Source organism: Galbibacter sp. L-19, assembly GCF_056857615.1.
Genome location: NZ_JBSXNL010000069.1, coordinates 1 through 57,671, shown reverse-complemented (window position 1 = coordinate 57,671; position 57,671 = coordinate 1). Strand labels below are relative to the sequence as shown.

Sequence of the window (57,671 nt, the reverse complement as noted above, 5' to 3'; positions counted from 1 at the left end):
TTGTAGGTACTCCCGACCATTGGCATTGTTTAAATATGGTAGATGCTTGCGAAGCAGGAAAGCATGTATATCAAGAAAAACCTATTGCAAATAGCATTGAAGAATGCAATGTAATGGTAAAAGCCGCAAAAAAGTACAATCGTATAGTTCAAGTTGGTCAATGGCAACGAAGCGGCTCTCAGTATGACGAAGCTATAAAGTATGTTCAATCTGGCAAACTAGGTAATATTAGATTAGTTAAATGCTGGTCTTATCAAGGCTGGATGAAACCTGTACCTGTGGTTCCAGATTCTGCTCCGCCAGAAGGTGTAGATTATAAAATGTGGCTTGGTCCAGCACCTCAACGTCCTTTTAATAAAAATAGATTTCATTTTAATTTTAGATGGTTTTGGGATTATGCAGGTGGCTTAATGACAGATTGGGGAGTACATGAAATTGATATTGCTTTGTATGCAATGAATGTAAAGGCGCCCAAATCAATCATAGCCTCGGGAGGTAAATTTGCATACCCAAACGATGCTTCCGAAACTCCAGATACCTTACAAACAGTATATGAGTTTGAAAATTTTAATTTACTCTGGGAACATGCTACTGGTATTGACGGTGGAAACTATGGAAAAACAGAAGGTATTGCCTTTATTGGAAATAACGGAACGCTTGTTGTAAATAGACAAGGTTGGGAAGTAATCCCTGAAACCCAAGACAAAGACGGTCAAAAAGTGCTTAAAACTGAAAAAGTAGATTTTATTCCTGGTAAAAACAATGCCTTAGAAGTGCATGCTCAAAACTTTGTTAATGCTATCAAAGGGGAAACAACAAATTTAAATTGCGGCATAGAAACTGGTAGTATTGCTGCTATTAATGCCCATATGGGAAATATTGCTTATAAAACAGGTGAAAAAGTATATTGGGACGCTACAAAAGAACAGTTTACTAATAACGATAAAGCCAATGAACTTATAAAAGCTAATTACCACAATGGATGGGAATTACCTAAAGTTTAAATCGGTTTCATTAGATAAGAAACAAAACGGAAGCAGATTAACTCATCTTTTTAACTGCTTAGGAAATTAAGTTACTCTGCACTGAAAGGTGCAGAGACTTTTTAGCATACTTTTTGAAATAGACTTTAAGTCTGCTTATAACAAATCGAATCTAAAAAAAAGCACTTCTCTTTCCCTGCATACATTACCACATCCTACTTAAAACTAATAAAATTTAACCCAATGGATTAGCAGTTAACTTCTGCTTGACTATTCCCTAAATTAACGTAAAATATTGGATTGTTTTTATCATAGATTTTTAATTGGTCGTCTATAGATAAATGGATTCGATCTATTTCTTTAGTATTAAAGTACAATCCATAATTCCTACGTTGATCATATATTAACCATTTTTTATTAGGATACTTTCTTTTAAAATATTTACCAATTAAAGGGAGCATATTAAAATTAGAATTTAATACCGCTAAATCCATCCCATTATTAGATGGCTTAAAAGATAAGTAATTTTGTATATGATTCATTTCGCGAGTTACCATTCTCGCTACTTGAGATACACGTAATGCATTTACATTAGATAAATCTGTATAATTATAAGACTCACTAGCATACACATACATAATGTAGCGAAGCAGAACATCTTCAGTTCCTTTAATTTCACTTAAAAATGCTTTATACAATTCGTTTGCTCCATGTTTGGTAGTTTTAATTTCCAAAGAATTCCAAACTCTCTTAGCATAAATCTCAGAAGAAGCTACCTTCACACTTTCACTAAACATATCGGGGACAAAATGTTTAGGCTTCACTATTGAAACCTCCTTTAAATTTTCATCAAAAACTTTATAAACAGCAGATAAAAATCCTGTAAAACTTCCGTCGTAAATTAAAATTGTATTCATAGTAGTATGTTTTTTATTAAAATTAAAAAGCTTTCCAAATAAGTTTCTTTTCATTTTTGGAAATATTCCATTATATAATGAATGTAGCTTCATATCTTTTAGTAAATTAGCTTTATAATAAGTTAGCACATTTCAAATATATGGAATTTTTCCAATAAAAAGGAAATATTCCAAAATATTTTATATATTTACATTGCTAAAAGCATCAAATTCAATTTTACATATAGATGAAACCAACGCTACCTATAGAAGTTATTAGATTTAAGGAAGTTCGAGAAGCTCTTGATCTTACCCAGCATAATTTTGCTAAAGCACTGGAAATAAAAGGGTCTACAGCAGATATTGAACGTGGGAAATCTAAAATTACTGGCGGAATGGTAGTTGTTCTTATGGAAAAATTCCAAGTAAACCCACTTTGGCTCTATGGCAAAAGCACTCAAAAACAGCTTAACACAACCGTAAATACCTCCCCAAAAGTGCTAACAGTTACCCCAGAAAATAATGAAGGAATTGTTTTGGTTAACGTAAAAGCGGCAGCTGGCTACCCTCATAATATTCAGGATCTTGATTGGTACGAAGAGCTTCCAGCCTTCACAATTCCATTACCCGAATATAGAAATGCTACCTACCGCGGTTTTCAGTTGGAGGGAGATAGCATGCTCCCTATGTTACACCCTAAAGAATGGGTGCTTGGCAAAGCCGTAGAAAACATTTCTATGCTGGGAAATCATGTAATTTGTGTGGTTGTTATGCACGACAGCGTATTGGTAAAAAAAGTACAAAAGCATGAAAATAAAGAACTCCTTTCTCTAATTTCTATAAATCCAGAATACCCTCCAATAACCATAAATACACATCAAATTCAAGAAATTTGGGAAGTTAGTAGCAAAATAAGTTCGGAATTCGATGAAAGTGCTGGAAATATGGCGCTCTCACAAATACAGCAATCGCTAACCGAGTTAAAAAAAGAAATTAATTTGCTAAAGAATTAGTAGCCCTATGGCATGGTCTATATAAGGTTTCGCTCTTGCCTGCTTTCGCCCATACACGGTATTTGGCTCAATCAGGGCTAGCAGCCAATTTTTATAAGCATAGCAGTAATTCATTAAGAGGTATCTCACTTAGCGAGTAAATTATTGTTCTATACTCTCAGCTGCAAAAGTAGTAAGCGCTCCATCTTCAAATGAAACGGTAACTTCTATTGGATTACAACATACCTCGCAATCTTCAACATAAGTTTGATTTACAGATGGATCTAAAAGCATGGAAACTTCTTCCCAACAATATGGACATTGAAAAAAGTGTTCAAACATATCTCTAAGGTCTAAAACTTAAAGCTTAATTCCAATTTTCACCTCAAAAATTCCACAAAAAAAGAGTGTTAGAAAACTAACACTCCGTAAATCAATCAAACAAACTAACTAAAATATGGAACAAATGATTTGAACCATTAGTGACGCTAAAATTCAAATAATCTTGTTCATTTTTTGAATCACTAAGATACTAACAACTTCGCTAAAAAATCCTTAAAATGCATATTTTTTCGATGAAATGCATTTTTATTGAAGATTTTGTAGTTCTTCTGTTAGCAAATACCATTCTTCAGTTTGCTTTTCTAGTTGTTCTTTCTTCTTATTATAATTTTTAAAAAAGTTAGGTTTCGCAATAAGCTCATCATGGTTTGTAGCCAATTCAGCATCAATCGTTGCAATCTCTTTTTCCAATTCGGCTACCGCTGCTTCCGCCTTACTTACTCTATTTTTTAAAGATTTTAATTTCTTCTGGTCTTCAAAAGATAATTTCTCCGAAGATTCGTTTTTTTGCGCACTTTTGGCTACTTCAGTTTTCTTTTCTACCGCTCTAAAATCTTCAACTTTTCTTTCTTCCAAATAGAAATTTATATCTCCTAAAAACTCTTTTATTTTACCATCTCTAAATTCGTAAACACTATCTGTTAACCCTTGAAGAAAATCTCGGTCGTGAGACACTAATAACAAAGTCCCTTCAAAATTCTGTAATGCTACTTTTAAAACATTTTTAGATTTAATATCCAAATGGTTGGTAGGCTCATCCATTACCAATACATTAAAAGGATGTAATAACATTTTACAAAGAGCTAACCTATTTCTTTCTCCTCCAGAAAGTACTTTCACTTTTTTATCCACATCGTCTCCACGAAATAAAAAGGATCCCAACATATCCCTAACCTTTGAACGATTACTGTCTCGAGCTTCATCTAACATAGTGTCGAGAATTGTTTTCTCGCCATCTAGATAATCGGCTTGATTTTGAGCAAAATATCCTATTTGAACATTGTGTCCTAATTTAAGCGTTCCACTATTTTCAATTTCTCCTACAATAATTTTAGCCAAAGTAGTTTTTCCTTGACCATTTTGTCCTACAAAAGCAGTTTTAGTGTTACGCTCAATCATCATATCAACTTCATTAAGCACCACTTTCTCTCCATATTTTTTTCCAACCCTCTCTGCTTCTACAACAACTCTACCTGGCTGTACAGAAACTGGGAAACGAATATTCATTACCGCATTGTCTTCTTCGTCAACCTCAATTCTTTCTACTTTGTCTAATTTTTTAATGAGCGACTGTGCCATGGAAGCTTTAGAAGCTTTTGCTCTAAACTTTTCAATTAACTTTTCGGTTTGCTGAATTTGCTTCTCTTGATTTTTTTGAGCATTCATTTGAAGCTCTCTCATCTCCGCTCTAAGCTCTAAATATTCGGAATAAGGTTTATTATAATCGTATGCTTTTCCTAAAGAAATTTCAATCGTACGGTTGGTAACATTGTCTAAAAACATTTTATCATGAGAAACAATAACAACTACCCCCGCATAGGTTTTCAAAAATTGCTCCAACCAAATAATAGATTCTATATCCAAGTGGTTAGTTGGCTCATCCAGTAAAAGCACGTCGTTATCTTGTAGTAATAATTTGGCCAACTCAATACGCATACGCCACCCCCCAGAAAACGTATCGGTTAATTTATTAAAATCTTCCCTCTTAAAACCAAGTCCTAATAATACTCTTTCTGTTTTTCCTTGATAATTATAACCTCCAATTATTTCGTAACGATGCGTTAAATCGCTCAAATCAATCATTAATTGATTATACGCTTCACTTTCGTAATCTGTACGCTCTACTAATTGACGGTTTATGTTGTCTAACTGAAGTTCCATCGCTTTAATTTCCTCAAAGGCTTGGTACGCTTCTTCTAGCACGGTATTTCCTAAAACAAAATCTATATCTTGTTTTAAAAAGCCTATTCGTACTTCTTTATCTGTTGAAATAACACCACTGTCTGGCTCCATTTCTTTAGACAATAATTTGAGCATGGTAGACTTTCCTGCACCGTTTTTTCCGATAAGACCAACACGATCTCCAGGGCTTAATCTAAAAGCTATTTCTTCAAATAAATATTCCCCTCCAAAGGAGACAGAAAGGTTATGGACATTCAACATTTTAATGATAATTATCAGTTAGAAAATACTAGAATATAGTACTTTTACATAAAATTTTTGCAAATGTTAAAAAAAGGAAGCAAACTATACAGCATTTTAACAGGAACTTGTCCTAAATGTCATGAAGAAAGCATGTATGCTAGTCAAAACATGTACAATCCGAGTGAAACATTACATATGAAAGAACATTGTGCCTCTTGTGGCACTAAATATAAAATAGAACCTTCCTTTTTTTACGGAGCTATGTATGTAAGTTATGCCGTTGGAACAGCTTTTGCTGTAGCTGCTTTTATCATTTCATTTCTTTTTATTGGTACAAGTTTAAAAACTTCCTTTTTTGTAATTATTGGGACTATGATTGCTTTTATGCCAATAATTATGAGATTGTCAAGAAATATTTGGATTAATTTTTTCTTTAAATACGATTCAAAAGCAGCTGCGCAATATAAAAATATAGCAGAATCATAATCTTTTTAATTCCCCAGACATTGTCTTGAGTATATTAAAGAGGTCTGCATCGAAATAAGTTAAATTTATTTCTTTTGAATACCTCATGAGCTCGCCTCGAAGTAGCTGATTTAATTCTTTAAATATCTTTTTTTCCAACATATTTAGTTGGATACTTCTTTTTATACCGAACAATATCCATCTCCTTTTCTAAAGGAATGTTTTTTTCTATAGAATCAAATAGTTTTTTTGCTGCGTAAGGAGAAATCATCACTCCACGACTTCCTAATCCATTTAAAATATGAAGTCGTTCATATTGAGGGTGTGTCCCTATTAAAGGTCTCCTATCTGTTACAGTAGGACGAACCCCTGCTAAATGATCAACTATTTTATAAGTGCTTTTCAAAAATTTTTGTAACCCTTCCTCTAATTCTTCTTTCGATTCTTGTGTAGGGGTATTAGTTTTATCTTTCCATTTATTAGTAGCCCCAACCTTAAACTTATTACCTCCCAGGGGAATAATAAACACTCCAGATTTTAATATAAAATCCAATTCCAAATCTTCTACCTCTATATCTAAAAGCTCCCCCTTAGTCCCTACCAACGGCAAATAATTAAAGTACTTATTTTTATTAAGCCCAAAACCTTCACAAAAAATAATGTGTTTTGCTTTAATACCTCTGTAAGCTACATAATCGTCGTTTACAACAAGTTCATCATAATTAAAACGCTCTTGAACTAAATTATCATTTTCCTTTAAATAGTTTATATAACTAAGTTGCAATAAATCCGTATCCACTCTTCCTGTTCCGAGCACTTCCCCAAAACCAAGAGGTGCATCTATATTTGGGTTTGTATTTTTAATTAATTTATCTGATAAAAAAGGCTGTAGTATAGGTTTATCAGAAGCCTCAAACCACATATTTTGCTCTTCTACGGAAACAAACCTTCTAAAAACTGGAGTTTTATAATCTATTTTAATGGAGAGTTTGTTTTCTAACTTTTTATAGTATGGAGTTAACATTGCTAACTGCTCTTGCGACCGCCAAACTCCCGTAAACCTTTTTAACGTAACAGGGTTATACATTCCGCCAGCAACATTTGAGGATTGTTGGGAATTGTCATCAAAAACAATATAAGATTTATTATTCTCTTCTAATTGCTCACAAAAAGCAATCCCACCTAGACCTACCCCAATAATTATATAATCAATCATACTACAAAAATACTATTTCTGATTGAGAACATAAGGAAAGAATGTTTTGTTATAGAGTAAACTCCCTCGGAGCAAGCTCACCAGGCAATCAACCACCTCGAGGCAAGCCTACGAAGTGTTCAAAGGAAAAATAATTTAATCCATTTAGACGTAGAGCCCTTCAGAAAACTCAGGACAAGCTCTGGGCAATAAAACCCTCAATGAAGGATTAAAAGGAAAAGCTAAAAAATATTTCACCGCAATTCCTTAAGTAAACTGAGGACAGGTTTTGGAGCATTCAAATCTCAATTCCCGAGTAAAATTATTAAGTTTAATCCCAAATAAAAGCCTCTATATTTTTTATAATAAAGAGGGTTTATAAAACCTATTTACTTCAAATAAGTTTCTTTCTAAAAATTACTAATATCAATAATAAAATAAATAAGACCTCGTATCCAGTACTTGTTATGGTAACAAGAAAACTTGATTTGGCAATTAAAAAATACATCATATTACACGTCATTTAAACTATCAACTAAGAACAGATAACATTAATAGGGATGGGGGATCCTGCTATTTTGAACATGTTTTTTATCAATCAACTTTGAAAATATATTTTATAAATAGCACAAAGTAATTTTAAGAATAAACACTATAATTAATGATATTTTATTCCTGTATAAAGCACGGAAAGACATGGGAATTAAAGAACATTTAACAAAGAAGTCTATTTACAATATAAAGACTTAAGAAGAAAGTATCGACACAGAATAATCTATATCAAACCAAATAAAAAAAACCTACTAATTTCCACCTATTATTACTCTCTTACTTAAGCCTTTATCAATAAACCAACCTGAAATTCAACCTTATAAACTAAATGTTTATTCAGTTTAAATTCAGTGATAAAAATAGGATGTAGAAGAGAATAAATTAAAAAAGTAGCTACATTGAAATCTTTTAATTAGATACATTAATTTTAATATAGGATTTTCTAATAAATATCAAACTTATACTATATATCAATTATTCCTAGACTATGCTTTAGCAGTTACCTTTTAAAGAAAAAAATTCATTAATGTCCGAGTAAAAACACAAGACCGCTTTGCTATAAGAGAAAAGAACAAAGACTAAATCTTAACTATTATAAAATGAGCAGCTTAAAGAAATAACATTACTAAAATCCTCTTTTTATTCATTTTTCTTAATAGCAAGGGGCTATTTTAAAAACCTCATTTGAACCTTAATACAAGTGGAGTTCAATAAATTCCGTTAACTTTTATCCGTCAACAATAATTTCTGAATCTGTGCCCAAAATTCATCAAAACCGTGATATCACACTAAAACTCGAAGGATTATACCAAAATACCAACCAATAAAGGTTATTTGGAAAGTATATAACCTTCCTCAATAGCTTTTAAAATTAAATCAACAGTTCTATTGACTCCCATTTTAGCCATCAATCTTTTACTGTAAAAATGAATTGTATTTACGCTTAAATCAAGTTTATAAGCAATTTCTTTGGCAGTCATTCCATCACACATAAGATGAAGCAATTGTACTTCCCGAGGAGATAATTTCACTTCTTTTTTACTAAAATTTGCCACCATTGCCTGTGTTGCATTCTCACTAAAAAAAGGTTTTATGTTTTCTCTTTGAAATGCTGCATAGCAGCTATAAGGTCGGACATAGCGTCTTGTTTAGTAACATACGCATTTGCCCCAAGTGAAATAACATCCTTCATTATCTTAGTAGAAACTGAAGAAGAAAGTACTATTATTTTTAGGTCTTTATTAAACTCTCGTATTTCTTTTATTATTTGTAGCCCATTTATTTTAGGCATAAAAATATCTAGAATTACAAGGTTTACTTCATTATTTTTCAAAAATTCAATAAACGGGGAGTGCGAAGTAAATGCTTCTTTAGTCTTAATTTCAGAGACCTTTTCCAAAACCTCCATTACCATGTCAGTAATCATTTTATGATCATCTAATATAGCTACACGCATAAATTCATTCCCTTTAATGTCTTAATTAACAACAAATTTATAGAAAATATTTATAACAAAGTTTATTTTTTTCTTTTGAAGAAGAATTAATAACTCTAATTGAGTATTACAATTACGACTACCCATTTAGAAATAAAGAAAATTTAAACAAAAAAAGCTTCAATTTTCATTGAAGCTTTTTGCGGTCTGGACGGGATTCGAACCCGCGACCCCATGCGTGACAGGCATGTATTCTAACCAGCTGAACTACCAGACCTTTTTTATTGGAGTGCAAATATACACGCTATTATTAATTATACAAACCTTTTCTAGAAAATGAATAAAATAAAAAAAGCCTTCAACAGCTCGACAGAATCGAGAGGAAAGCCTTTCATTGGTTTAACTACTAAACCGCCGACAGTATTTTCATACCATCGAACAACACAACTATTTTTATGCGAAAAAAGCTTCAATTCTCATTGAAGCTTCTTGCTTTTCGCGGTCTGGACGGGATTCGAACCCGCGACCCCATGCGTGACAGGCATGTATTCTAACCAGCTGAACTACCAGACCCTTTGTTATTGCGAGTGCAAATATACAGCGCATTTTTAATTCTACAAGTATTTTTATCTAAAAAATAAAAATATTTTTTAGATCCTAAATAAACTTTTGACGTTCAACTAAATACGTTTGAAGTATTTTATTAAAATTCTGATTCACATCAACTTCAACGTATGTAATTCCATATTTAGCACAGCGTAATTTAAGTTCTTCTTGAAAATGCAGCATCATTTTCTCGTAAGACTCCTTTATATTTTCAGCAAATAAATCTATAGACACTCCTGTTTCCACATCTACAAATCGTTTTGGAGTATTGTTAAACTGAAATTCAAACTCCTTTTCTTTATCCATAACATGAAAAAAGACAACCTCATGTTTATTGTATTTTAAATGTTGAAGTGCTTGAAATAACTTTTCTTGGTCTGTTTCTGTTTGAAACAGATCTGTAAACAAAAAAATAAGACTTCGCCTATGAATTTTAGTTGCTATTTGGTGTAAGTAAGTGTAGGTTTTTGTTTGAGCAGCATTCAACTTATTTTTTATTAAAAGACCTTCCAAAGTATTTAATAATAAATGTCTATGGCGCTCACTCCCTTTCTCTGGCGCATAAAAATCGTACGCATCAGAATAAATACTTAAACCTACAGCATCACGCTGTTTTTTAAGAAACTTCATTAATGCAGCAGAAGCCAATACCGAAAAACCTATTTTATTTAGGTTGTTAATAGATTGCTTTTTTATAGATGGATAATGCATCGATGCGGAATTATCTATAATTAAATGACACCGTAAATTGGTTTCCTCATCATACTTTTTAGTATACAATTTATCTGTTTTCCCAAATAGCTTCCAATCAATATGGCGGGTACTTTCGCCTTGATTATATATTTTATGCTCTGCAAATTCTGAAGAAAAACCATGAAACGGACTTTTATGCATTCCACTAATAAACCCCTCCACAACTTGACTGGCTAGTAATTCTAAATTGCCAGATAATTCTAAATTATTAATTACTGCTTGTAATTTCATGCTATCTCTTTCTCCTAAAATAATATGCCTCCTAAAAACTGTAGGCATTTTTTATAATTTACTTACAATCTTAACCGTTATAAATTATAGTGATTAAATTTACTTTATTACTTTTACACATCCAATTATATTTAACACATGAGCAAATCTTTTGAGCGCTACCAGAAACGCAAACTTATATCTTCATACTTTTCTGTGATTTTAAGTATCGCCCTTGTTTTGTTTTTATTAGGTGTTTTAGGCTTACTTGTAATTAACACCAAAAAACTAGCAAACCACTTTAAAGAACAAGTAGCAATTACTGTATTTTTAAAAGATAACGCTAAAGAAGTAGAAATAAACCAGCTACAAAAAAGTTTGGCAATGACAGCCTATACCAAAACGGCTACTTTTGTATCTAAAGAAGAAGCTGCAGAAGACCATAGCAAAGAAATTGGGGAGAATTTCTTAGATTTTTTGGGGTATAACCCGCTTCAAAATTCAATAGATGTACACCTCAATGCCGATTATGTAGCTACAGATAGTATTCAAAAAATAGCAGATAACCTCTCTAAAAAAGATTATGTAGCTGAAGTTTCCTACGACAAACCTTTAATTTCTTTACTGAATGAAAATGTAAAACGGATGAGTTTTTGGATTCTAATTGCTAGTGGTGTTTTTACATTAATTGCTGTTTTATTAATTAACAGCTCTATTCGTTTATCGGTATATTCTAAAAGGTTTATCATTAAAACGATGCAAATGGTGGGAGCCACAAAAAGATTTATTCGTAAACCTTTTATATGGAATAGCATAAAACTTGGCATGGTTGGCGCTTTGGTTGCCATAATTGCTATGGCCGGTCTCTTATACTATGTAAATAGCATTATGCCACAACTAAATTTACTCTCAGATCCACTTATGTTGGTCATTTTATTTATAGGAATATTTGTAATAGGCATCATTATTACGTGGATAAGTACGTATATTGCCACCCAACGATTTTTGAACTTAAGAACAGACGATTTATATTATTAAAAAGAATATCGTGAAAAATAAAACACAAAATACTACAGATAAAGAATTTATATTTCAAAAGAAGAATTATATGTTTATGTTCATCGGTCTAGCCTTTATTGCTATAGGTTTTATATTGATGAGTGGCGGTGGGAGTAACGACCCAGCTGTTTTTAATCCTGATATTTATAATTTTAGAAGAATTAGGTTAGCACCTACGCTAGTTCTTATTGGTTTTGGAATTGAGGTTTACGCTATCCTTTTAAATCCAAATAAAAAGAAAAATAACTAATTTAAATTTAATTCCATCACTATAAAGCATGGAGGTTATAGACGCTATAATCCTTGGTATTATACAAGGCCTTACAGAATTTTTACCAGTTTCTTCTAGCGGACATTTAGAGCTTGGAAAGGCTATTTTAGGAGATAATTCCGTACCACAAGAAAGTTTACTTTTTACAGTTGTGCTCCATTTTGCTACTGCTTTAAGCACCATGGTAGTTTTTAGAAAAGATATTTTAGAAATTCTCAAAGGCATTTTTCAGTTTACTTGGAACGAGGAACTTAAATTTTCTTTAAAAATAATTATCTCCATGGTTCCAGCTGCACTCATTGGCTTCTTCTTTGAGGAACAGCTAGGAATGCTATTTAACGGTAACGTTTTACTAGTTGGTTTTATGCTTATAGTTACCGCTCTTTTACTTTATTTGGCGGATAAAGCTAAACACACTGGAAAACCTGTAAGCTATTCCAATGCATTTGTTATTGGTATTTCTCAAGCTATTGCAATGCTTCCAGGTATTTCAAGGTCTGGCGCAACAATCTCTACTTCTGTGTTATTAGGAAATGACAAAAGTAAAGCTGCCCGTTTTTCCTTTTTAATGGTAGTTCCGCTTATCTTCGGAAAAATAGCTAAAGATATTCTAAGTGGAGATTTATCCTATGAAGGACATAACACACAAGCATTAGCAATGGGTTTTTTAGCAGCTTTTATTTCTGGAATTCTAGCTTGTACCTGGATGATTAAATTAGTAAAAAACAGCAAATTGGTGTATTTTGCTATGTACTGTTTTATTGTTGGGCTAATTGCAATAACGCTTGGCTATTTTTATTAATCGAATTCTTTTTTTATGATATATACCGAAGAAAATATTAAAAGCGGACAAATATTACTTATTGACAAACCGCTAACTTGGTCTTCTTTTCAAGCGGTAAATAAAATAAAATGGGCTATCAAGAAAAAATTTGGCCTTAAAAAAATAAAAGTCGGACATGCTGGAACTCTAGACCCATTAGCAACAGGACTTTTAATTATCTGTACTGGAAAATTCACTAAAAAAATTCCAGAACTACAAGGACAAATAAAAGAGTACACAGGCACTATTACATTGGGCGCTACACGTCCATCTTATGACATGGAGACAGAAGTGGACCAAGTATTTCCTATTGAGCATATTTCAGAAGAAAAAATTAAAGAAGCTACTAAAAACTTTATAGGAGAAATAGATCAATTCCCTCCTGTTTTTTCAGCCTTAAAAAAAGACGGAAAACGACTCTATGAATATGCTCGTGAAGGGGTTGAAGTGGAAATAAAATCGCGTAAAATAACTATCGAAGCATTTGAAATTACTGCTATTAACCTTCCAGAAGTAGCGTTTAGAGTTGTTTGCAGCAAAGGCACCTACATTAGGTCACTAGCACACGATTTTGGCAAAGCTCTTAATTCAGGAGGATATTTATCTGTGTTAAGAAGAACCAAAATAGGAGATTTCAACGTAGATAATGCTATAACACCCGATGATTTTACAGAAATATTACAACCCTAAAAGACATAAATATTTTTATCTTTAGCATTCAGGTCGTTTTTAAAATATGGACTTAAAAGAACTAATAAAAAAACTCAACGAAGCTAATGATAAATTTATTAGCAAATTAGACGAGCTTAATAACAAGCAATTAGCACTTATTATTTCGAGCTGTTTAATGGGGATTTTTTTGTTGACACTGCTTAACATAAAATTGTCTGGACAAAAAGAAGAAGAGTTTTTATATGAATTAAGCTTCGACGAGGAACTCTTAAAAGAAGAAATTCCGCAGGAAGAAGAAATGACCCTAACCGAACTAGAAACTCATAAAGCATATAATGAAGCTGAAAAAAGTGAATATGCAGATGATGTTGATAATTTTAAAACTCTTGAAGAATTAGAGCAAGAAAAGCAAGATGCTGCTAGTGAAAATCCTGATAACTCTGAAAGTCTAAACGACAACGCTGCTATAAATGAAGGTTATTCTAGTGAATATGCAAAAAAACTACAAGAACAACGCAGAAAAATAGAAGCGCTAAAAAGAAAAGGAGAAGCACCAAAAGTTAACATAAAAAGAAGAACTACAATTAGCTATTCCTTAATTGATAGATATGATGTAAGTCTTCCAAATCCTGTTTATACTTGCGAGAGCTTTGGCAAAGTGGTAATAAATATAAAAGTTAGTCCACAAGGAGATGTAACAGACGCTTCTTTTAATAAAAATAGCTCTACCACCCAAAACGGATGCCTTGTAGACAACGCCATAAATTACGCACTAAAAGCTAAATTTAGCTCCGCAAACACAAGTTCAGAACAACCTGGAACGATTACCTATTTATTTCAAGGAGAGTAATTCCAAAAGATCGGCTATTGTATTTTCTCCCTTATCTTTATTGTACCAAATTTGCAAATCTTGTTTAAACTCAGCAGTTAAAGTTCCGTGCTTTTCTTTATAAGTTTTTACCATATTTGTTGCTATAGAAGGTCTCGGTCCCCAACAATCTATAACCTCTTTTATAGCTTCATCAACCATTATAAGTTTAGGAATAGAACGGCTTCCACGTGTTAAAAAGTTATCCATCAACTCAGAATTTTCGTCTCTTAAAACAACTTTAAGAGTTATATTATTAGAAGCTTCGGCTATTTTATTAATTATAGGGAGTGTTTGCGCCGCATCCCCACACCAACTTTCAGTCAAAACTACCCAAATAACTTTTCTGTCCAAAGACTGCAATTTTTCTAGCACTTCTTCAGAAAGCTTAGTAGTTTTATCCAACCGCTTCATCCGTTTATGGTTTAACAAACTATAATTACTCAAAGCTTCTGTCTGCGCTACTCCAGTTGATTTATTTTCTAACACTAACTGGTCCACTAACACTCGGTAATCTGAATATGTATATCCTGTTTTAAACGCTTCTTTAATGAGTTTTTTTACTATTTCTTCCATAAAATTTATATCGGCAAATACTACATTATTATTTCATATCTTAGACTCAAATTTATGTAAAACTTACAGCAATTAAGCTGATAAATATCATACGTATGCAACGATGTGGATGGTGTGTAGGCGATACACTTTACGAAGATTATCATGACAATGAATGGGGAGTTCCAGTTTATGATGATGCTACTATTTTTGAGTTTCTAATCCTAGAAACCTTTCAAGCTGGACTTAGTTGGATTACCATTCTAAGAAAGCGTGAGAATTTCCGAAAAGCTTTTGACAATTTTGACTATAAAAAAATTGCGAAGTACAACACCTCTAAATATGATTCTCTTCTTTTAGATGAAGGAATTATTAGAAATAAGTTAAAAATTAAAGCAACTATTTCCAACGCTCAGAATTTTATTAAAATTCAAGAAGAACATGGAAGTTTTAGTAAATATATATGGAGTTTTGTTGATGGGAAACCGATTCAAAACAAAGTTGAAAATTACAAAGAAGCTCCTGCAAATACAGCTATTTCTGATGCTCTGAGTAAAGATTTAAAAAAACGCGGATTTAAATTTGTAGGCTCTACAGTAATGTATGCACATATGCAAGCTACTGGTATGGTTAACGACCATGAAGTTAATTGCTTTAGATATAACCAAGTAAAATCTCCTTGAGAACACCCAAGCAAAACCTAAAATACTAAAAGAGAACTAAAAAGTATTTTGCCACAAAACTCTGGGCATACTCAGAACAATTTATAAAACATTTAAGTATTGATTATTGAGGACAAACTAATTAGATTTCAAAACACTTATAAAAACCTCCCTTGGAATTTCACGAGCGCCAAGGGAATACAAATGATCTGTATATAACTGACAATCTATTAACTTATAATTTTCTTTTTCTAACTTCTGTGCTAAATATATAAACGCAGTTTTGGAGGCATTACTCATTTTTGAAAACATACTTTCACCACAAAATATATGTCCTAAATCTACCCCATAGAGTCCGCCAACCAATTCATTTTCATACCAAACCTCAACAGATTTAGCCACTCCCATCTTATGCAGTTTTATATAAGCGGTAGTCATATCTTCATCAATCCAAGTTCCATCTTGCCCCTTTCTCTCAATTTTAGCACAATTTCTAATAACATCTTCGAAAGCTTTATTATAAGTAATTTTGAAAATCTTCTTCTTCAAAACAGTCTTCATACTTTTAGAAATTTTTATGTGAGAAGGCACTAAAACCATTCTCGGATCTGGACTCCACCACAATATTAAATCTCCTTGATCAAACCATGGAAAAATTCCTTGGTTATACGCCTCAATAAGTCTTTCTGTTGATAAATCTCCCCCTACGGCAACTACTCCATCTACAGAAGCATTTTCTACTGGCGGAAATACTATCTTTTCTGTGAGAAAAAACATTTAATCCTTTGTTTTTAGTTGTAAAATTTAAAAAATATAGTAAAAAAAGTATATTTAACTTGTATATATTGAATTATTATTACATTTTTGATATATGTCATTGTAACCAATTATTTTCATCATTGCTTTTTGAGTTTAATACAATGACGTACCTAAAACCACAATATTAAGTCTCAACAATTTTTGTTGAGACTTTTTTTATATATCACTTATAATTTACACCAAAAAAAAGAGCCCTTAGGACTCCTTTTTTCTTTCTATTTTTTTTATCACACCTTAGATCAAGCCTAAGATGTATTTATATAAAACAAATTAACTCATTGAGCGCAGATTCCTTTAATAAACTCAGGACAGGCTTTAGAGAATTAAACTCACTATGAGATTAAAAAGGAAGATCGTCGTGATCATCTTCTTTAAAATCGTTTGCTGGTTCAAAAGCATCTTCCGGCGGCATTGGTGGCATTTCTGGCGCACCATTTCCTGCTGGCTGTAAATTCTCAATTCTCCAACCTTGGATAGAATTAAAATACTTAGTTTCTCCTTGCGGATTAACCCATTCTCTACCTCTAAGATTAATACTTACCTTTACTTGTTGTCCTACTTGATATGCGTTAAGAATATCGCATTTATCTTGAACAAACTCAATCATAATATGTTGAGGATATTGCTCTTCCGTAGTTACTACCATTTCTCTTTTTCTAAAACCATTGTTTCCAAAAGTTTTAGTCTCATCAATCAACTTTATTTTTCCTTGTACTTCCATGCGTCAAAAATATTAAAATATATTCAATTTATTTAGCCAATAATAGTTTCCATGCAGAAACAACATCATTATTTGCAATCATCTCTTGAGCTTTTGCGTGTATCTGTGCTATATCATCGGCACTTATTAACTCTCTTATTTTTATAGAACTCTCAACAAACTCTTCTATTTCTTCTTTTGAGGGAACTCTTTCTACATTCCCTAAAACACCTAAATCGTTACCTGTTAGCACTTTACTATTTCTAATATCAAAAGGAATATTATCAATCCCAATTCCTATGCTAGCTAAAGGCTTTGGCACCTCAAACATTCCTAAATTAGCACGACTGTACCAATTTCCTCCCATTCTACTTACCAAATCTATTTTGTGCTGATCTATTTGTCCATTTTCATCTAAAACAGCTTCATTTATATGAAGTTTAACTACTTCACAAACAATTAAATTTCCAGCCCCCCCTTCTTCTCCTAGAGCAATAACTTCATTCACTTTACACTCAAATTGTACTGGCGACTCCCCCACTCTAAATGGTTTTATAAGCTCCGACTTTAACATTGTAAGTCCTGCTTTTTCAAACTCATTAACTCCTTTTGGATACTCTGTACTACTTAAAGAAACTTGCTGAACTATATTATAATTTACAATGTTAACAACAACTTCTTTAGTTTCTAATATATTTTCCAAAGTATGCTTTGTAGTATTATCTCGAACCCTTCTATTTGCAGAAAAAATCATAATAGGTGGATTGGAACTATACACATTAAAAAAACTAAAAGGCGATAGATTTACAGCTCCATTAGCATCAATAGTACTAGCAAAAGCAATAGGCCTTGGTCCTACTGCTCCAAGTAGATAACCATGAAGTTTGCCTGTGGATATTTCTTTAGGATCTATAGATAACATACTGTTGTTTTAAACAAAAATAGCTTAAATAAAACGGAGGCAAAAATGTTTTAATACAAAGTAATCCCTCCATTTTTAAATTTTAAAAAGCCCCTAGTTTAGAATTGCGTTGATGGCTAGCGCAGCTAAAACCCTTATCCGCAGAATAGTAACCGAAATCTCTGAGATCAGGAGTGTAGCGACGCAGCGTTACGGTTTTTCGACCTCGTTGTCAAAAAAACCATACATTTTAAACCTTTGTAGGTGAAGCAACAATAAATTTGATGGTTTTACTTTATATTTATACATTGTCAAGTAAAATTCCTCAAAAAAGCCATGAGATATAAGAGGAAATAAATTTTTCGACAAAAGTGTCGGAGCAATAAACCTCGATAAATGAGTAAAAACTTTTCTTCGAATAAATGAAAAAAGCTACCCGTTGGATTCTTATAATGTCCTCATTTGTAATTGTTATTTCTATTTTATGGAATACCTATGTTTTCTTTCAGAAATTTAAAGAAGAAGAGCGTACTAAAATGAAAATTTGGGCGGAAGCATTAGGAGAGTTTTTACAAACTACCGATTTAGACCGCGATTTAGGGAATCTTACCTTAGCTGTTATAAAAAATAACACCAGTACTCCTATGATATATATGGGGAAAAATGGAGAAGTTAGGTCGAATAATCTTCCAGAAGAAAAAGCTAATGATTCTATATACATAAGAAATAAAGTCCGACAATTTGTATCCGAAAATGCTCCTATTGAAGTTACTTTTAGAGCAGAAAAATACGGAACATTATATTACGGAAATTCAGATGTTTTAAACAATTTAAAATATTATCCCATAGCGCTTATTTTAATAATCGTTTTCTTTGGAGGTACTGTTTACTTTTTCTATCAAATTTCTAAAGTAGCAGATCAAAATAAACTCTGGGCTGGAATGGCAAAAGAAACTGCACACCAAATAGGAACTCCGCTCTCTTCTCTTTTAGGATGGGCAGAACTATTAAAGTCTGAAAATGTAAACCCTACCATTACTCAAGAAATAGAAAAAGATATCGATAGACTCTCTACCATTACAGAACGCTTTTCCAAAATAGGCTCTGTACCAAAATTAGAACGCCTAGATGTTATTTCAGAAACAAAAAATACATTTGATTATATCCAAGCCAGAAGTTCTAAATTGGTAGATTTTCATTTCAAAGCTCCAGCTAAAGAAATATACAGTCTTGTTAACCCTCAACTCTATAGTTGGACTATTGAAAATCTCATCATAAACTCTATTGATGCTATGAAAGGAAAGGGGAAATTAGAAATTGAAATTTTTGAAGATAAGAAAACAGTAAAAATAAACGTTATAGACACAGGAAAAGGAATTATGAAAAGTGATTTTTACAAAATATTCGAACCAGGCTATACCACCAAAAAAAGAGGTTGGGGTCTAGGACTATCTCTGGTAAGAAGAATTATTGAAGATTACCATGATGGGAAAGTAAAAGTTTTAAATTCTGTTTTAGGAAAAGGAAGTACTATACAGGTTACTCTTAAGACTGAAGAACTATAAATCAAAATAAACCTACAGTGAAAACTATACAAAAAGAAATTAAGGAAGCCTCATTAACCAATAATTGTCCTGAATGTTTTTCAAACCAAGGGCTCTTACTCACTTTTTACCAAAAACATATTGAGAGTGCTTGGTATATAAATGCTACAAAAGAAATAACCGACAAAATTGTTTGTGGAAATTGTAACACAACTATTTATCCTGTTCGATGGACGGAAGACATTGAAAGAGTAAGAGAGTTTTATGCAAAAACTGTTGAAAACCCAAAAACATACTTTAAACTAACTCGGCTTTCTATTTTTATGATGTTAGCAATTGTTGGAATTGCCATTGCAGTTTTTATATTTCTACGTAGCAATAATAGTATCTAAAAGACTAAACTATAGCAGCACTTACTTTTTTAGCAATTTCTTTAAACTCATCATCGGATAGCTTTACTTTTTGCTGAAAAGTCATTTCGCTCATAGCATTTAAAGGAATTAAATGAACATGCGTATGCGGAACTTCTAGTCCTACCACAGCAATCCCTACTCTTTTACAATCTATTACTTTTTCAAGTGCTTTGGCTACTTTTCTAGAAAAAGACATTAACCCCATATAAGTCTCTTCATCTAAATCGAAGATTTTATCTATTTCTTTTTTAGGAATACATAGCGTATGGCCTTTTGCATTAGGATTGATATCCAAAAAGGCGTAAAAATTTTCATCTTCAGCTACTTTATAACTAGGGATATCTCCATTAATAATTTTTGTAAAAATTGTTGCCATACAAGGAAAAAACTTCAGTTTCTATTTAAACTCTAAAATAAAAAAGGTTTGACTAACAGCCAAACCTTTTTTATACTAAACACCGTTTAATTATAACAATGTATCGATTGCTTCATTATATGCTGTTTTAGGAGCAACACCTACTTGTCTTCCTACAACTTCTCCATTTTGAAAAACTAAAACTGTAGGTATATTTCTTACGCCGTATTTAGCTGCAAATTCTTGATTAGCATCAACATCTACTTTTCCAATAACAGCTTTACCTTCGTATTCTTCGGTTAATTGGTCAATAATTGGAGCCACCATTCTACATGGACCACACCAAGCTGCCCAAAAATCTACTAATACTGGTTTGTCACTTTTTAAAACTACTTCATCAAAAGTAGCATCTGTTATCTCTAAAGCCATTTTATTTAATTTTAATGTGTTCTACTTTATTATGCAAATTTAGTCAAATATTTCTCGAATCCTTACAGAGAGCATATATGTTTTTACTATAAAACCATTTGATTTTCTGATAGGAATCTTAAATTTATAAAATAACTATTAATATTATTGCTATTTTACTATCTTCATAAGATGAAGCACCCCTCTATACTTTTATTTTTTTTAGTTTCGAGTTTCATTATTAAAGCACAAGAACTCAATTCCATAGAAGACAATTTTTCATGGAGTCCCCTATATGTAAAAGCCTCTGCATACAATTCTTTAAAAACGCAAACCGTTGGAAATCCTGCTATAAGTGCATGGGGAGATACTTTACAACCTGGAATGAAAGCAATTGCAATCTCAAGAGATTTACTAAAATTAGGAATTACCCATAATACCCCTATTAAAATTGAAGGTTATGAAGGTATTTATTTTGTAAAAGATAAAATGAATGCACGCTACCGAAAAAAAATTGATATTTATATGGGAATAGAGCTTCAAAAAGCGAGGGATTTTGGAAACAAGAATCTTAAAATCTGGTATGGAATTCCTCAAAAAAATGAAAATTAACCTCTAAAACTAATTTTCTACTAAAATTGACACCTACTTTTTAAATTCCAGAGGAAAAGTTCTATTTTTAGGAATCATTAATCAAAAAATACTATCATGAAGTCTTTAATTTATCTTTTATCATTCTTAATTCTACTAGCTTCCTGCAAAAATGAACCTGAAGGGACTAACGCTTTAACCTTAGGAAAACTTACTCTTGAGGATGCCACCCCCTCTCCAGGAGATTCATTAAATATAAGTTACAATGAAAAAGCAGTAGATAGCATCGAAGCTATGTTCTATTACCTTGTAAATACCAATGCTTATGCAGTTGATATTCATTTAAAAAATGATACTAAAAATACATTAAAAGCAACAATTCAAATTCCTGATTCGGCTGCTGCTATTGCCTTCAATATTAAAAAAAATGAAGAAATAGATAACAACAACAAAGAAGGTTACATTATTCCTTTGCACAATTCTGAAGGACATATTATTGCTGGAAGTAATGCCGCAAAAGCATATTATAGATTAAATTTTGGCGAAAGAAATGAATTGGAGGTAAATAAAGATTCTATTGTTACTGCAATCCAAAAAGATATTACAGAACACCCTGAAATTTCTAAAGAATGGAAGCTTGTTTACCTAGACTTAATGTATAAAGAACGTAAAGAAGAAGGAAAAAAATTAGTAACTAAATACATCGATTCGCTGTCTTCTAAAGAATCTCTAACAGAAAAAGAGTACCAATCTTTACTAAGAATGTATAATTTAACTGGAAATAAAGAAAAGGCAGATTCTATAAAAACTGCTGCAATTGCTACTTTTCCAAAAAGTAAAATTGCAGAACGAGAATCGCTAATTAAAGTTTATGAAATTAAAGATTTAGATGAAAAAACTAAGGCTTATGCAGATTTTAAGACGAAATTTCCTGAAGCAACTGGTCAAATAAACGATGCTGTACTTAGAACTATTGCATTGGCATATAATAAAGAAGGAGACGTTGCTAAATTTGATGAATACGCTAATCAAATCGATGAAGAATTAAACAAAGCTTCTGTTTATAATAGTGTTGCTTGGGAAAAAGCAGAAGCAAAAAAAGATTTAGATTTTGCTGAAAACCTATCCAAACAATCTCTTGAATTAATTAATTCTCTAAAAGAAGATCCCTCTAATAAACCAGATTATTTCTCTGAAAGTCAGTTTAAAAACAGACTAGAGGGAACTTATCAAATGTATGCAGATACGTATGGTTTAATTTTATTTCAACAAGGAAAAACAAAAGAAGCTATTGATACTCAAAAAATAGCTGTAGGCGATGGAAAAAGTGTAGATGTAAATAAAAGATATCTAGAGTTTTTAATGACCGATAAACAATACAAAACTGTATTGGAAAAAGGAGAATCTTTTATAAAGTCTGGAAACTCTAATCCTGAAATGTTAGATTATTATGTTACAGCATATAAAGAAGTTAATGGAGAAGAAGGGCTTGAAGCTAAAGTTGCCGAATTAGAAGCTGCTGCACATAATTTATTAGTAGAAAAAATTAAAAGCAATTTAATAAGTGAAGAAGCAGCAGAATTTGCACTAAAAGACATGGAAGGTAAAGAGGTGAGTCTTTCTTCATTAAAAGGAAAAGTTGTTATTCTTGATTTTTGGGCAACTTGGTGTGGCCCATGTAAAGCCTCTTTTCCAGAGATGCAACAGCTTGTAGAAAAATATAAAGACAATGAAAATGTGGCAATTTTGTTTGTAAATACTTTTGAGAACACTCCTAAAAGAGAAAAAGACATTACCGATTTTATTACTAAAAACAAATATGATTTCCATGTAATTCTCGATGCTCCAATTAAAGACAGTAGAAATTTTGTGGTAGCCGACAGTTATGGAATTAGAGGAATTCCTACAAAAATTATTATTAGTCCAGAGGGAAAAATTAATTATAAATCTGTGGGCTACGAGGGCAACGGAAAGCTCTTAACCGAAATGGAAATTTTAATAGAGCTTATAGAAAAAAGCTAATAAAAATATAGCATATCTATACTTTATAAAACTAAACGATCAACTTTTTCTGAAAAAATCAGCTAAAGTTGATCGTTTAATTATTTTTACAAGCTAGTCCAACCCTTTGAATGGGAAGGATAATAAACTTCTAGTTTAATTTATAAACAACATTTTGAAGGTTCAATTCTTGAAGTAACTCATTAGAGATATTCACTTTTTGTTTTCTGCTTGGCATTGTTAATTTAATTTCATTCTCCATTTCATACACCACAAAATTTAAAGTATGATCTCCTTTATGCATGGAAATTACATCTTTTAACGTATCAATACGATTATCTTCTAATTCATCAAGTTTTAAATGAATGGTAAGTTTTCGAGCATATTTATCCATTACATCCTGCAATTGTTCCATAGAGTTAAATTGCAATCTAGGATCTCCTCTTTTACCAGTTTCTCTATTTACCCAACCTTCTCTAACAAAGGCTTTGATATAAATAAAAGAGTTTATCATTAAAAAATGGCGGAATTTAAGATATTCTTCTCCAAACATTCTAAATTCATACGTATCTGTATAATCTTCAACGGTAAATAATGCCCATCCTTTTCCATTTTTAGAAACCCTATGTTGCACATCAGAAATAACCCCTGCAAAAGAAACTTCTCGGTTAACAATGGCTTCCAAATCATTAAAAGCTCCGATAGTTCCATTACAGAATACATTAATTTCAGTTTTAAAATCGTCTAATGGGTGTCCGGAAATATAGATTCCTACCACTTCCTTTTCACGTTTTAATTTCTCCATGGTCCCCCAGGTTTCGCAAGGTGGAACTTGGGGTTCGGGAATTTGCACATCGCTAGCCTCTCCAAAAAGACTTACTTGCGAGGAGTTTTCATTTTCCTGAAATTTAGCACCATACTTCACTGCTTTTTCCAAAAAAGTTATCCCATCTCCTTCTGCATGAAAATATTGCGCCCTATGTGTATCTCCAAACGAATCGAGTCCTCCTGCTAATGCTAAGTTTTCAAATGCTTTTTTATTGGCTGCTCTTAAATCTATCCGTTTTGCCAAATCAAAAATAGACTTATACTTTCCGCCTTCTCTTCCTTCTACAATGGTATTTACAGCACCACGACCAACACCTTTTACTGCGCCCATTCCAAAACGAATAGCACCATCGTTATTAACCGTAAATTTATAGTAAGATTCATTTACATCTGGACCAAGAACTTCAATTCCCATTCGCTTACATTCCTCTAAAAAGAAAGTAACCTGTTTAATATCGTTCATATTATTAGACAGTACAGCTGCCATATATTCCGCAGGATAATTTGCCTTTAAATATGCTGTTTGATACCCAATCCAAGCATAACAGGTAGAATGCGATTTATTAAAAGCATAACTTGCAAATGCCTCCCAGTCTTTCCAAACTTTCTCCAGCGTTTCTCTAGAATGCCCTCGAGCCTCTCCTCCATCTAAAAACTTTGGTTTAAGCTGTTCTAGTAATGCAAATATTTTCTTTCCCATTGCCTTACGCAAAACATCGGCTTCCCCCTTTGTAAAACCTGCTAACTTTTGAGAAAGCAACATTACCTGCTCTTGGTAAACCGTAATCCCGTAGGTCTCCTTAAGGTATTCTTCCATGGCATCGAGATCATATTTAATCTCTTCATCTCCATGTTTTCTACGGATAAAACTCGGGATATATTCCAAAGGCCCTGGACGATATAAGGCGTTCATTGCAATTAAATCGGCAAAAACGGTAGGTTTTAAATCCTTCATATGTTTCTGCATTCCGGCAGATTCATATTGGAAAATTCCTACGGTTTCTCCTTTCTGGAACAGCTCGTATGTTTTTTCATCATCTAACGGAAATTCATCTGGATTTAAATCTATCCCATGCTTATATTTTACCAATTTAACGGTATCCTTAATAAGCGTTAGTGTTTTTAATCCGAGGAAATCCATTTTTAATAATCCCGCATTCTCCACCACGGAATTATCAAATTGCGTAACATATAAATCGGAGTCTTTAGCTATAGAAACAGGAACAAATTTGGTAATATCGTCTGGGGTAATAATAACTCCACACGCATGAATTCCTGTATTTCTAACCGACCCTTCTAAAATTCTTGCTTGGTTTACCGTCAGCGCTTCTAAATCGTCTCCATCTGCTATATTTTTAAGCTCGTTTACTTTATCAATTTCTTCAGCGCGTAAACTCCCTTTTAACTTAGCATCGTCTAAACTAAAAATCTTAGCCAGCTTCATATTTGGAATTAGCTTAGCTATCCTATCGGCATCGTGTAAAGGTAAATCAAGCACACGTGCTGTATCTCTAATAGAAGACTTAGCAGCCATGGTTCCATAAGTAATAATTTGCGCTACTTGGTTGGCACCATATTTATCTATTACATAATCCATTACACGCCCACGCCCTTCATCATCAAAATCAATATCAATATCTGGTAAGGATACACGATCGGGATTTAAAAACCGCTCAAAAAGTAAATCGTAGTGAATAGGATCGATGTTTGTAATTTCCAAGCAATAGGCCACTGCAGAACCAGCAGCAGAACCCCTCCCCGGACCAACAGAAACATCCATTTTACGAGCTGCTGCAATAAAATCTTGTACAATTAAAAAGTACCCTGGATATCCTGTATTTTCAATAACGCTTAACTCAAAGTCTAATCGTTCCTTAATTGACTCTGTAATTTCTGGATAACGCCTTTTTGCTCCCTCATACGTTAGGTGTCTTAAATATTTATTTTCCCCACGTTTTCCATTATCATCTTTATCCTCTTCAAACTGAAATTCTTCTGGAATATCAAACGCAGGTAATAAAACATCTCTAGCTAGCTCATACGGCTCTACCTTATCTACAACTTCCTGAATATTAAAAATAGCTTCAGGAAGATCTTTAAAAATGGCTTTCATTTCCTCGCCACTCTTAAAGTAATATTCTTGATTTGGCAATCCGTATCGATATCCTCGCCCACGACCAATAGGCGTATCTTTTTTCTCTCCGTCTTTAACACACAATAAAATATCATGTGCATTTGCATTTTCTTTATTTATGTAATAGCAATTGTTTGTTGCTACTAACTTTACTTGATGTTTATTTGCCAACCTTACAAGTTCGCTATTCACCCTATTTTCATCTTCTTGATCGTGGCGCATTATTTCCACATACAAGTCTTCTCCAAACTGCTCTTTCCACCAAAGCAAAGCCTCTTCTGCTTGTACCTCCCCAATATTTAGGAGTTTACTTGGAACTTCTCCATACAAATTTCCAGTAAGTACAATTATATCTTCCTTGTATTTTTCAACAACTTTTCTATCAATTCTTGGCACATAATAAAACCCTTCTGTATAAGCTATAGAAGACATTTTTGCCATATTATGATACCCTCGCTTATTTTTAGCAAGCATCACAATTTGGTAACCATTATCTTTAACAGATTTATCTAAATGATTTTCGCAAACATTTAAAGTACATCCTAAAATAGGTTTTATAATTGTTTCAGAAGGCTCTTCTCCATTTGCAATAGCCTCTTCATTTCTGGCTTTTACTCCTTTATTATGATTTCCAACTTCTTTTACAAAATGAAAAGCCCCCATCATATTTGCCATATCTGTAAGTGCTACCGCTGGCATTTTAGCTTTTGCCGTTGCAGCAACCAAATCTGGAATACTTGAAGTAGCCTGAAGAATAGAAAACTGAGAATAATTATGAAGGTGTGAAAAGTTAACCTCTTCTAACTCTTTTATGTTTTGATGTAGTTCTTCCTTAGAAATTTCTTCTGAAGGCGCTTCTTTCGCAATTTGCTCCCTAATTTTATCAGAAGCTTTTTTCAGATTAATATGCTTTAATCCGATAAGCTCAATTGGCTGCGGATTGGCCTCAGAAAAATCTCTAAAATAGGAAGGTAAAACATCTAATTCTTCCGCAGTAAAAACCTCTTTACGGATAAGTTCTAAAAAGCAACGTGTGGTTGCTTCCACATCTGCTGTGGCATTATGAGCTTCTGCAAAAGGTTCATTAAATAAAAACTCATGAAGCTCCGTTAGTGTGGGAAGTTTAAATTTCCCTCCTCTTCCTCCAGGAATCTTACATAAAGATGCTGTAGTTTCTGTACAAGTATCTAAAACAGGTAACTCGGTTAGATTACTTTCTACTCCCGCACGGTAAAATTCCGCACCCATAATATTTACGTCAAATCCTACATTCTGACCAACTACATAAGTGGATTTTGATAAAGCTTTCTGAAACTTTTCTAATACTTCATCCAATGGAAGCCCTTCCTGTTCGGCTAATTCTGTAGATATTCCATGTATCTTTTCAGCATCAAAAGGAATATTAAACCCTTCTGGCTTGATTAAATAATCCTGATGTTCTACAAGATTTCCCATATCGTCATGCAATTGCCATGCAATTTGAATTGCTCTTGGCCAATTATCAACATCGGTTATGGGAGCATCCCAACGTTTCGGTAATCCGGTAGTTTCTGTATCAAAAATCAGGTACATAAAATTGCTATCTCTTTAAGATTGAAGTAATTAGTTGTAAGCCAACTGAAAGCTTAAAATTAAGGATATTTTTGAGAGTAAAAAGCATAAATTATCAGGAGTTATCAACTACCTCGGGCAAGCCCACAAGGTATTCAAAGGAAATAAATTAAATTCATTTCGACCCAGAGCCCATCGGTAAACTCAGCACAGGCTCTGGGGAATTAAACCCTCTTTGAGGGATTAAAACAAAAAAGGCTGCTTATTTCTAAGCAACCTTTTTCAATTAACTCTATAATTAATCAACTACCTCGAAGCAAGCCTACGAGGTATTCAAAGTAAAATAATTTAATCCATTTCGATGCAGAGCCCTTCGGTAAACTCAGCACAGGCTCTAGGGAATTAAACCCTCAATGAGGGATTAAGATACAATATGCTCATAACGTTTTGCATTGTTTACAGAGTTTTTGATAGCATTTCGCTGCCTCGTAATCATTGCTTTTGTAGATTCTGGCAAGGATGTTTCTTCTAGAATTTCATTATAATCTTCCAAACTTGCCTCCTCTCCTCTTTGTACTTCTTCTAAAATTGCCTCTTCATCATTACTAGATAAAGCCGATTTTATATTCATCCAAGTACGGTGCATATCTCCTGTTATACTACCCGAATCTATAGGCTTTTCTCCAAAAGAAATGATCTCTCTTTTCAACTCATCAGCAAACTTTTCTCGTTCTGCCGCTTTACTTTTAAAATAAGTTTTAAGATTTGTATTATCTACATGCTCACTAGAATTTACAAAACCCTTTTGCGCATCATAATTCTTTTCTAATAATTCATTTATTTTTTTGGCAACATCTTCTGTGTAACTCATAATTCAATTTTTAAATGGTTAATAATCTATTTCTCCTCTTAATTTACTAAACCATTCTTCCAAACCAAAGGAAAAGGGGTGGTTTAGGTATTATTTAACCTTAAATCTTAAAGGAATTATAATACTTTTTATGTAAACAAATTCTTTATTTACAAAGCGAATTGCTTCGATTCATTATAAAAATTGTTACCTATTGAGATTCCTAAAAAAAATAGAAAAATTTCATCAGAATAATTTATGGGTTTAATTATCTTTGTGCCTACATTAAAAAAATATATTGATGTCAATTTCAGATTTATATTCTTCAGGTTTTAGAGATAGAAACCGCGATCATTTTGCAGCTATTGTTAGAGTTGCCTTATCTGATGGCGAAATGTCTCCTGAAGAAAAAGCATTTTTAGACCGTTTAGCAAATAATTTAGATATTTCTCCTGAGCTATATGAGAGTATTCTAGAAAATCCGTCTGCATTTCCAGTAAATCCACCTTCGTTGTACAACGCAAGATTGGAAAGACTATATGATATTGGGCGTATGATTTTTTCCGACCATATCGAAGATGAAGATGAAATGCGAATTATGAGAAGATTGGGTATTGGTTTAGGTTTTAATCCTGCTAACGTAGATCTTATCAATAAAAAAGCGATGGATCTTATCCACAAAGGAGTAGATTTAGATACTTTTATTGAAGAAATTAAGCACATGAACCGCTAAGGGTTTATTGATAAAAAGTCAAAAGGCAGTACTTGAAAAAGTGCTGCCTTTTTGGTTATTTATAATTTTGAATAAACTCCTCCGCTTTTTCTACCATTTTTTTACTTCCGCAGTAAAAAGGAACTCTTTGGTGTAACTCTGTGGGGTTTATATCTAAAATAGCTCTAGTTCCATCACTAGCTTTTCCACCTGCTTGTTCTGCTAAATATGCTATTGGATTACATTCGTACAACAACCGTAATTTCCCATTCATAGCTTTACTACTTTCTGGATATAAAAAAATCCCTCCTTTAATCATATTTCTATGAAAATCTGATACCAAAGAACCTATATAACGGGAGGTATAAGGACGATCTTCTTCTTCCATTTGGCAATATTTAATATACTTTTTTACACCTTCTGGAAAGTGCACATAATTTCCTTCATTTACAGAATAAATGCTACCATTTTCTGGATATTGCATATTTGGATGCGACAAATAAAATGTCCCGATAGCAGGATTTAATGTAAATCCATTTACTCCATATCCTGTAGTATAAACCAACATTGTAGAAGTCCCATAAACTACATATCCAGCAGCTACTTGATCTCTCCCTGGCTGTAAGAAATCGTCAATAGTAACAGGAGTTCCAATAGGAGTTACCCTTCTATAAATCGAAAAAATAGTCCCTACAGAAACATTTACATCTATATTACTAGAGCCGTCCAAAGGATCAAACAACACTACATATTTATTCTGATTGTTGTTATCATGACTGTTTATGGCAACAAAATCGTCCTCTTCTTCTGAGGCTATTCCGCAAACAATCTCTCTGTTTGTTAATGATTGAATAAACTTTTCGTTTGCTAAAACATCTAGTTTTTGTTGATCTTCGCCTTGCGCATTTATATCGCCGCTTGATCCTAAAACATCTACTAAACCTGCTTTATTAACTTCGTGGTTTACAACTTTAGCTGCTAAACGAATGGCGTTGATTAATTTTGATAACTCTCCTGTTGAATACGGAAAAGCACGCTGATTTTCAATAATAAACTCGCCCAGCGTTTTGTTTTTCTTGGTCATAACGGTTTTTGTGTTTTTACGCTCACAAATATCGTCATTTTTGTGAAACTACAACGTTTTCGTTAAATTTCATTTTTATATATTTATAACTCTAAGTTATATTTGTAACAGATATGGAGTATAGAATTAGACTAGCAGAAAAAAAAGATATGAGCCAAGTTCTCGAACTTATTCAAGAACTGGCGGATTTTGAGAAAGAACCTGAAGCTGTGGAAGTTTCTGTGGAAGATTTAGTAAATGATGGATTTGCAGAGAATCCACTTTTTAAATGCTTCGTGGGTGAAGTAAATAACAAAATTGAAGGAATGGCACTTTTTTATAACCGCTATTCTACTTGGAAAGGAAAAACAATTCATCTTGAAGATTTAGTAGTTAGAAAAAGTTCGAGAGGAACAGGCTTAGGAAGTGCTCTTTTTGCCGAAGTAATTAAATATGGTCATAATCTTGGCGTAAAAAGAATAGAATGGGTAGTACTTGATTGGAATACTCCCGCAGTAAAATTTTATGAAAAGAATGGCGCCAATATCCTAAGAGATTGGGATACCGTACAATTAGACGAACAAGGAATTAAGAATTTTATAGCAAATACAAATTCATGAGAATTTTTAAATTTGGAGGAGCATCTGTAAAAGATGCAGAAGGGATAAAAAACGTAGTTAATGTATTACAAACCGTAGGGCACGAAAACACTTTATTAGTGGTTTCAGCTATGGGCAAAACAACCAACGCCATGGAGGTTGTGGTTAAAAATTATTTTGAAGACAAATCAAAACTCAATGCTTCATTCCAAGAAATTATTGATTACCACAATGATATTTTAATAGCGTTATTTGAAAACGAAAAACACCCTGTATTTCAAAAAGTTAAAGGCTTGATTGAGCAAGTTCAAGGATTTTTAGCATGGAATAAATCTCCAAAATATTCTTTTGTTTACGACCAAGTTGTAGGCTACGGAGAACTTATTTCTACAACTATTTTAAGTACTTATTTCTCTGAAGTAGGTATTAAAAATAAATGGTTAGACGTAAGAGATTACATCAAAACTGACGATAGTTATAGAGAAGGTTCTGTAAATTGGGATGCTACGCAAAAAAATATAGCTGAAAACATAGACCAAAGTTGCCTCAACATAACACAAGGTTTTCTAGGAAGCGATGATAATAACTTTACAACCACCCTTGGAAGAGAAGGGTCCGATTATACCGCCGCTATATTTGCATATTGCCTAAATGCAGCATCTGTAACTATATGGAAAGATGTGCCTGGAGTTTTAAATGCCGATCCTAGGTATTTTGAAAACCCAGAACTTTTAAACAGAATATCCTATAGAGAAGCTATTGAGCTTGCATTTTATGGCGCTTCTGTAATCCATCCTAAAACATTGCAACCGCTTCAAAGAAAGGAGATTCCACTTCATGTTAAATCCTTTATAAATCCTAAAGAAGATGGAACAGTAGTAATGAAAGGTAAAGGAATTACACCAAATGTCCCCTGCTTTATAGTGAAGAAAAATCAGATTTTAATGAAACTTTCTTCTTTAGACTTCTCTTTTATTGTTGAAGAAAATATTAGTGAGATTTTCAAACTTTTTAGTGATAATAGAATGAAAGTTGACTTAATTCAGAACTCCGCCATCAGTTTTTCTGTTTGTGTTGAAAATAAATTCAACAAATTAGATGACCTTTTAAAAATACTAAAATCTAAATTTAAAGTAACACATTACGAAGACGTATCGCTCTATACCATAAGACATTTCAATGAAAAAGCAATTGCTTCTTTACAGAGTGGAAAGGAAGTTTTACTTGAGCAACGTACGCAAGAAACAGTTCAGTTGGTTGTAAAATAAATCTAGAGCTCACTTTCTTTTTCTATATTTGTATTGATTAGACCTCAATATAATTTCAAATGGGATTAGTTACTGCAAAAGAAGTAGCACAAGTAATTAACGCAGATAAGTATGGATTTTTAGGAACATTAAGTGGTTGGGCACTAATGAAAGTTCTAAACATATCTGCGATTAATAGAGTATACGATAAGCATAAAGAGAAGAAAGATTTAGAGTTTTTGAATGCTATTTTAGATGAGTTTGAAATTAATTTTGAAATTCCTAAAGAAGATTTAAAAAGACTTCCAAAAGATGGAGCATATATTACTATTTCCAACCATCCACTTGGTGGAATAGACGGGGTTTTATTACTTAAATTACTGTTAGAGCAAAGGCCAGATTTTAAAATAATAGCAAATTTTCTATTACACAGAATAAAGCCATTAGCGCCTTATATTATGCCTGTAAACCCATTTGAAGCTCATAAAGATGCTAAAAGTAGTGTTGCAGGTTTTAAGCAATCGTTGAAACACTTAAGAGAAGGGCATCCTTTAGGGATCTTCCCTGCTGGAGAAGTTTCTACCTATCGAGATGGAAAACTAATTGTAGACAGACCATGGGAAGAGGCTGCAATGAAGCTTATTCAGCGTGCCGAAGTTCCTGTAGTACCGATTTATTTTCACGCTAAAAACAGTAAATTATTCTATCGTTTATCAAAACTGAATGATACGCTTAGAACGGCAAAATTACCTTCTGAAGTTTTAACGCAACGCAACAGAGTTATCCGTGTTAGAATTGGAAGACCTATTAGCGTTGAAGCACAACAAGAGCAAGAAAGTCTAGAGGATTTTACTGAGTTTCTTAGAAGAAAAACATATATGTTATCAAACGCTTTTGAAGAAGGACGTTTGTTTGATAAAGTACCTACAAGTTTTAAATTTCCACGCTCTCCTAAAGAAATTATTACTCCTGTGAGTAAAGAATTAATGGAGCGAGAGGTTAACGAATTAAGAGCGCTAGACTTACGTTTATTACAAAGTAAAAACTATGAGGTTTTTCTCGCCAAGGCGAAACAAATGCCATATATCTTAAGAGAAATTGGCAGACTTAGAGAGATTACTTTTAGAGAAGTAGGCGAAGGTACCAACCAAGCTATAGATACCGATGAGTTTGATGAGTATTACCACCATTTGTTTTTATGGGACAGTGATGAAAAAGCCATTGTTGGAGCCTATAGAATGGGAATGGGCTCGGAAATATTTAAGACAAAAGGAATTGATGGTTTTTATATGCAGGACTTGTTCAAATTTGAACCTGAGCTTCATAAAATGATGAGCGAATCCATAGAAATGGGTCGCGCATTTATTGTAAGCGATTATCAGCAAAAACCAATGCCTCTATTTTTACTCTGGAAAGGAATTGTACATACAACTTTAAGACATCCAGAGCACAAATATTTAATTGGAGGAGTGAGCATTAGCAATCAATTTTCTAATTTCTCCAAATCTTTAATGATTGAGTTTATGAAATCTCATTATTGGGATCCGTACGTAGCTCAGTATATTAGTCCGAAAAAAGAGTTTAAAGTAAAATTAAAAGACGCAGACAAAGAGTTTGTTTTTGATGAAACAGAAGCCGACCTCAACAAATTTGATCGGATGATTGATGAAGTTGAACCAGGAAACTTAAGACTCCCTGTATTGATTAAAAAATACATTAAGCAGAATGCTAAAGTGGTGGCTTTTAATGTAGATCCACTCTTTAATAATTCTGTAGATGGACTTATGTATATAAAAATTGCAGATCTCCCAGAAAGCACTGTAAAACCAGTAATGGAAGAATTCCAAGCAGAATTGGAACGAAAACATATGGAAGATTTAAATGGAAATGTAGAAGATTAAAAACCTATGCTATCCAAAAACATATAAGTGACTGTAAATAATAGCACTTAAAAAAGTATAGTGTACCTTCCTGAATGTTAAAGGATCTTTTCGAGAGTTAGCTGTTTGAAACTTCGACAAGCTCCTTTGACAACTAAAGAAAGTTTTTTAATTTTTTTGTTTACAAATTACATTGCCCCCTGTTGAGTTTCATTAAAAAAAGACCCTACGGATTGTTTTACCTCATATAGTTTATCAATATTGATACTATAACAGGTTTTTTTACCAATATGCTTCCCTATAATTAAGTCTACTTTTTTTAATTCTACCAAATGCTGAGAAATAGTAGCTTGGGCTAGATCTATATCTCTAACCATATCATTACAAATGCAATCTGGATTGTTGCTTATATACTGAAGTATAGCAATTCTGGCTGGGTGCCCCAACGCTTTAAACGTTTTGGAAAGTTTATTTTGCTCAAGTGTATGAGCTAACATTTTAGTAAACCCCATAATAGTTGTATTTTCTTTTTTAGCAAATGTAGTAATGGGGAAATGAACTTATCTTGACTTTTTCTATTACCTACAAAATAGTCATTTTACCCTCTAATTTTGTATTTTTCTCGAACCGTAGCGATGCTATGCTCCTTCAAAAATACTTTATTAACGAATAAAAGCACTATTTTTCGCTCAAATACAAAAAGTCAAGATAAGTTCAGTTATAAAAAATTAGTGCCTAAAAATAATAACAAAAGTTTTTAGGCACCAATTCTATAGTATTTAGAACCAAGGTTTTTTACCTACTTGGTATGTATTGTAAAATTCTTCGTCGGACTTTGTTAGATATATAATCCCTTCTATAAGACCAACTATTCCCATTAGACTAGCTCCTATTCCACAAGTAAAAGCTCCCAAAACTATTGTTACTGCCAACATAATAATTCCTTCCTTATTATATCCCAGAATAAATTTATGAATTCCTAAACTTCCTAAAACAACAGCTAAAATTCCTGCTAATATTTTTTTATTATCCTGACTATTAACTGCTTCTCGTGCATTTGTTGTAAACTCATTTGCTGTTTTCTTTGCATCGTTAGCAAAGTTTTCTGCGTTTTCCTCAAAAGAACCTTTGTCGTTAGTATCGCTCATTATATTTTTTTTAAAATTGGTTTAGTAAGCTAAATTAACAAAAATAGTCTCAAGAACATAACCTTAAATCGTTTTATTACACTGTTTTGTGTTTAAATTACCTTTTCTTAAAGTTTTTTTCATATAAGGAAATCCATTCTTCAACATTCATCTTTTTCATTAATTCAGAAATTAATTCAAAAGGAATCTGTTCAAATTTCTTAAATCGAACGCAACTCTTTCCCATATCCAGTTTTATATTGGTATGCTTTGGATATTCTTTTACAAACCAATTATAAATATTTTTATCAGCATAAATTCCAGAATGATAAAGTGCAATATGATTTTTTTGAGAGGCTATATTTATAAAAGGAAGAGGCAACTCTGGATTGCAATGGTAGCCACTAGGGTAGATAGCATGTGGAACTACATATCCTATCATTCCATAACTCATAGTTTCTTCTAAGCCTTTTGGTAGATTTTTCAAAATAACGTTTCGTAGCTTCTCAAAAGCCTCCTTCCTATCTGCAGGAACGGCTTTTAAATATTCTTGAACTGTATCTACGTCTAGTTTCACTATCAAAAATTCACATCTACTTTCAACCTAAATTAGTTGCTTCTTCTAAGTTAAGAAAATTCTGCTTTAATCTTATCTACAATTGTTTGCGCTAATTTTTCTTTACTTTCTATAGTCCAACCAGCAATATGTGGTGTTAATAAAACATTATCCGAAGCTATTAAATACCTTAATGCTTTTGGCATTTCATCAGAAAATAAATTCTCAAAAGATGCTTTTTCATATTCCAAAACATCCAATCCTGCTCCCAATATTTTTCCAGATTTTAAGGCCTCTACTAAATCGGAAGTCACCACACTTTTCCCTCGGGCAGTATTTATAAACCAAAACGATTTTTGAAAAGAATCTATAAATTCTTTGTTTATCATCCCCATCGTTTCAGGAGTTTGCGGAGTATGTAAACTCACCACATCTACCTTTTTCTTAAACTCAAGAATTCCCACTTGGCGGGCATTATCATCGCTCACTCCTCCTACAATATCATAACAAAGCACATCTACATCAAAGCCTTTTAATTTTTTAGCAAAAGCTTTTCCCATGTTTCCATACCCAATAATCCCTACGGTTTTTCCTTCAAGCTCTAGGCCTCTATTTTCTTCTCTTTTCCACATTCCATTACGCACTTCTTTATCCGCTCTATTTAGGTTATTAAATAAAGACAATAACATTCCCAAAGCCTGCTCCCCAACAGCATTTCTATTTCCTTCTGGCGCATTAAAAAGTTTTATACCTAATTCCTTAGCAACCTCCATATTAATGTTTTCCAATCCAGCTCCAACCCGTCCAATAAATTTTAGCTTGGTTGCCTTTCTTAAAAACTGTTCATCAATACGTATTCTGCTTCGAATAATAATTCCATCGTAATTATGAATCTTATTTTCCACTTCTTCTTGATTGGAGTTGTAATCTGTCTCGTTATCAAAACCTGCTGCTGCTAATTGCTCTATAAGTAGTGGATGATTTGTATCTAAATGAAGTACCTTCATTATCTTAAAATTTAATTCCTCTTTAGGGGTTTATTATTTTCTAATAAAAACTAAGACTCGGCAATATGAATTCTCTTGTACTGAATAGCTCGCAATCACTTCAAAAACCAATAGTTTAGTATTAGTTACAAAGGTAAACTTTAATTAAAATTAAACGAAAAACACATAGGTATTAAATAGTAAGAAAAGGTATAAAAGCCTTAAAGTTCTAATGAGTTGCTTTATAATGGTTTTTAATAATGCTTCTTAAAGTTGTAATTCTTTTCTCTTGGGTTTTAAACCGTTGAGACATATCTTCTTTTAAACTTTCTGATATTTCTTCTTTAATAAGAGCGGCTATTACAAAAGCATTTTTTTCTTCTAGAGCCAGTGCTTTTTTAAATAAATAAGCGCTACCATCTTTTACTATAAGCAAATTAAGAGCTAAGATGCTAATATATACAGAAATCTGAGTATGAGCCTTTAAAAGAGCTAGCTTTTGTTTATTCATAAAAGAATCATACATGTCTACACAAAAATCATTCTTAGTAAAAAAGCTTTCCTCATAAAAGATTTTAAGCTCCGAAGGAGAGATATAATACTGACATTCATTATACGTCTCTTTCAGCTTGCAGTTTATAACATACAGCTCAATAATATTTTTCTGAATGTTCTTATTATATGACTTAAATTCTTTCATAAAAAAAACTCCCTAAGGAGGCTCTTAGGGATTATAATTTAGGTAAAAATAATATAAGTAAGTATATGAGAGAAAATTTTTTACGATTTTTAACATTCTTTTCGTCAAACAACAATTTTTCCTACATCAAACACCTTTAAAAACCATTAATGTCCGAGTAAAAATACAAAACCACTTCGCTATAAGAAAAAAGACTAAATCTTAACTATCAAAGAATAAGCAGTTTAAAAAAACAACATTCCTAAAATCGTATTTTTATTCATTTTTTATTAATAGCAAGGAGTCTTCTTAAAAACCTCATTTAAACCTTGATATAAGTGAAGCCCAATAAATTCCGTTAACTTTTATCGAACAACAATAATTAAAACCCTAAAATCAGCTTAGCTATTGTAAAATATATCAATATCCCAAAAACGTCATTGCTGGTTGTAATAAAGGGCCCCGTAGCAACCGCTGGATCAATTCCCTTTTTATCTAAAAAAATAGGCACAAAAGTTCCAATAATTGCTGCAATTATAATAACAGTTACTAAAGCTATTCCAATAGTAGCAGAAACTAAATAAGACGTTTCAAACAAAAAATGACTAATTAAAAGTACTACAAATGCAATTGCTATTCCATTGGTTAAGGCTAAGAAAAACTCCTTAATCAACCTATGTAACATTTCTCCTCTAATAGTATCGTTTGCCAATCCTTGCACTACAATTGCAGAAGATTGAACCCCCATATTCCCTGCTGTTCCTTGTATTAAAGGCACAAATATTAATAATTCTGGATAGGTCCCCATGGCCCCTTGAAAACCATTAATTATACTCGCAGCACCCAGTCCGCCCAACATCCCAATAAGCAACCATGGTAAACGTGCTTTGGTTAGTTCCCAAACGCCATCATCTGCTTCTACATCTTGCGTAATACCTGCCGCCAATTGGTAATCTTTTTCTGCTTCCTCTCTAATTACATCTACTATATCATCAATGGTAATTCGTCCAACCAATCTTCCTAGTTCGTCAATTACTGGCACAGCTTCCAAATCGTATTTCGACATTAATCGTGCTACGTCTTCCCCCTTATCATTTACGGTTACATAATCCACTTTCGGAATATAAACACTACTTATTTCAGCTTTTGTAGAAGTGGTCAACAAATCTTTTAAAGACAGTCGCCCTTTTAATTTATCATCATTATCTACCACATAAATAGAATGTACTCTAGTTACATTTTCCGCCTGTCTGCGCATTTCTTTTACACAGGTAAGCACATTCCAATTTTCATTAACTTTTACAAGCTCTTTTGCCATTAATCCCCCAGCAGAATCCTCATCATAACGCAAAAGTTCCACAATATGGCGCGCATGATCCTTATCGTCAATCTGAGCAATAATTTCATTCACTCGCTCATCTGGAAGCTCTGCAATAATATCTGCAGCATCATCCGTATCAAGCTCGCTAATCTCCTCTGCAATCTCTTTTGCCGAAAGGTTTCCTAAAATCTGCTCTCGGATATCCTCATCAAGTTCGGTAAGAATATCAGAAGTTTTCTCACTATCGAGTAACTTTATAATATAAGTAGCCTCATCCAAGTTTAACTCATGGATAATCTCTGCAATATCGGCATAATGAAAATCTTCCATCATATCCAACAACGTAACATCCCCATTAGTCTCAATAAGGTGTTCAATCTGCTCTATGAGCTCTTCGCTTAGCTTAAATGGAATCATTTTTTACTTTTGTATTTTGGGCGCACGTCCATAAAAATGGCCGCCGGGCTATCCGCTATATCTCAGCCATACTTTGTATGGGCTGAGGATGCCGCTCCTATCCCTTGCGCAGATTACTACAAATCTTTTTCTATTCTAACAGTAAGTAATATAAAGTCGTCAACACTCATTTGTTCTGGTCTCCTATCAAATATAGTGTCTTCTTTTAAATTATCACTCAGCTCAAATGTTTTTAAACTGTTACGCAATGTTTTTCTTCGTTGACCAAAAGCCGACTTAACTACTCTAAAGAATAATTTTTCATCACATGGAAGCGAATAATCTTCTTTTCGTATCAATCTCAAAACTCCCGATTGTACTTTTGGCGGCGGATTAAAAACTTCTGGTGCTACGGTAAATAAATATTCCGCATCATAAAAAGCTTGTACCAAAACCGATAAAATTCCGTAGGTTTTATTGCCTTCCTTTTCACATATCCTAGCAGCAACCTCCTTCTGAAACATCCCTGTAAATTCAGGAATCTGATCTCGAAGTTCTAGCGCTTTAAAAACTATTTGAGAAGATATATTATAAGGAAAATTTCCTGTAATAGCAAACAAATCTTCTCCAAATAATAAAGAAGTATCATACTTTAAAAAATCGGCCTCAATTACCTTAAAATCTTTTTTGATGCTTGCAGGACGAGGATGCTCTAATAAGAAATTTTGTTGTAAATAAACAATAGATTCGCTATCAAGATCCATTGCAATAAGGTCTATATCCTTCTGTAGTAAATATTTAGTTAAGACACCAGTGCCTGGACCTATTTCCAATACTTTACTGTAATTATTTAGCGTTAAAGTGTCTCCTATTTGTTTTGCAACTTCCTCATCTTTTAAAAAGTGCTGCCCTAAATGCTTTTTTGCTTTTACTGGCGAACTATTGTCTACATTAGACTTTTTATAAGGTTTGTGCTCAAACTTCTTATTTTTCTTACTCATAGCCTTGCATTATGCTAAGAAAGCTTTTAATGCTCGCTTACAATTTCTAATTCTGTTCTAAAGGAAACTAATTTATTTGCAAATTTCCCTAAAGCTTTACTTCTTAAATTCTCTGCATCTTCTGCATAATAACGCTGTAAAGTGGCTTTATCTTTAGTATAATATTGTACAGAGTAAGTAATTCCTCCCATCTCTTCTTCCACCAAGACACGCGTCATTATAGCTTTGCTAAATTTTCCTGTTGCTATCATCTCCGGAATATGAACTTCTTTCATCCATAGCAACCACGCTTCATGAGATTGCTCTTCTATATTTGTTGTTACGTTATATATATACATGTGTTCAGTGTTCAGTGTTCAGTGTTCAGTGTTCAGTGTTCAGTGTTCAGTGTTCAAAATTAAGCATCTTAGCGCTAATTTCTCTTTTTAAAAAGAAACTTTTCAAATCTATTCCTTTGAGGCTCCTTCAAGTTAAGTCGGCACACAAACCCTAACAATACTCATAAGAAAACAACTTAATCTATTTTGAAGAGGCTTTTAACTTTTTGGCTACACCATCATAATAATCTTGTGTTACTACCTCCGTCCAAGTTGTTGGCTGTTCTCCACTATAAAACGCCAAGTATGTTACATCACTATCCTTGGAAGAAGAATGCCAATGTTCTATATTTTTTTCGCACTTAATTAGATCACCTTCTTTTAGAATTACAGCCTCTTTTCCTCTTTCTTGGTAATATGCTTCTCCATCCACAATTATTAAAACTTGTGCAGAACTATGTTTATGCCAATCCAAAGTTGAGTTAGCCTTAAAGGTTGCTTTTGTAATGTTATAGCCCAATTCTGTATCATCATGAATAATAGCATTTAACCAAGCTTCTCCAATATAATGAGTGTTTGGCGCTTTTGTCCCCTCCGTAAGATATGAGGAAACATTATATTCAGAATCTTGAGAAAACCCCAGTAATGAGGCTAAAATAAACAGTGTTAAAATTGAATTTTTCATTATATAAATTTTTAAAATATGTATTCTTTTTATTTGTTGCTTTATGCTTGCATACAACAAAATCCTTAAACTCTCTACGAAGGATTCACAGTATCACCTCGAAGTAATCGGTACTCTTTTCGGGCTTCTATAAAATAAATACTGTCTTGATGCTCAAAAATAATCCGTTCTAGTAACTTCTTGGCTTCTTCAGGTTTTGAAAGTTTATCTTTATAAATTGAAGCTAGTTTATACAATGCATCGTCCATAAGAATGTCGGTTGGATAAAACTCAATTATTTTCTGATAATTATATGCTGCCTTTTCATATTCCTCATGCTTTTCAAACAACTCTGCTTGTTTCAATAAAGCTTCATCTTCAATAGGCTCTCCTTTATGCTCTTTTAATATAATCTCCAACAATGCTATTGCCTTTTCATCATTGTTTTGATAGGCTAATAAATCGGCTTTAGCATATAACTTTAACGCTGTTTGTATAGAATCTTTAAGCTTATTATCGGATATTAAAAGTTTTAATTCCAAAGCATCATTGGCTATTAATTGTGAGGTAGACGATTTTAAGACTTTCAATTGGGTTTCTGCCCACTCAAAATCTCCTTTATAGAAACTCGTTTGCGCTACTTTAAATCGTGCTTGCTGACCCAAAACATCATTTTTTAATTCCTTCTGAACTTGGGAATAATAAATCAACGCCTGATTAAATTTTTCGTCGTACACAAATACATCGGCGGTAGTCATTTTTATTTGTGCTTCAGCAAACTTATTTACAGGTAATTTTAAAGCATTTTTTAAAACTACAATAGCCTCATCACTTCTATTATAATTAAAGGCTAAAAATTTAGCATATTCCAATTGTACTTCTAGCGTTTGCGGAGAAATACCATAAGCATCTAGTAGCGTTTTAAATTCTTGCTCAATTGTATTATACTCTTTTTCCTTAGTATTTTTAAGCGAAATAGCAATTAACTTAAGCTTTGCAAAAATTAGTAATTGTTGATCTTGCGTTTGAGAAATTATGAACTCTAAAATTGATTGGGAGATTTCTATAGCATTATTCTCTAAAGCTATCTGCGTTAAATCTATTAACCCATTTAACGAAGGCTCGGCAGAACGCTTATAAATTGCTTTTTCTTGTGCAAATGCGCTTTTATAATCCTGCTGCTGAATAAATAACCAACTCAACAATTCGTTCCAAAGTAAATTCGGATTTGTTTGAGAGCGCTGTAAAAGTATTTTTTTAAACAGTATGTTATTTTCATCTTTAGCATTATCGCTAATAAATGCACCAAGGTTTCGCTTTATATTTCCAATTAAATTTTCGCGTTCCAACATTAGGTCTAAGTACATTTCGTACATATTTTCAATGTCTCCTTTTTCTCCGTAGATATAAGCCAAATCGTAATTAAAGTTAAGCTTCGGATTTAAAGTCATTCCCTTTTTATACGTTTTTATAGCATAGTCCAACAAGGATCTTTTTTTAAAAGCCCCACCAACGGCAAAAGCAAAATTAGGATTCTCATCAAGACTCTCAACAGCCTTATCAAAATAAACATCGGCTTTTTTCTCCTGATGCATTAATTGATAATTATAACCCGTTTCTACAAAAAGTACAGGATAAATATTTTTGTCTTCTAACTTTTTCAACAAAATCTTCTCGGCATTTTCTAGCTGGTTTGCCTGCTGAAAAGAAGTCACCAAAGCCATAAAGTAGTTTCTATTATTTGGATTTTTATCGTAGAGCTTCTGGTAATAAACAATTGCTTTCTCAAAATCGCCTTTCTCAAAATACTGTTGCGCTATGGCTTCATTCTGGGCAGAAAGACCCAAAATTCCTATCAGAAAAAAAAATAGTACGAATAAAAATCTCACAGTTTTTTGAATATAGTTATTTCAATCTATTTACTTCGTTATACCATAAATATAACACTTAGATTTCAAATATAATTTATTAATTCAGTAGTCTGTAGGTAAAAAATGTTATTCGTTATTTGTTATTCGTTATTCGTTAATTGTTATTTGTTAATAGTTAATAGTTAATTGTTAATTGTTGTGAGTTATTATGCTTGTCTTTTATATTGACCTTTTTTCAATCTTTCGGACTTCAGACATCCGACTTCTTCCTTTTTCAATATTTCAACTAAATGGCGCAAAGATGTGTCAATTTGCTAATTTGAAAATTTGGAAATAAAAAAGGAGTCCGAAGTTGGGAGACAGTTGGTAAAAAAATGTTATTCGTTATTCGTTAATAGTTATTCGTTAATTGTTAATAGCTAATTGTTGTTAGTTATTATGCTTGTCTTTTATATTGACCTTTTTCAATCTTTCGGACTTCAGACATCCGACCTCCCACTTCTTCCTTTTTCAATCCTTCAATCTTTCAATGTTTCAATCCTTCAATCTTTCAATCTTTCATTCTTTCAATCTTTCCAACTGCCTTCTTAATTCTTTTTACTTCATACTGTATACTTCATACTTCAATTAAGAAATCATATCAAAACCAGTATAAGGAACAAGCACTTCTGGGATTTTAATTCCTTCAGGAGTTTGGTAATTTTCTAATATCCCTGCTAAAACTCTTGGTAATGCTAAAGAACTTCCGTTTAAGGTATGTGCTAAAACACTTTTACCATTCTCATCTTTAAAACGAAGTTTTAAGCGGTTTGCCTGATACGTTTCAAAGTTAGAAACCGAACTAATTTCCAACCAACGCTCTTGAGCTGTAGAATACACTTCAAAATCAAAAGTAAGCGCAGAAGTAAACCCTAGATCGCCACCACAAAGTCTTAAAATTCTGTATGGAAGTTTTAATTCTCTCAAAATACCTTGAATATGCGCTACCATTCCATCAAGTGCTTTGTAAGAATTATCTGGATGTTCCACCCTTACAATTTCTACTTTATCAAATTGATGTAGTCTGTTTAATCCTCTTACATGAGCCCCATAACTTCCTGCTTCCCTTCTAAAACATGGGGTATAACCAGTTATACAAATCGGCAAATCGTTTTCAGAAACTATTTCATCTCTAAAAATATTAGTTACAGGCACCTCAGCGGTAGGAATTAAATACAAATCGTCTACCCCAATATGGTACATCTGTCCTTCTTTATCTGGCAACTGCCCAGTTCCATAACCAGACGCTTCATTTACCAAATGTGGCACTTGGTATTCGGTATATCCAGCAGCGGTATTTTTATCTAAAAAGTAAGCTATTAAAGCACGTTGTAAACGTGCGCCTTTTCCTTTATATACAGGAAAACCAGCTCCAGTAATTTTTGCTCCCAAATCAAAATCGATGATGTCGTATTTTTTAGCAAGTTCCCAATGTGGTAATGCATCCCCAGCCAATTTAGGCACTTCTCCTTCTTTAAGAACCTCTTCATTATCATCTTCAGAATTTCCTGCTGGAACCGAAGGATGCGGAATATTAGGAATTTTATACAGCAAATTGGTTAACGCATCCGATTTTTCATTTAACTGTTCGCTAAGTGTTTTTGACGTTTCCTTTAACGTTCCTGTTTGCGCTTTTAATTCATTTGCTTTTTCTACATCGCCGCTTTTAAAATATCCACCTATTTCTTTGGACAATTTATTAGACTCGGCCAATGTGTTATCTAATTGCGCCTGAAGTGCTCTACGCTCTTCATCCAAGGAAATTACTTCTTCAATAATTGAAGCCGCTACATTTCTTACTTGTAGTTGCTTAATTACCTCCTCCTTGTTGTCTCTAATAAACTGTACTTGAAGCATGATTATACTTATTTAATTTATAAAATGAATGTTTTCTTTCAATCTTGCTCTTTTTAGGCAAAATAAAGTCACAAATTTAAACGTTTACGGGCGATTAAGAAATGTATTTCTCTTTTTTTATAATGAAGTTAAAATAAACTATTGGCGAGGAATACATGAAAAATTAAAACTTAATTTATTACTTATTTTGGATGGTATGGATAAATCCATTCTTCATGCTTAAAATAATGCCAAGGCTCCTTAGCAAGATCTACCTCTGGCTTTACAAATGCCTCATATTCACTTCCATTCACACTTACTTTACTAGCGGTGGCATAAACGCTTATTTCTTCTCCTTTTTCTTGATATTCCTTTTTTAAATACTGTGCAAATTGCCAAATCACATCTGGTTTAGTTGCTACAATTTTTTGTTGCTTACGCGATAAATAATCTCTTAAGTTTACAAAATGTGTTTTTCCAGTGGTATGATTTACCAATTTAAAAGTTATAATCCCCGACTTTCCTCTCAGCATCATTCGCCAACTTAATCTATGTCCTTCTTCAGTCCAAAGAACATTATCTTTTATAACCCAATGGCGAAGCGGCAAAAGTATTTGAACTACAAAATAGATACTTCCAAAAAAAAGAAGCGCATTTTTATAATTAGGAATTTCAATTTCATTTGCGGTGTATAACTCTTTTTTCTTCAGAAATAAATCTCTTATTGTTTTAGGTTCAAAAAAGAACAAACTAAAAGCTAGCGACATATATGGAAAGATTCCTATTTGAAACACGAAAGAATTAAATAAATGAAAGAAAATAGAAGCAAAAAAAGCCCATTTTCGGGTTCTCTTAATTAATAATAATGGCACAATTAATAAATCGAATAAAATACCTGTATAGGTAATAAAAAAATGTACCCACAGCTCTTGGAGTAAACCCCCAATTAAAAAGTAATCTGCTTTAGATTGCATTAGCATTTTTGCTACGGAAAGGTCTAACCAGTCTGGATATAATTTTGCAATGGAAGCATAGGTATAAACAATCCATACTTGCAAAATAATAAGCCACTTACACCATTGAGGCATGGATATTTTTTTAAATGAAGGTTTTTTTAAAGCATCCAAAGAAAAATACCTACTTGCAGGCACTAACAACATTAACAAACACAAAAGTAGGAGTAAGTAATAGTGATTATTATAGGAGTTTTTTTGCATAAAATACACTCCAGCCCACATAATGGTAAACCCGGCCATACTAAACCTATATTTATAACCTAGCATAACCAATAATCCAAAAAGCCCCATAAGCGCAAAATAGAAATACATTCCGTTACCAGGTAATGGCTGCAAAAAATCTAATCCGATAAAATTAAAAGTAAATTTCGGGTCGATTAAAGCACGTTTTACCCACCCAGTAAAAATAGCTCCAAAAGCCTCAGCGGCTATTAGAAACCCAAAAATAACCCTAAATACGGTTAAGGAAGCATTATCTATTCTAGTAAATAAAAATTTATTGAGCATGATAATTAGCAATAAAAGCTAACGTAGCTTCTTTATCTTTTATAAGTTGCTTTTTAAGATCTTCAATAGAATCAAATCGTTTTTCATCTCGCAACCTTTCCAATAATTCAACTCTAATTTCTTTATCATAAAGATCCTCATCAAAATCTAAAAAATGGACTTCAATAGTTTTCTTTTCGCCATTTACAGTTGGATTATACCCAATATTCATCATCCCATAAATAGTTTTGTTGTTGTATTCACTTTTTACAACATACACCCCAATTTTAGGAATAAGCTTATATTCTTCTTTGATATGAATATTAGCTGTTGGAAAATCTATTTGCTTTCCAAGTCCTTTTCCTTTAGTAATAATTCCTGTTAACATATAGGAATATCCTAGAAAAGTATTTGCTGTTTTTATATTCCCTTCTTCAAGCGCAACTCTAATTTTTGTAGAACTCACCGAAACCTCATTTACCTCTTCTACAGAAATCTGCTCTACATCAAATTTGTACTTTTCTCCAAACTTTATAAGGTCGTCTATGGTTGCAGTTCTATTTCTTCCGAAACGATGATCATAACCTATAATCACTTTTTTTGCATTGATACTCTCTACAAGCACCTCTTTTACATACTCTTCTGCGGTAAGTCGAGAAAACTCTTTTGTAAAAGGGTGAATAATTAATTGATCTAAACCTGTTTCTTTTAGAATTGAAATTTTCTCTTCTAAAGTATTAAGTAACTTTAAATCTGATGCCTGCTGAAGCACCATTCTAGGATGTGGAAAGAAAGTTAAAATAGTCGATTTTAAATCGTTTGCAGTTGCATTTGCTACAATTTTATCAATAATTTTTTTGTGCCCAACATGAACTCCATCAAAGGTACCTACAGTTACTACTGTATAGTAATTTTCTTCTTTATCAAAAAGATTACGCTTTATAATCACTTAAAAGCATTTAAATTAAACATCATCAACCACAAAATAACGAATTTAAAAGTGAATATTTAATTAAATTAAAAAAGGTATTTATTAATTTTTTAAAAATTGAAGCGTAAAAATGATTATTTTTATCACTATACTTTTCAATACATGAGAAAAATTACTCACTTTTTTATCCTTTTTAGTATATTAACAAGCTATGTATCAGTTTTTTCACAAAACAATTCTACATGGTCTTCTGTTACTATGCAACAGAGAAATATTTCCATCAGTAAAGAAAAGAATATTCCTAGTTTTAAGCTTAACATCCAAAACCTAGCTTCTCAATTAAAAAATGTGCCTAAAAAAAGTAATCAATTTTTAAATAAAACTGCAGGAGTAATAGTTGATTTTCCTTCGGGAAAAAATTCATTTACAAGCTATAGAATTACAGAAAACAATGTGCTTTCCGATAAATTAGCAGAAAAGTACCCTACTATAAAATCATATCGAGGTGTATCTGTAAAAAATCCTCTTGAAAAAATATACTTTTCTATGGACGAAACAAGCTTCCATGGAATGATTCGGAACCATAAAAAAACATATTATATTAACCCTTCCGAAGAAAAAAATGACCTCTATTATTTTGTAGAAAAAACTGCTGTTAAAGCTTTTGGCTTTGAATGCAAAGTAGAAGGAGCGCTAAAAACAAGTACTTCAAAAAAAGACACACAATACAGTCTTAAACCAGTAGACGATAGTCAGCTTAGAACCTATAGACTTGCACTTGCTTGTACCGCAGAATATGCTAAATTTCATACCGACAGAGCTGGAGTAACAAACGGAACAGAAGCACAAAAAAAAGCGGCTGTACTTTCCGCCATGAATACCTCGGTAACAAGAATAAATAGCATTTATGAAAACGATTTGGCAATTAACTTACAATTAATTGACAATAACGATGCGCTTATTTTTTTAGATGCTGCAACCGATGGCCTTACCAATGGCGACGGACAAGCGCTAATTGATGAAATCCAAGATGTAATAGATTTAAAAGTTGGTTTTGCAAATTATGATATTGGACATGTTTTTAGCACAAGTCCAGGTGGTGGCGATGGAATTGCCCAACTGGCTTCTGTTTGCACCACTAATAAAGCCAGAGGAGTTACTGGTTATGTAAGTCCTGTAGGAGATGCTTATGATGTAGATTTTGTTGCCCATGAAATTGGTCACCAATTTGGAGCCACTCATACTTTTAATAATTCGTGTAATTCAAATAGAAGCGGCGCTACTTCTGTAGAACCTGGAAGCGGATCTACAATTATGGCATACGCAGGAATCTGTCCAAGTAATGTACAAGGAAATAGTGATGCTTATTTTCATGCAATAAGTATTTCTCAAATTTGGGATAATATCACGCAAGGTACTGGAACCTGTGCAACCACCACTCCTATTAACAATACAGCACCAGTTATCTCCCCTCTAACTAACTATACAATTCCAGCAGGAACTCCTTTTGTATTAGACGCTGCAGTAACAGATGGAGATAACGATGTTTTAACCTATTCTTGGGAGCAACAAAATAATGAAATTTCTGTACAGCCTCCTCTGGCAGATGCAGATGAAGGACCATCTTTTAGATCGCTCCCACCCTCCTTATCTTCTAAAAGGTATTTCCCAGAAGAAAGTGCCCTTTTAAACAATAATTTAGCAGCAACTTGGGAGGTTATTCCTACGGTTTCTAGAACGCTAAATTTTTCGCTTTTAGTAAGAGATAACAACACTAATGGAGGACAAACAGCAAGGAGCGACCTCTCTGTTTCCACAGTAAAAACAAGCACTCCTTTTGCAGTAACTTCTCAAACAACTCCAGAAACTTTACAAGGAGGTTCTGTTTATAAAGTTATATGGAATGTTGGAGAAACTAATAAAATTCCTATCAGCACAAGCTTTGTAGACATTTATCTCATTCTTAATAACGATTTTGAAAATCCAATTCTACTATCCGAAAACACCAAAAACGACGGAGTTAAGCAGGTGGTAATTCCTGGTGATATTACTACCTCCAATGCCCGTATTATGGTAAAGGCTTCAAATAATATATATTTTGCGCTAAATGAAGCCACCTTAAGTATAGAGGCTTCCAATTATGCGCTTATTTTTGAAACCTTAGAATACAATATATGCAAACCAAATAGCTTATCCATTCCATTTACCTATAATAGTTATGGAACTTTTGCTGAAACTGTAACATTTTCAGCAACAAATCTTCCTACTGGATTAACAGTTAATTTTAATGAAACAGAAACTTCTGTAAATGGCACCTTAATTGAAGCGACTATAACAAATACTGATAATTTAGTTGTAGGAATAAACGACTTTACAATTGTAGCTACTGCTGAAAGTGGAGAAACAAAAGAATATCCAGTAGAACTATCTGTTTTTGAAGACTCATATGATGCCATAAATTTAATTGCTCCAGTAAATCAAGCCACAGAAATTCCACTCCAAACAGTTTTAAGTTGGGATGAGTACTCTAACGCTAATAGTTACAATCTTCAAGTCTCTAAAACTTCAGATTTTAGCTCCATAATTGTGTCTGAAACGTTAACCGCAACACAATATCAGCCTACAAACTTAGAAGAAACCACCACGTATTATTGGCGCATAAAACCAATAAACGCCTGTGGCGAAGGTAGCTTTGGCGCTGCGTTCTCTTTTTCAACTGTAAATATATCATGTGGAGATTACACCAACAACTCAACATATTACATCTCTAATTCAGGATCCTCCACAACAGTCTCAAATCTTAATATTGTAGATAATGGTATTTTAAACGACATTACTGTTACCTTAGATATTTCTCATACATGGCTAGAAGATCTAACCATTAGTTTAATTTCTCCTTCTGGAACTGTTATTACACTACTCTCTCAACAATGTGGAGAGAGAGATAACATAGCGGCTTCTTTTAACGACTCTGGGAGTATTGTAACATGCTCAGCCTCTGTTCCTACATTATCTGGAACTATAAAACCACAACAACAATTACAAGCCTTAAACGGAGAGCCCATAAAAGGAATTTGGAAGTTAAAAGTAGACGATGCTAATGATGAAGATGGAGGAAGTATTAATTCCTTTAAAATTGATCTTTGTATTAATGGAGGTTTTGATTTAGACACAGATAAAGATGGTGTTTTGGATAGTGAAGACAACTGCCCGAACACCCCTATGGGAGCAAAAGTGGATGTAAATGGTTGTGAGATTTTTAATCTCCCTATAAATAATTACCAAATAAAACTAACCGACGAGAGCTGTATTAATAGTAATAACGGTAATATCTCCATTGAAGCTACGCAAAATTACAACTATACCGCAACACTTACAGGCAATGGTGTTGATACTTCAAATACATTTAAAACAACTACCGAATTTACTAATCTAAGTTCTGGCACCTATCAACTATGCTTTACTACCGATGCAAGCACTAGCTACAAACAGTGTTATGAAGTCAACATTAATGAACCACTTCCTTTAAGTGTATTCTCTAGAAGAAATTCAACTGAAAATAAAATTTCATTGGACTTATCTGGAAGTGATCTATTTACCATCGAATTAAACGGAGAAATTTCTAAAACTAATAGAAGCTCCATAGAACTTTCATTAAATAAAGGAATTAATAGACTAAAAGTTTATACTGATAAAGAATGCCAGGGGCTTTATGAAGAGCTTATTATTAGCACTGGAGACATTGCTGTTTTTCCAAATCCTTTTACTACTGAAGTAACTATTTACACCCCTTCTCCTAATACAAAAACTGAAATAAATATTTTTAATATTACAGGAAAATTGGCAACTGCAATTACTAAAAATAGTGATGCTAATGGCCAAGTTAAACTCAACCTATCCCAACTTACAACAGGGATGTATATGTTGAATGTAACTAATGGAAAAAATATTAAAACCCTAAAAATACTTAAAGAATAAAAGCATGACAGTAAAGAAATATCTATATAGTATTGTATGTATTTTGTTTTTTGCCAATTGTGGTGGCGGGGGTGATGATGGACCAGCGCCATTACCTCAACCTCCAACTGCTGCCGAACTTGTATTCCCTTTGGAAAACTCTGAATGTACCGAAGGTGTAATTACAGCCTCCAATCTCAGCACCAGCACAATTACTTTTGAATGGGAATTAGCCGAAAACACCGACTCATACGAACTTACTGTTACCAATTTAAACACAAATAATTCTGAAACTTTTACAAGCCTTTCAGGGTTTCAAGAAGTAACATTAAACAGAGGAGTTCCATACTCTTGGTATATTACTTCAAAAAACTCAGAAACGCTTGAATCTGCAAAAAGTGCTATTTGGAAATTTTACAATGCTGGAGAAGGCGCAACTAACTATCCACCATTTCCTGCCGATTTACTAGAACCAACTTCTGGTTATACCGTTTACAGCACCAACAGTAGTATTTCATTTTTATGGAAAGCTTCAGATATAGATAATGATATTTTAAGTTACAGCTTATTTTTAGGGACTAATAATCCTCCAGACAATAGCATCGCTACAAATATTTCAGAACAAAACTTTGTATACGCAACTCCAGCAGTAGGCACTTACTATTGGCTTATAAAAACAGAAGACGCCAATGGAAACATTTCTACTTCCCAAGTTTCTGAGTTTAAAATAGAATAAACAAGCACAAATTAGGTGTTATTAAAAGCATTCATGGTATTATTAACCCCAGCAGTACCAAAAGATTTGATTAACTCTTTAGATTTCTCTAAACGCTCTTTCATTTGAGATTCTTCCTCCTGATTCCATTCTCCAAGCACATAATCAACTTGGCGACCTTTAGAAAATTCGGCTCCTACACCAAAACGAAAACGCGAATAATTTGTTGTTCCTAACTGCGTTTGGATATCTTTTAGTCCATTGTGTCCGCCATCACTCCCTTTAGTTTTTACTCTAATGGTACCAAAAGGTAAGTTAATATCGTCTGTAATTATTAATATATTTCCTAGAGGTATTTTTTCTTTGGTCATCCAATATTTCACAGCCTTTCCACTAAGATTCATATAGGTGCTTGGCTTTAAAAAAATAAAAGTTCTCCCTTTGAATTTATAAGTTGCTGTTGCCCCTAATTTATTAGTTTCAAAAGTAACCGATTCTTCATCAGATGCAAAAAAATCAAGTATCTTAAAACCTATATTATGTCTAGTATTTTCGTACTCAGTACCTATATTACCTAAACCTACTATTAAAAACTTTTTCATTAAATCTATATCTTCTATTTCTTTTTCTGAAAAGAATTTCTTTAAAAATTGTAACATCCCATTGGTTGGTTATACTACAAAAATAAAAAAGCACCTCGAAAAAGAGGTGCTTTTACATCTATAAAAGTTGAATGCTTACTCAGCTTTAGCTTTACCAGCAGCTTTTTCTTCTTTAGCAGCATCTTGAGCAGCTTTCATCGCAGCACGAGATACTCTAACTTGACAAACTACTGTATTCTCTGGGTGCATGATTTTATAATCATTATTTCCAACAGCTGTAACATATAATTTGTTACCGATTTCTAATTTAGAAATATCAGCATCAATAAAATCTGGCAAGTTAGCAGGTAATGCTTTTACCTTAAGTTTACGCTGATTCATACGTAAAACACCCCCAGCAATAACCCCTGGTGAATTTCCTATTCTTCTTACAGGAATTTCCATAGTTACTTCTTTATCATCAAATAACTGATAGAAATCGATATGCATAATTGCATCAGAAACTGGGTGGAATTGAATATCCTGTAAAATTGCATTGTACGTATCCCCGTTATCTAATGAAATAACTACTGTGTGCGCATTTGGAGTGTACACCAAGTCTTTAAATGCTATTTCTTCAGCTGAAAAGTGTAATGGCTTATCCCCTCCGTATAATACGCAAGGTACCTGTCCAGCATTACGTAAGGCCTTAGTTGACACTTTGCCCACGCTTTCTCTTTGAGATCCTTTAATTGTAATTGACTTCATTATATATAAAAATTAAATAATTTACATTAAAAATTTCGAGCTAATAGAAGTATTATGGTGCACTCTATGCATAACATCTGCAAATAAATCTGCACAACTTAATACTCTTACTTTATCACTCTTTTGTTTTGGCGGAATTGAATCTGTTACGATTAACTCCGTAAGCTTAGAATTTTCAATTCTTTCATATGCATTTCCCGAAAGTAATGCGTGTGTACATATTGCCCTAACACTTAAAGCCCCTCTTTCCATCATCAAGTCGGCAGCCTTTGTTAGCGTTCCTGCAGTATCCACCATGTCGTCTACCAAAACAACATTCTTTCCAGTTACATCTCCAATAAGCTCCATGTGGTCTATTACATTGGCTTGTTTACGCTGCTTGTAACATATTACCACATCAGAATTTAAAAATTTAGAATATGCGTAAGCTCTTTTAGAACCTCCCATATCTGGCGATGCAATTGTTAAATCCTCCAAATTAAGACTCTTTAAATATGGTAAAAAGATAGTAGATGCAAATAAATGATCTACTGGCTTTTCAAAGAACCCTTGGATTTGGTCTGCATGAAGATCCATTGTAATAATTCTGGTTGCTCCTGCAGATTCTAATAATTTAGCTACTAATTTAGCTCCTATTGGAACTCTAGGTTTATCTTTTCTATCCTGTCTTGCCCATCCAAAATAAGGCATTACAGCAGTAATGTGTCTTGCTGATGCCCTTTTAGCAGCATCCAACATTAATAACATTTCCATTAAATTTTCTGAACTTGGGTTTGTTGAGCCTATTATAAAAACTCTAGTCCCACGTACAGACTCTTCAAATGATGGTTGAAATTCACCATCACTATACCTAGTAAAAGATACTATCCCCAAATCTGTTCCAAACGCTTTTGCAATTCTCTCTGCTAAATCTTGACTCTGAGTACAAGAAAAAATCTTTGGATCTGGCACCGAATATGGCATTGTAATATCTTGTTTAATAGTTAATTATCGCTATCTCATGTAAAATGAGGTGCAAATTTAGAAATTTATTCCAACTCTTAAAGCATTTTGTTACTATTTTTAGCTTGAAGATTGAAAATATTTTATAGTTTTGCATTCCGAAATTGATAGAATTACTATTTTTCTATTCTATTAATTCAAGAATAATGCTCGAGTGCCTGCCTGCGGTAGGCAGGGCGGAATTGGTAGACCTGTCTACCGACAGGCAGGCGCGCTTTAAATTATTGACCATGATTACGGTATATGCAATATCAAGTTTAAAAACTAATTACATATATGTAGGAATGACAAGCAACCTTAAAGAACGCATTAACAGGCACAATTCAGGAAGAGAAAGAACAACAAAACCTTATCTTCCATTTGAATTAATTTTTTCTGAAGTTTGTAACGACAGAAAAGAAGGACGAATAAAAGAAAAGTATTGGAAATCTGGAATAGGTAAAGAGAAATTAAAAACTCTTAGAGATTCCACCAAATAATGCTCGAGTGGCGGAATTGGTAGACGCGCTGGATTCAAAATCCAGATTTGAAATTTAATGCCTCGGTGGCGGAATTGGTAGACGCGCCGGATTCAAAATCCGGTTCTAACGAGTGCGGGTTCGATTCCCGCCCGAGGTACGAAAAAAAAGCTTAGATGAAAATCTAGGCTTTTTTTGTGTTCAAAAACACCATTTTTTTAGCTCGGGTACAACATAGGTACAACATAGGTACAACATTTCAGTATTTTCTAAGACTAAATCTATTTTATCACTAAATACTATTATTTCGATTCAGTATAAATGAATTGAATCTTGAAATAATAAGTTTTGCTGAATTGAAACCCTATTTCTTTAGAGGGGAAGTTTATTATCATACAATATAACCGCAATTTAAACTCGTAAAATACTTCCATCAAAAGACTACGGCATAAAGCCGTTCGTACCTCTCTTTTTATTCCGTTTCCTTTTGAGCCAAGATTTTATCTTCCGTTTGGTTCCTGCTTAAATATTGTTTAATCATGCCTGTCGGCGGACAGGTCTAAAATTTGAGTATTATGACAACAAAAGCAGTTAAACCCAGAAGGAACGGAAAAGTCAATGCGACCGTTAAAAAAGAAGTCAAAGGGAAATTGACACAAAAGTCAATCGGACTGGAAATTCAAAATCTAAATATCGACAAGGTAATTCCAGACCAGATGCAACCCAGAAAGACTTTCAACGAACTATTGTTAAAAGAGCTTTCGGAAAGCATCGAAAAACACGGCGTACTTCAACCTATTACAGTACGAAAGTCAAAAAATGATTATGTCATCGTGATGGGCGAACGTCGCTATCGTGCCAGTAAGTTGGCTGGCAAGAAAACGATACCGTGCATCATTAGCGAATATGAAAGTGGTGACATCTTGGAAATTCAAATTATCGAAAATTTACAGAGACAAGATGTAGAACCTACAGAGGAAGCAGATGCCATTGCTTATCTAAGTGAAAAATATGCGCCGATTGAGATTGCGAAGCGATTGGGCAGAAGCGATAATTTCATCAGACAGCGACTAAAATTAGCTGGACTTATAGAAGGTTTCAAGATATTCGTTCGCAAGGGCGAAATGACCATTTCATTAGGTGTCGGTGTCGCACTTTTTGAGCCGGAAGAACAACAGTTGATGTTGGAAACGATGGGCGAAGAATTTAGTGCGCATCAAATCAATAGAATGATAAAAAATCAGACCTATGATTTAGAGAAAGCACCGTTTGATGTTCAAGATTCAACATTGGTTGCAAAAGCTGGGGCGTGCACTATGTGTCCGTTCAATGCCGCGAATCAAGGGAATCTATTTGGGGATGGTAAAATGGTCTGCACAAAATCATCCTGTTACGAATCCAAGAAAAGTAAATCATTCTTAAACCTGACTGAGAAATCTAAGAAAGAGAATGTGCTATTGATTCCTGAAATACGTAAGTATTGGGCAGATGACGAACGTAATCAGTTGGTCATCTCACAGCTAGAAAAAAATGGTTTGAAGGTCTATCTGCTTGACGATGTTGAAATCATTGAAAAACCAATTGAGCCAACATTGGAAGCCATAAAAGAGGAATATCGAAATTACGACTACAATGAAGACGAGCTAAAAGAAGACTTTGACGAGGCTATCAAGACCTACAACGAAGAATTGGAAAAATACAATACAGCTACAGCCAATGGATTTAGAAATGGCATCGTTTTTCATCCTGAATCGTATCTACACAAAGAAGTATTCGTTAAGGTTATAGAAAAATCCCAAGAGGAAAGCGAAGTACGTTCCGTTCCGTTATCGAACAGAAAAATGGATGATTGCTCACCAGATGAACAAATCATCAAAATTAACGAAAGGGAAATCCGGAAGAAACAAATCGAGAACAACCGTTTATTTGAAGAAGTTGTCGGAATGATTCGGAAGACCAACTACATCGAGACCAAGAAAACGCTTTCGATGGATGAAATGGTCGCCTTTTCAATTTCGCTCTACGAAAACAATGTGGACTACTTAAGTCAGCAAAAGTACTTTTCAGGATTATTAGGCGATACATCAAAGCTATCCAAAGTTGAAATCGTTGAAAATTTCAAGAAGAAGTTCAAAAAAGAATTTTTTCATAAACTGATACGGTATATGCTTACCAAGCAAGTGCATTTTGGCGAAAGTAATCATACCAATAATTTAACGAATATATCATTCTACAATGCCATACAAGGATATCATAAAACTAAGATTACCGATATCAAAAAGCAATACATTGAAAAAAGGGATATACGTGAAGAAAGTTTAAAAGCCAGAATAGCAGTTCTTGAAAAGGAAATCAAGGAATTGACAGCGTAGCTTTTGTTGTGAGAGGAAGAGTCGGCATTCGTGCTGGCTCTTCTTTTTTTTTAGATAAGTTTTTGTGGGAATGAAGTACTACAAAAGGAAGAAATAATCAATCAATAGTAGCGCAAAGGTAAACTCGTAAAATACACCCATCAAAAGACTACGGCATAAAGCCGTTCGCCTACTCTCTATTTATTCCGTTTCCTTTTGAGCTGAGATTTTAGCTTCCGTTTGGGTTCTGCTCAAATATTGTTTAATCTAAATTCAAAAGCTATGTTGGAAATTCTTGCCAAACTGACCCATGTAATCCTGCGAAAGTGACCCACTGAATCCTATTTAAAGTGACCCGGGTATTCCTGTCTAAATTGACCCACCTCTAGAAAGTGGACTTGCAACAAAAAACTAGACAAAGAGAAAAGAGATTATGCTGCTAATTTTTGATTGTACATATCTGTTTCAAACTCATCAATAGATTTTAATCCTAAAGCTGAGTGTAATCTTTTTCTATTATACCAAGTTTCTAT

Annotated in this window: 53 protein-coding genes and 3 tRNA genes (1 of these 56 running past the window's edge); 22 read left to right on the top strand and 34 right to left on the bottom strand. The window is 33.2% G+C overall.

The genetic code is table 11. The features are described 5' to 3' along the window. A protein-coding gene (locus tag AC13CQ_RS15770) for a Gfo/Idh/MocA family protein (RefSeq protein WP_008610823.1) crosses the window boundary here: on the top strand, positions 1–1,004 show its 3' portion. It extends 346 nt beyond the left edge of the window; 1,004 of the gene's 1,350 nt are visible here — the last part of the coding sequence; its start codon lies beyond the left edge, outside the window; it ends in the stop codon at positions 1,002–1,004. A 227-nt stretch (positions 1,005–1,231) separates the two neighbouring features. On the opposite strand, the gene AC13CQ_RS15765 is transcribed toward AC13CQ_RS15770, so the two are convergent. After that, positions 1,232–1,900, bottom strand: a complete 669-nt coding sequence (locus tag AC13CQ_RS15765) for a TIGR03915 family putative DNA repair protein (RefSeq protein ID WP_335587574.1) — start codon at positions 1,898–1,900, stop codon at positions 1,232–1,234. A gap of 227 nt (positions 1,901–2,127) precedes the next feature. On the opposite strand from AC13CQ_RS15765, the gene AC13CQ_RS15760 reads away from it, so the two are divergent. Continuing rightward, entirely contained in the window at positions 2,128–2,892 is a 765-nt protein-coding gene (locus tag AC13CQ_RS15760; protein WP_456867857.1) for a LexA family transcriptional regulator, read from the top strand. A gap of 141 nt (positions 2,893–3,033) precedes the next feature. Here the strand turns inward: AC13CQ_RS15760 and AC13CQ_RS15755 are convergent, their stop codons facing one another. Both AC13CQ_RS15755 and AC13CQ_RS15750 read right to left on the bottom strand, forming a co-directional pair. Then, complete coding sequence (locus AC13CQ_RS15755) at positions 3,034–3,213, bottom strand: CPXCG motif-containing cysteine-rich protein (protein WP_008610826.1); 180 nt, start codon at positions 3,211–3,213, stop codon at positions 3,034–3,036. A gap of 246 nt (positions 3,214–3,459) precedes the next feature. Further along, on the bottom strand, positions 3,460–5,376 hold the full coding sequence (locus AC13CQ_RS15750) for an ABC-F family ATP-binding cassette domain-containing protein (RefSeq protein WP_008610827.1): 1,917 nt from the start codon (positions 5,374–5,376) through the stop codon (positions 3,460–3,462). A 63-nt stretch (positions 5,377–5,439) separates the two neighbouring features. Here AC13CQ_RS15750 and AC13CQ_RS15745 point away from each other — a divergent pair, with 63 nt between their 5' ends. Continuing rightward, complete coding sequence (locus tag AC13CQ_RS15745; protein WP_008610828.1) at positions 5,440–5,844, top strand: DUF983 domain-containing protein; 405 nt, start codon at positions 5,440–5,442, stop codon at positions 5,842–5,844. 118 nt (positions 5,845–5,962) lie between these two features. Here AC13CQ_RS15745 and AC13CQ_RS15740 read toward each other — a convergent pair whose 3' ends face one another. From AC13CQ_RS15740 to AC13CQ_RS15715, 6 genes are all read right to left on the bottom strand, one after another. Then, a complete protein-coding gene (locus AC13CQ_RS15740; RefSeq protein ID WP_008610831.1) occupies positions 5,963–7,039 on the bottom strand; it encodes an NAD(P)/FAD-dependent oxidoreductase in 1,077 nt (358 codons plus the stop codon). Between the two features lie 1,361 nt (positions 7,040–8,400). Further along, the gene (locus AC13CQ_RS15735) at positions 8,401–8,628 is read right to left on the bottom strand and encodes a response regulator transcription factor (protein WP_456867858.1); all 228 of its coding nucleotides are present in this window, start codon (positions 8,626–8,628) and stop codon (positions 8,401–8,403) included. 32 nt (positions 8,629–8,660) lie between these two features. Further along, the gene (locus tag AC13CQ_RS15730; RefSeq protein ID WP_456867859.1) at positions 8,661–9,026 is read right to left on the bottom strand and encodes a response regulator; all 366 of its coding nucleotides are present in this window, start codon (positions 9,024–9,026) and stop codon (positions 8,661–8,663) included. A gap of 182 nt (positions 9,027–9,208) precedes the next feature. Beyond that, positions 9,209–9,282 (bottom strand) — tRNA-Asp (locus tag AC13CQ_RS15725). Positions 9,283–9,504: 222 nt separating this feature from the next. Next, positions 9,505–9,578: transfer RNA gene (locus AC13CQ_RS15720), tRNA-Asp, on the bottom strand. A gap of 84 nt (positions 9,579–9,662) precedes the next feature. Beyond that, the gene (locus tag AC13CQ_RS15715) at positions 9,663–10,595 is read right to left on the bottom strand and encodes a DUF58 domain-containing protein (protein ID WP_040879868.1); all 933 of its coding nucleotides are present in this window, start codon (positions 10,593–10,595) and stop codon (positions 9,663–9,665) included. 138 nt (positions 10,596–10,733) lie between these two features. Here AC13CQ_RS15715 and AC13CQ_RS15710 point away from each other — a divergent pair, with 138 nt between their 5' ends. Genes AC13CQ_RS15710 through AC13CQ_RS15690 form a run of 5 tightly spaced genes read left to right on the top strand, consistent with a single transcriptional unit; the run spans position 10,734 to position 14,249 of the window. Continuing rightward, on the top strand, positions 10,734–11,612 hold the full coding sequence (locus AC13CQ_RS15710; protein WP_008610853.1) for a cell division protein FtsX: 879 nt from the start codon (positions 10,734–10,736) through the stop codon (positions 11,610–11,612). Positions 11,613–11,622: 10 nt separating this feature from the next. Next, positions 11,623–11,883, top strand: a complete 261-nt coding sequence (locus AC13CQ_RS15705) for a DUF3098 domain-containing protein (RefSeq protein ID WP_008610854.1) — start codon at positions 11,623–11,625, stop codon at positions 11,881–11,883. A 28-nt stretch (positions 11,884–11,911) separates the two neighbouring features. Further along, entirely contained in the window at positions 11,912–12,706 is a 795-nt protein-coding gene (locus AC13CQ_RS15700; RefSeq protein ID WP_008610855.1) for an undecaprenyl-diphosphate phosphatase, read from the top strand. 15 nt (positions 12,707–12,721) lie between these two features. After that, positions 12,722–13,417, top strand: coding sequence for a tRNA pseudouridine(55) synthase TruB (gene truB / locus AC13CQ_RS15695; RefSeq protein WP_008610859.1), 696 nt, complete (start codon positions 12,722–12,724; stop codon positions 13,415–13,417). A 46-nt stretch (positions 13,418–13,463) separates the two neighbouring features. Next, positions 13,464–14,249: a hypothetical protein gene (locus AC13CQ_RS15690; protein WP_008610860.1), complete on the top strand. Its 786-nt coding sequence runs from the start codon at positions 13,464–13,466 to the stop codon at positions 14,247–14,249. Here AC13CQ_RS15690 and AC13CQ_RS15685 read toward each other — a convergent pair. Next, a complete protein-coding gene (locus AC13CQ_RS15685; protein ID WP_008610861.1) occupies positions 14,232–14,843 on the bottom strand; it encodes a thioredoxin family protein in 612 nt (203 codons plus the stop codon). The genes AC13CQ_RS15690 and AC13CQ_RS15685 overlap by 18 nt on opposite strands. Positions 14,844–14,938: 95 nt before the next feature. Between AC13CQ_RS15685 and AC13CQ_RS15680 the strand changes: the two genes are divergently transcribed. After that, positions 14,939–15,505: a DNA-3-methyladenine glycosylase I gene (locus AC13CQ_RS15680; RefSeq protein ID WP_008610862.1), complete on the top strand. Its 567-nt coding sequence runs from the start codon at positions 14,939–14,941 to the stop codon at positions 15,503–15,505. Between the two features lie 117 nt (positions 15,506–15,622). Here the strand turns inward: AC13CQ_RS15680 and aat are convergent, their stop codons facing one another. From aat to AC13CQ_RS15665, 3 genes are all read right to left on the bottom strand, one after another. Then, positions 15,623–16,261: a leucyl/phenylalanyl-tRNA--protein transferase gene (gene aat / locus AC13CQ_RS15675; RefSeq protein WP_008610863.1), complete on the bottom strand. Its 639-nt coding sequence runs from the start codon at positions 16,259–16,261 to the stop codon at positions 15,623–15,625. 382 nt (positions 16,262–16,643) lie between these two features. After that, entirely contained in the window at positions 16,644–17,024 is a 381-nt protein-coding gene (locus tag AC13CQ_RS15670) for a DUF3127 domain-containing protein (protein ID WP_008610864.1), read from the bottom strand. 28 nt (positions 17,025–17,052) lie between these two features. Then, positions 17,053–17,925, bottom strand: coding sequence for a flavin reductase family protein (locus AC13CQ_RS15665; protein ID WP_008610865.1), 873 nt, complete (start codon positions 17,923–17,925; stop codon positions 17,053–17,055). Positions 17,926–18,326: 401 nt separating this feature from the next. On the opposite strand from AC13CQ_RS15665, the gene AC13CQ_RS15660 reads away from it, so the two are divergent. Both AC13CQ_RS15660 and AC13CQ_RS15655 read left to right on the top strand, forming a co-directional pair. After that, positions 18,327–19,469: a sensor histidine kinase gene (locus AC13CQ_RS15660; RefSeq protein ID WP_335587583.1), complete on the top strand. Its 1,143-nt coding sequence runs from the start codon at positions 18,327–18,329 to the stop codon at positions 19,467–19,469. A 17-nt stretch (positions 19,470–19,486) separates the two neighbouring features. Then, the gene (locus AC13CQ_RS15655) at positions 19,487–19,840 is read left to right on the top strand and encodes a hypothetical protein (protein ID WP_008610867.1); all 354 of its coding nucleotides are present in this window, start codon (positions 19,487–19,489) and stop codon (positions 19,838–19,840) included. Positions 19,841–19,844: 4 nt separating this feature from the next. Here AC13CQ_RS15655 and AC13CQ_RS15650 read toward each other — a convergent pair whose 3' ends face one another. Continuing rightward, on the bottom strand, positions 19,845–20,237 hold the full coding sequence (locus tag AC13CQ_RS15650; protein ID WP_456867860.1) for an HIT family protein: 393 nt from the start codon (positions 20,235–20,237) through the stop codon (positions 19,845–19,847). 90 nt (positions 20,238–20,327) lie between these two features. Beyond that, complete coding sequence (trxA, locus tag AC13CQ_RS15645; RefSeq protein ID WP_008610870.1) at positions 20,328–20,645, bottom strand: thioredoxin; 318 nt, start codon at positions 20,643–20,645, stop codon at positions 20,328–20,330. Between the two features lie 171 nt (positions 20,646–20,816). Between trxA and AC13CQ_RS15640 the strand changes: the two genes are divergently transcribed. Together AC13CQ_RS15640 and AC13CQ_RS15635 are read left to right on the top strand one after the other, a co-directional pair. Then, positions 20,817–21,236, top strand: coding sequence for a 3D domain-containing protein (locus AC13CQ_RS15640; RefSeq protein WP_456867861.1), 420 nt, complete (start codon positions 20,817–20,819; stop codon positions 21,234–21,236). A 96-nt stretch (positions 21,237–21,332) separates the two neighbouring features. Then, complete coding sequence (locus tag AC13CQ_RS15635; RefSeq protein WP_456867862.1) at positions 21,333–23,237, top strand: TlpA family protein disulfide reductase; 1,905 nt, start codon at positions 21,333–21,335, stop codon at positions 23,235–23,237. Positions 23,238–23,367: 130 nt separating this feature from the next. Here AC13CQ_RS15635 and dnaE read toward each other — a convergent pair whose 3' ends face one another. Together dnaE and AC13CQ_RS15625 are read right to left on the bottom strand one after the other, a co-directional pair. Beyond that, a complete protein-coding gene (gene dnaE, locus AC13CQ_RS15630) occupies positions 23,368–27,750 on the bottom strand; it encodes a DNA polymerase III subunit alpha (protein WP_456867863.1) in 4,383 nt (1,460 codons plus the stop codon). Positions 27,751–28,150: 400 nt separating this feature from the next. Further along, positions 28,151–28,600 carry a ferritin-like domain-containing protein gene (locus AC13CQ_RS15625; protein ID WP_008610878.1) on the bottom strand — a complete coding sequence of 150 codons (450 nt, stop codon included), beginning with the start codon at positions 28,598–28,600 and terminating at the stop codon, positions 28,151–28,153. A 280-nt stretch (positions 28,601–28,880) separates the two neighbouring features. On the opposite strand from AC13CQ_RS15625, the gene AC13CQ_RS15620 reads away from it, so the two are divergent. Then, on the top strand, positions 28,881–29,312 hold the full coding sequence (locus AC13CQ_RS15620; protein WP_337901392.1) for a TerB family tellurite resistance protein: 432 nt from the start codon (positions 28,881–28,883) through the stop codon (positions 29,310–29,312). Positions 29,313–29,367: 55 nt separating this feature from the next. Here the strand turns inward: AC13CQ_RS15620 and fbp are convergent, their stop codons facing one another. Continuing rightward, positions 29,368–30,375: a class 1 fructose-bisphosphatase gene (fbp, locus tag AC13CQ_RS15615; protein ID WP_456867864.1), complete on the bottom strand. Its 1,008-nt coding sequence runs from the start codon at positions 30,373–30,375 to the stop codon at positions 29,368–29,370. Positions 30,376–30,488: 113 nt separating this feature from the next. Here fbp and AC13CQ_RS15610 point away from each other — a divergent pair, with 113 nt between their 5' ends. From AC13CQ_RS15610 to AC13CQ_RS15600, 3 genes are read left to right on the top strand one after another with little or no spacing between them, the layout of a single operon-like run. Beyond that, positions 30,489–30,974, top strand: a complete 486-nt coding sequence (locus AC13CQ_RS15610) for a GNAT family N-acetyltransferase (RefSeq protein WP_456867865.1) — start codon at positions 30,489–30,491, stop codon at positions 30,972–30,974. Further along, complete coding sequence (locus AC13CQ_RS15605) at positions 30,971–32,221, top strand: aspartate kinase (protein WP_474507149.1); 1,251 nt, start codon at positions 30,971–30,973, stop codon at positions 32,219–32,221. Before AC13CQ_RS15610 ends, AC13CQ_RS15605 begins: the two co-directional genes overlap by 4 nt. A 59-nt stretch (positions 32,222–32,280) precedes the next feature. Then, entirely contained in the window at positions 32,281–34,101 is a 1,821-nt protein-coding gene (locus AC13CQ_RS15600; protein ID WP_008610886.1) for a GNAT family N-acyltransferase, read from the top strand. 167 nt (positions 34,102–34,268) lie between these two features. Here the strand turns inward: AC13CQ_RS15600 and AC13CQ_RS15595 are convergent, their stop codons facing one another. The 13 genes from AC13CQ_RS15595 to AC13CQ_RS15535 form a co-directional block, all read right to left on the bottom strand. Next, positions 34,269–34,592 (bottom strand): ArsR/SmtB family transcription factor, encoded by a 324-nt coding sequence (locus AC13CQ_RS15595; RefSeq protein WP_008610887.1) that lies wholly within the window; start codon positions 34,590–34,592, stop codon positions 34,269–34,271. A 267-nt stretch (positions 34,593–34,859) separates the two neighbouring features. Further along, on the bottom strand, positions 34,860–35,228 hold the full coding sequence (locus AC13CQ_RS15590; protein WP_008610888.1) for a TM2 domain-containing protein: 369 nt from the start codon (positions 35,226–35,228) through the stop codon (positions 34,860–34,862). A gap of 97 nt (positions 35,229–35,325) precedes the next feature. Beyond that, positions 35,326–35,784 carry a DUF1801 domain-containing protein gene (locus AC13CQ_RS15585; protein ID WP_008610891.1) on the bottom strand — a complete coding sequence of 153 codons (459 nt, stop codon included), beginning with the start codon at positions 35,782–35,784 and terminating at the stop codon, positions 35,326–35,328. A 50-nt stretch (positions 35,785–35,834) separates the two neighbouring features. Beyond that, positions 35,835–36,770, bottom strand: a complete 936-nt coding sequence (locus AC13CQ_RS15580; RefSeq protein ID WP_337901386.1) for a 2-hydroxyacid dehydrogenase — start codon at positions 36,768–36,770, stop codon at positions 35,835–35,837. Positions 36,771–36,978: 208 nt separating this feature from the next. Beyond that, entirely contained in the window at positions 36,979–37,449 is a 471-nt protein-coding gene (locus AC13CQ_RS15575) for a hypothetical protein (protein WP_456867867.1), read from the bottom strand. A 361-nt stretch (positions 37,450–37,810) separates the two neighbouring features. Continuing rightward, positions 37,811–39,166 carry a magnesium transporter gene (mgtE, locus tag AC13CQ_RS15570; protein WP_008610896.1) on the bottom strand — a complete coding sequence of 452 codons (1,356 nt, stop codon included), beginning with the start codon at positions 39,164–39,166 and terminating at the stop codon, positions 37,811–37,813. Between the two features lie 116 nt (positions 39,167–39,282). Next, positions 39,283–40,146 carry a 16S rRNA (adenine(1518)-N(6)/adenine(1519)-N(6))-dimethyltransferase RsmA gene (gene rsmA, locus AC13CQ_RS15565; protein WP_008610897.1) on the bottom strand — a complete coding sequence of 288 codons (864 nt, stop codon included), beginning with the start codon at positions 40,144–40,146 and terminating at the stop codon, positions 39,283–39,285. 26 nt (positions 40,147–40,172) lie between these two features. After that, complete coding sequence (locus AC13CQ_RS15560) at positions 40,173–40,484, bottom strand: DUF4286 family protein (protein WP_008610898.1); 312 nt, start codon at positions 40,482–40,484, stop codon at positions 40,173–40,175. A 181-nt stretch (positions 40,485–40,665) separates the two neighbouring features. Beyond that, entirely contained in the window at positions 40,666–41,148 is a 483-nt protein-coding gene (locus AC13CQ_RS15555) for a cupin domain-containing protein (RefSeq protein WP_008610899.1), read from the bottom strand. A gap of 74 nt (positions 41,149–41,222) precedes the next feature. After that, complete coding sequence (locus tag AC13CQ_RS15550) at positions 41,223–43,016, bottom strand: tetratricopeptide repeat protein (protein ID WP_335587593.1); 1,794 nt, start codon at positions 43,014–43,016, stop codon at positions 41,223–41,225. Between the two features lie 609 nt (positions 43,017–43,625). Continuing rightward, the gene (serS, locus tag AC13CQ_RS15545) at positions 43,626–44,894 is read right to left on the bottom strand and encodes a serine--tRNA ligase (RefSeq protein ID WP_482882967.1); all 1,269 of its coding nucleotides are present in this window, start codon (positions 44,892–44,894) and stop codon (positions 43,626–43,628) included. Between the two features lie 182 nt (positions 44,895–45,076). Then, positions 45,077–46,396 (bottom strand): HTTM domain-containing protein, encoded by a 1,320-nt coding sequence (locus tag AC13CQ_RS15540; protein WP_482882966.1) that lies wholly within the window; start codon positions 46,394–46,396, stop codon positions 45,077–45,079. Further along, entirely contained in the window at positions 46,386–47,324 is a 939-nt protein-coding gene (locus AC13CQ_RS15535; RefSeq protein WP_335587595.1) for a bifunctional riboflavin kinase/FAD synthetase, read from the bottom strand. The genes AC13CQ_RS15540 and AC13CQ_RS15535 overlap by 11 nt, the downstream gene beginning before the upstream one ends. Positions 47,325–47,468: 144 nt before the next feature. Between AC13CQ_RS15535 and AC13CQ_RS15530 the strand changes: the two genes are divergently transcribed. Next, positions 47,469–51,284 carry a reprolysin-like metallopeptidase gene (locus AC13CQ_RS15530; protein ID WP_482882965.1) on the top strand — a complete coding sequence of 1,272 codons (3,816 nt, stop codon included), beginning with the start codon at positions 47,469–47,471 and terminating at the stop codon, positions 51,282–51,284. A gap of 4 nt (positions 51,285–51,288) precedes the next feature. After that, positions 51,289–51,999, top strand: a complete 711-nt coding sequence (locus tag AC13CQ_RS15525) for a hypothetical protein (RefSeq protein ID WP_008610909.1) — start codon at positions 51,289–51,291, stop codon at positions 51,997–51,999. Positions 52,000–52,010: 11 nt separating this feature from the next. On the opposite strand, the gene pth is transcribed toward AC13CQ_RS15525, so the two are convergent. The 3 genes from pth to AC13CQ_RS15510 form a co-directional block, all read right to left on the bottom strand. Next, positions 52,011–52,637 (bottom strand): aminoacyl-tRNA hydrolase, encoded by a 627-nt coding sequence (pth, locus tag AC13CQ_RS15520; RefSeq protein WP_337901380.1) that lies wholly within the window; start codon positions 52,635–52,637, stop codon positions 52,011–52,013. Positions 52,638–52,715: 78 nt separating this feature from the next. Further along, a complete protein-coding gene (locus tag AC13CQ_RS15515; protein ID WP_482882964.1) occupies positions 52,716–53,327 on the bottom strand; it encodes a 50S ribosomal protein L25/general stress protein Ctc in 612 nt (203 codons plus the stop codon). Between the two features lie 21 nt (positions 53,328–53,348). Beyond that, positions 53,349–54,290 carry a ribose-phosphate pyrophosphokinase gene (locus tag AC13CQ_RS15510; RefSeq protein WP_008610912.1) on the bottom strand — a complete coding sequence of 314 codons (942 nt, stop codon included), beginning with the start codon at positions 54,288–54,290 and terminating at the stop codon, positions 53,349–53,351. Between the two features lie 185 nt (positions 54,291–54,475). Here AC13CQ_RS15510 and AC13CQ_RS15505 point away from each other — a divergent pair, with 185 nt between their 5' ends. The 3 genes from AC13CQ_RS15505 to AC13CQ_RS15495 all read left to right on the top strand — a co-directional run bounded on the left by AC13CQ_RS15505 (position 54,476) and on the right by AC13CQ_RS15495 (position 57,159). Then, on the top strand, positions 54,476–54,808 hold the full coding sequence (locus AC13CQ_RS15505) for a GIY-YIG nuclease family protein (protein WP_337901379.1): 333 nt from the start codon (positions 54,476–54,478) through the stop codon (positions 54,806–54,808). A gap of 59 nt (positions 54,809–54,867) precedes the next feature. After that, a tRNA-Leu gene (locus AC13CQ_RS15500) sits at positions 54,868–54,947 on the top strand. A 415-nt stretch (positions 54,948–55,362) separates the two neighbouring features. Continuing rightward, positions 55,363–57,159 (top strand): ParB/RepB/Spo0J family partition protein, encoded by a 1,797-nt coding sequence (locus tag AC13CQ_RS15495; protein WP_482882963.1) that lies wholly within the window; start codon positions 55,363–55,365, stop codon positions 57,157–57,159. Positions 57,160–57,671 lie beyond the last annotated feature (512 nt).

Excerpts from the sequence above, each read along its gene's own strand:
- AC13CQ_RS15540 (WP_482882966.1), bottom strand. The coding sequence starts at position 46,396 with ATGCTCAATAAATTTTTATTTACTAGAATAGATAATGCTTCCTTAACC.
- AC13CQ_RS15710 (WP_008610853.1), top strand. The coding sequence starts at position 10,734 with ATGAGCAAATCTTTTGAGCGCTACCAGAAACGCAAACTTATATCTTCA.
- AC13CQ_RS15715 (WP_040879868.1), bottom strand. The coding sequence starts at position 10,595 with ATGAAATTACAAGCAGTAATTAATAATTTAGAATTATCTGGCAATTTA.
- AC13CQ_RS15740 (WP_008610831.1), bottom strand. The coding sequence starts at position 7,039 with ATGATTGATTATATAATTATTGGGGTAGGTCTAGGTGGGATTGCTTTT.
- dnaE (WP_456867863.1), bottom strand. The coding sequence starts at position 27,750 with ATGTACCTGATTTTTGATACAGAAACTACCGGATTACCGAAACGTTGG.
- mgtE (WP_008610896.1), bottom strand. The coding sequence starts at position 39,166 with ATGATTCCATTTAAGCTAAGCGAAGAGCTCATAGAGCAGATTGAACAC.
- AC13CQ_RS15680 (WP_008610862.1), top strand. The coding sequence starts at position 14,939 with ATGCAACGATGTGGATGGTGTGTAGGCGATACACTTTACGAAGATTAT.
- AC13CQ_RS15625 (WP_008610878.1), bottom strand. The coding sequence starts at position 28,600 with ATGAGTTACACAGAAGATGTTGCCAAAAAAATAAATGAATTATTAGAA.
- AC13CQ_RS15760 (WP_456867857.1), top strand. The coding sequence starts at position 2,128 with ATGAAACCAACGCTACCTATAGAAGTTATTAGATTTAAGGAAGTTCGA.
- fbp (WP_456867864.1), bottom strand. The coding sequence starts at position 30,375 with ATGACCAAGAAAAACAAAACGCTGGGCGAGTTTATTATTGAAAATCAG.
- serS (WP_482882967.1), bottom strand. The coding sequence starts at position 44,894 with ATGCTTCAAGTACAGTTTATTAGAGACAACAAGGAGGAGGTAATTAAG.
- AC13CQ_RS15750 (WP_008610827.1), bottom strand. The coding sequence starts at position 5,376 with ATGTTGAATGTCCATAACCTTTCTGTCTCCTTTGGAGGGGAATATTTA.
- AC13CQ_RS15745 (WP_008610828.1), top strand. The coding sequence starts at position 5,440 with ATGTTAAAAAAAGGAAGCAAACTATACAGCATTTTAACAGGAACTTGT.
- AC13CQ_RS15765 (WP_335587574.1), bottom strand. The coding sequence starts at position 1,900 with ATGAATACAATTTTAATTTACGACGGAAGTTTTACAGGATTTTTATCT.
- AC13CQ_RS15575 (WP_456867867.1), bottom strand. The coding sequence starts at position 37,449 with ATGAAAGAATTTAAGTCATATAATAAGAACATTCAGAAAAATATTATT.
- AC13CQ_RS15590 (WP_008610888.1), bottom strand. The coding sequence starts at position 35,228 with ATGAGCGATACTAACGACAAAGGTTCTTTTGAGGAAAACGCAGAAAAC.
- AC13CQ_RS15525 (WP_008610909.1), top strand. The coding sequence starts at position 51,289 with ATGACAGTAAAGAAATATCTATATAGTATTGTATGTATTTTGTTTTTT.
- AC13CQ_RS15620 (WP_337901392.1), top strand. The coding sequence starts at position 28,881 with ATGTCAATTTCAGATTTATATTCTTCAGGTTTTAGAGATAGAAACCGC.
- AC13CQ_RS15690 (WP_008610860.1), top strand. The coding sequence starts at position 13,464 with ATGGACTTAAAAGAACTAATAAAAAAACTCAACGAAGCTAATGATAAA.
- AC13CQ_RS15555 (WP_008610899.1), bottom strand. The coding sequence starts at position 41,148 with ATGAAAAATTCAATTTTAACACTGTTTATTTTAGCCTCATTACTGGGG.
- AC13CQ_RS15595 (WP_008610887.1), bottom strand. The coding sequence starts at position 34,592 with ATGGGGTTTACTAAAATGTTAGCTCATACACTTGAGCAAAATAAACTT.
- AC13CQ_RS15685 (WP_008610861.1), bottom strand. The coding sequence starts at position 14,843 with ATGGAAGAAATAGTAAAAAAACTCATTAAAGAAGCGTTTAAAACAGGA.
- AC13CQ_RS15495 (WP_482882963.1), top strand. The coding sequence starts at position 55,363 with ATGACAACAAAAGCAGTTAAACCCAGAAGGAACGGAAAAGTCAATGCG.
- AC13CQ_RS15580 (WP_337901386.1), bottom strand. The coding sequence starts at position 36,770 with ATGAAGGTACTTCATTTAGATACAAATCATCCACTACTTATAGAGCAA.
- AC13CQ_RS15515 (WP_482882964.1), bottom strand. The coding sequence starts at position 53,327 with ATGAAGTCAATTACAATTAAAGGATCTCAAAGAGAAAGCGTGGGCAAA.
- AC13CQ_RS15560 (WP_008610898.1), bottom strand. The coding sequence starts at position 40,484 with ATGTATATATATAACGTAACAACAAATATAGAAGAGCAATCTCATGAA.
- AC13CQ_RS15670 (WP_008610864.1), bottom strand. The coding sequence starts at position 17,024 with ATGGAAGTACAAGGAAAAATAAAGTTGATTGATGAGACTAAAACTTTT.
- AC13CQ_RS15755 (WP_008610826.1), bottom strand. The coding sequence starts at position 3,213 with ATGTTTGAACACTTTTTTCAATGTCCATATTGTTGGGAAGAAGTTTCC.
- AC13CQ_RS15600 (WP_008610886.1), top strand. The coding sequence starts at position 32,281 with ATGGGATTAGTTACTGCAAAAGAAGTAGCACAAGTAATTAACGCAGAT.
- AC13CQ_RS15730 (WP_456867859.1), bottom strand. The coding sequence starts at position 9,026 with ATGCGTGTAGCTATATTAGATGATCATAAAATGATTACTGACATGGTA.
- AC13CQ_RS15660 (WP_335587583.1), top strand. The coding sequence starts at position 18,327 with ATGAAAAAAGCTACCCGTTGGATTCTTATAATGTCCTCATTTGTAATT.
- trxA (WP_008610870.1), bottom strand. The coding sequence starts at position 20,645 with ATGGCTTTAGAGATAACAGATGCTACTTTTGATGAAGTAGTTTTAAAA.
- AC13CQ_RS15700 (WP_008610855.1), top strand. The coding sequence starts at position 11,912 with ATGGAGGTTATAGACGCTATAATCCTTGGTATTATACAAGGCCTTACA.
- AC13CQ_RS15635 (WP_456867862.1), top strand. The coding sequence starts at position 21,333 with ATGAAGTCTTTAATTTATCTTTTATCATTCTTAATTCTACTAGCTTCC.
- pth (WP_337901380.1), bottom strand. The coding sequence starts at position 52,637 with ATGTTACAATTTTTAAAGAAATTCTTTTCAGAAAAAGAAATAGAAGAT.
- AC13CQ_RS15530 (WP_482882965.1), top strand. The coding sequence starts at position 47,469 with ATGAGAAAAATTACTCACTTTTTTATCCTTTTTAGTATATTAACAAGC.
- AC13CQ_RS15505 (WP_337901379.1), top strand. The coding sequence starts at position 54,476 with ATGCTCGAGTGCCTGCCTGCGGTAGGCAGGGCGGAATTGGTAGACCTG.
- AC13CQ_RS15735 (WP_456867858.1), bottom strand. The coding sequence starts at position 8,628 with ATGGTGGCAAATTTTAGTAAAAAAGAAGTGAAATTATCTCCTCGGGAA.
- AC13CQ_RS15610 (WP_456867865.1), top strand. The coding sequence starts at position 30,489 with ATGGAGTATAGAATTAGACTAGCAGAAAAAAAAGATATGAGCCAAGTT.
- AC13CQ_RS15510 (WP_008610912.1), bottom strand. The coding sequence starts at position 54,290 with ATGCCATATTCGGTGCCAGATCCAAAGATTTTTTCTTGTACTCAGAGT.
- rsmA (WP_008610897.1), bottom strand. The coding sequence starts at position 40,146 with ATGAGTAAGAAAAATAAGAAGTTTGAGCACAAACCTTATAAAAAGTCT.
- AC13CQ_RS15650 (WP_456867860.1), bottom strand. The coding sequence starts at position 20,237 with ATGGCAACAATTTTTACAAAAATTATTAATGGAGATATCCCTAGTTAT.
- aat (WP_008610863.1), bottom strand. The coding sequence starts at position 16,261 with ATGTTTTTTCTCACAGAAAAGATAGTATTTCCGCCAGTAGAAAATGCT.
- AC13CQ_RS15640 (WP_456867861.1), top strand. The coding sequence starts at position 20,817 with ATGAAGCACCCCTCTATACTTTTATTTTTTTTAGTTTCGAGTTTCATT.
- AC13CQ_RS15605 (WP_474507149.1), top strand. The coding sequence starts at position 30,971 with ATGAGAATTTTTAAATTTGGAGGAGCATCTGTAAAAGATGCAGAAGGG.
- AC13CQ_RS15665 (WP_008610865.1), bottom strand. The coding sequence starts at position 17,925 with ATGTTATCTATAGATCCTAAAGAAATATCCACAGGCAAACTTCATGGT.
- truB (WP_008610859.1), top strand. The coding sequence starts at position 12,722 with ATGATATATACCGAAGAAAATATTAAAAGCGGACAAATATTACTTATT.